The organism is Nocardioides sp. WS12 (assembly GCF_014108865.1).
Taxonomy (GTDB): Bacteria; Actinomycetota; Actinomycetes; order Propionibacteriales; family Nocardioidaceae; genus Nocardioides.
In genome coordinates this window covers 915,336-971,238 of record NZ_CP053928.1, presented here as the reverse complement: position 1 = coordinate 971,238, position 55,903 = coordinate 915,336, and the positions used below count along the sequence as shown (strand labels likewise).

Here is a 55,903-nt window from a genome sequence, read left to right as displayed (position 1 = left end):
ACGGGGACGCGCACGCAGATGCCCGAGACCCGCAGGTCCGGGAGGCCGAGGATCTTGCGGGACTCGTTGCGGAGCTTCTGCTCCTCGTCGGTCTCGTTCAGGCCGTCGTCGACGAGGGCACCTGCCAGCGGGACCACGTTGTAGGCGATCGTGCGCTGGTAGACGCCCGGCTCGGGGAACGCGACGGCCTCGCCGTCGTAGGCCAGCTCACGGGCCTTGTCGCCCGCCGCCTCGACCCGGGTGGCAAGTTCCTCGACGCCTGCGATGCCGGAGCCGGAGACGGCCTGGTACGTCGACGCGATGAGGCGGACCAGTCCGGCCTCGTCGTGCAGCGGCTTGAGGACGGGCATCGCGGCCATCGTGGTGCAGTTCGGGTTCGCGATGATGCCGCGGCCGGCGGCGATCACCTCGGCGGCAGCCTCAGGGTTCACCTCCGAGACCACGAGCGGGATCGACGGGTCCTTGCGGAAGGCCGAGGAGTTGTCGACGACGATCACGCCGGCGTCGACGAAGCGCGGCACCAGCGCGCGGGAAGCGGTGGCACCGGCGGAGAACAGCGCGATGTCGAGCCCGGTCGGGTCGGCCGTCTCGGCGTCCTCGACCACGATCTCGCGGTCACCGTAGGCCAGCACCTTGCCCGCGGAGCGAGCCGAGGAGAAGAACCGGATCGTGTCGGCGGGGAAGTTCCGCTCGAGCAGGATCTGGCGCATGGCGACACCGACCTGGCCGGTGGCTCCGACAATTCCAATGCTGAGACCCATGAGTCAGCGTCCTGTTCCGCCGTACACGACGGCCTCGATCTCGTCCGAGCCCAGCTCGAAGGTGGCGTGTGCGGCGTTGACGGCGTCCTCGACCTGCGTCTCGGCGACGACGACGGAGACGCGGATCTCGGAGGTGGAGATCATCTCGATGTTCACGCCGGCCTCGGAGAGCGCCTCGAAGAAGCGGGCGGAGATGCCCGGCGAGGAGCTCATGCCGGCACCGACGATGGAGACCTTGCCGACGCTGTCGTCGTACTGCAGGCTCTCGAAGCCGACGGCCTCCTGGATGCGGGACAGCGCGGTCATCGCGGTCTGGCCCTCACCGCTGGGCAGCGTGAACGAGATGTCCGTGCGGCCCGTTGCGGCGGCCGAGACGTTCTGGACGATCATGTCGATGTTGATCTGCGCGTCGGCGACGGCGCGGAACAGGGCCGCGGCCTCGCCCGGCTTGTCGGGGACGCCGACCACGGTGATCTTGGCCTGGCTGCGGTCGTGGGCGACACCGGTGATGATGGCGGCTTCCATGGAATCCTCCTGAGCAACATCCTCGGCCTTGACGACCCAGGTGCCCTCCTTCTCGGAGAAGGACGAGCGGACGTGAATGGGCATGTCGTAGCGGCGCGCGTACTCGACGCACCGCAGGTGCAGGATCTTGGCGCCCTGCGCGGCCATCTCGAGGGTCTCCTCGTAGGAGATGCGCGGCACCTTGCGGGCGCGCGGCTCGATCCGCGGGTCGGCGGTGAAGATGCCGTCGACATCGGAGTAGATCTCGCACACGTCGGCCTTGAGCGCCACCGCGAGGGCCACCGCCGTCGTGTCCGAGCCACCACGGCCCAGCGTGGTGATGTCCTTGGTGGTCTGCGAGACGCCCTGGAAGCCGGCGACGATGGCGATCGCGCCTTCGTCGATGGCGGCCTGGATCCGGCCCGGGGTCACGTCGATGATCTTCGCCCGGCCGTGCTCGGCGTCGGTGATGACGCCCGCCTGCGAGCCGGTGAAGGACCGCGCCTCGTGGCCGACGCTCTGGATCGCCATGGCCAGCACGGCCATCGAGATCCGCTCACCGGCGGTGAGCAGCATGTCGAGCTCACGGGCCGGCGGCAGCGGGGAGACCTCGTTGGCGAGCTCGATCAGGTCGTCCGTCGTGTCCCCCATCGCCGAGACCACGACGACGACCTGGTGGCCGGCCTTCTTGGTGCTGACGATGCGCTGCGCGACGCGCTTGATGCCGGCGGCATCGGCGACCGACGAGCCGCCGTACTTCTGCACGACAATGCCCACGGGGGCTCACTCCTGGCTGTACGGGGAAGGGGACCTGGCCCCGGCCGCGAGACGGCACGCGGGGCCGAGCCCGATTCTACCGACGTACGCGAGGGGATTTCCCCCGTGTCCAGCCCGGTCGTCGTACGGCGGTGCTGCGGCGAGGGTCAGTCGCCCAGCACTGCGGCGGCGACCTGGACCAGTTCGAGCTCCTGGGTGCGGTCGAGGTCGACGTCGAGCCGGTCGTGGGCGACCACGGACAGCAGCGCCTTCATGGACGCGCCAGCGAGGGCTCCCCACGCCGAGACGTACGAGAACTGCCACCACCAGAGGGCCTCCTCGACGTCGCCGACGTCGTAGTGGCGCACGCCCACCTCGAGGTCCGCCGCGATGCTCGTCAGGTCGTCGGAGAGCAGGCCCTCGACCATCTCGGGCTGGTAGGGGTCGAACACGTAGCTGTAGGTGTCGAGGTCGCCGAGCAGGCCCGCCAACTGGAGCCGGAGCTCGTCGAGATCGGGGTCGGGGCCGTCATCGGGCTGGAACTCGTCGCGCGGGGCGAAGTCCCGGTGCACCCCCAGTCGGGCGCCGGTGAGGGCAATCTGGCTGATCTGGAGCAGCAGCAGGGACACCGCCTGTCCCCCCGTGGCCTCGGCTGCGACCACCCGCAGCCCGTCGAGGAACGACCGGACCGAGGCCGCGATGTCGTCGGCCAGCCGCACGGTCTCCGTCTCGACGGCAATCAGCGCCTCGAGCGCAGCCAGTCCGGGGAGCTTCTCGCTCGCCGCCCCAGTGGCGTTGGTGTTGTTACTCATGTTGCTGTCTGCCTTCCCACGAATGCCCGACCCAGGGTGACCTCATCGGCGTACTCCAAGTCTCCTCCCACCGGAAGTCCACTCGCCAAACGTGTCACGCGCAACCCCAACGGCCCGAGCATTCTGGTGAGGTAGGTCGCAGTCGCCTCACCCTCGAGGTTCGGATCAGTTGCGAGGATCACCTCGGTGACCGTCTGGTCCGCGAGGCGCGTGAGCAGTTCGCGGATGTGCAACTGCTCCGGACCGATGCCGTCGATCGGCGAGATCGCGCCTCCCAGGACGTGATAGCGGCCCCGGAACTCCCGGGTCCGCTCGATCGCCACGACGTCCTTGTACTCCTCGACCACGCACAGGATCGAGGGATCGCGACGAGCGTCCCGACAGATCCGGCACTGGTCGTCCTCGGCGACGTTGAAGCAGACGCTGCAGAATTTGACCTTCGCCTTGACCTCGATGAGCACGTCCGCGAGGCGGCGTACGTCGGCGGGATCGGCCTGCAACAGGTGGAACGCGATCCGCTGGGCGCTCTTCGGACCGACCCCGGGCAACCGCCCGAGCTCGTCGATGAGGTCCTGAACAACGCCTTCGTACAAGGTCCGGGTCCGCTCAGAATCCGAGCTGGCCCGGCGTGCCGGGCTCGCCCGCGCCGGGGAGTCCGCCGGCCAGCGGGCCGAGGGTGTCGCTGGCCAGCTCGTCGACCTTGGTCCGGGCATCGCGGAACGCGGCGACGATCAGGTCGCCGAGATCGGCCAGGGCCGCGGCGTCGGTGCCGTCGAGCGCTTCGGGGGTGATGTTCACGGCGGTCAGCTCACCGACGCCGGACACGGTGACCGTGACGACGCCGCCGGCGACCGAACCCTCAACGCTCGTGTCGGCCAGACGCTCCTGCGCGGACTGGAGGTCTTCCTGCATCTGCTGGGCCTGCTGGAGCAGGGCGCCGAGGTCCAGGCCGCCCAGGGCACCGGCGAGGTCGCCGCCACCGGTGAGTGCGTCGAACGGGTTCTGGCTCATGGTCATCTCATCTCTGACGGGACCGGAGGGTCCAGGGGTGGGCGGTGTCGCGCCGATCAGGCGCGCGGGATCTCTTCGATGACACGGGCGCCGAGCTCGCGGGCCAGCAGTTCGGCACTGGACTCCTCGTCGACCTCGGCGTCGTCGAACGCGACCGCGGCGTCGGGATCCTGCTTCGGCGCTTCGACCTCGGCCTGGATGTCGGCCATCCGGGGACGCCGGGAGACCGGCTCCTCGGCGGGCGCCGCATCGCCCTCGACAGCCCAGGGCGGAGCGTCGTCGGCAGGCTGGTTCTGCGCGGGCGGGGCGGCCTGGGGGGCGGCGGGCGCCGCCGGGGCGGCCGCAGGGGCCGGGGCGGGTGCCGCCGGCGCCGACGGCGCGGCCGGGGTGTTCGCGCTCGGGTCGGCCGCCGGGTCGATGATCGCTTCGATCCGCACGTTCGCGCCGATCTCGTCGATCACCGCCTGCTGCACGATCTCGGCGTGGCCGCCGGACTCGAAGGACTTGCGCGGGCCGTCGGACTGGAAGCCGAGGCTGAGCACGGCGTTGTTGAAGCCGACGACCTGCGAGTTCTGCGTCAGGTGGATCCAGGTGACCCGCTTGACGCTCTTGACCCGGTCGATCACCGAGGGCCAGAGCCGGCGGATGTCGACGAGGGTGAGGATGGCGCCCTCGGCGGCCGGGGCGGCGGGCGTCGCCGGAGCCGGCGGCTCCGGGACGTACGCGACGGGCTCGGGGGCGACGGGCTCGCGCACCGGCTCGGGCTCGGGTACGACGACCGCGACCGGCGTGGGCTCGGGGGTCTCGACAGGCTCGACCACCGGCGCTGGGGCCGGCTCGGCGGGTGCAGGGGCAGCCATCGCCGGGCGCTGGGGCGCGGCCGGCTCCTCCGAACGCTCCGGAGCAGCCCGCTCGGCGCGCGACGGCGCGGGGCGGTCCTGCGCCGGCGCGGCCGCAGGGGCTGCGGCCGGAGCAGACTCGGCGGACGTCGTACCGCTGATGGAGGCGCGGCGCTCGAGGCGGTCCAGGCGGGCCAGGACGCCCTCGGTGCTGTGGTCGGCCGCGGGCAGCAGGATCCGGGCACAGATCAGCTCGAGCAGCAGCCGGGGCGCGGTGGCGCCGCGCATGTCGGTGAGGCCGGTCGCGACCAGGTCAGCAGCCCGGGTCAGCTCGCCCCGCCCGAACGAGGTGGCCTGGGCCACCAGGCGGTCACCCTGGTCGCCGGAGACGTCGATCAGACCGGAGGCCGCCGCGTCGGGCACCGCCGAGATGATCACGAGGTCGCGCAGGCGGCGCAGCAGGTCCTCGGTGAAGCGACGCGGGTCCTGGCCCGTCTCGATGACCTTGTCGACCACGCCGAAGACGGCGGCGCCGTCGCCGGCCGCGAACGACGACACGACGTCATCGAGCAACGTGTCGGGCGTGTAGCCGAGCAGCCCACTGGCGAGCTCGTAGGTGACGCCGGCGTCGCCCGCGCCACCCAGCAACTGGTCGAGCACCGAGAGGGTGTCGCGCGCCGACCCGGCACCGGCGCGGACCACCAGCGGCAGGGCCGCCGGCTGGATCGTCACGCCCTCGGCCTCGCACAACTCGGTGAGGTACGACGACAGCAATCGCGGCGGGATCAGCCGGAACGGGTAGTGGTGGGTCCGCGAGCGGATGGTCGGGATGACCTTCTCCGGCTCGGTCGTGGCGAAGATGAAGCGCAGGTGGGGCGGGGGCTCCTCGACCAGCTTGAGCAGGGCGTTGAAGCCCTGCGTGGTCACCATGTGGGCCTCGTCGATGATGTAGACCTTGTAGCGGCTGCGCACGGGCGCGAAGAACGCCTTCTCGCGCAGGTCCCGGGCGTCGTCGACACCACCGTGGGACGCCGCGTCGATCTCGATCACGTCGATCGACCCGGGGCCGCCCCGGGCCAGGTCACGACAGCTGTCGCACTCGCCGCACGGATCGGCGATCGGCGCCAGCTCGCAGTTCAGCGCCCGCGCCAGGATCCGGGCGCTCGTGGTCTTGCCACAACCCCGCGGACCGGAGAACAGATAGGCGTGGTTGACCCGGTTGGCCGCAAGGGCCGCGCGCAACGGCTCGGTCACGTGTTCCTGCCCGATCACCTCGGCGAAGGTCTCGGGCCGGTAGCGGCGGTAGAGCGCGAGCGGGGAGTCCACGAGTGAACACTAACCAGCCACACCGACAGCACCAGAGGGCAGCACCAGAGGGCCGGGCCCGAGGGACCAGGGAGTGGTCACTCGATCCGGTGCTCGTGGACCGTCGACTGCAGCGTCGTCTGGTTCAGATCGAGGTACAGCTCGCTCTCCGTGAGGGACAGCGTGACCACGTTGCGGCGTTCGATCGCAGCGACCGCTGCGTCGATGAAGCCCGGGTCGAAGCTGCGTACGACGACGTCCTGGGCGCGATGGATGCGCTTCCCGGACCACGTGGTCATCAGCCTGGCCGGGTCTCGGTGCGTGTAGACCGCGACCCGATCCGCCAGCTTGCTGCCGTGGTGCAGGCGCTCGGCATCCGGCGCGCCGACCTCGATCCACGCGGTGATCTGGCCGGTGAGATCGCGGACGAAGACGGGCGGCTCCTGGGTCGAGGAGATGCCCTCGCTGAACGCGATGCCTTCCTCGTACTCCATGCAGTAGGCCAGCAGCCGCGTGAGCATGTACGCGTCGGTCTCGGACGGGTGCCGCGCCACGCGCAGGGTGAAGTCCTCGTAGACGCCGCGATCCATGTCGGCCCATTGCACGGTGAAGGTGTGGATCATCGAGCCGGTAGCCATATCGCCCCTATCAAACGTAAGGCCCCCCGTGCACCTGACAGAGCTCACTTACCCTTGCTGCCTTCCGGCCCTGGGGGAGTTGGGTGAGATGCCACCGCACGGGGGGTTGGCAGCACTTTAGTCGACCGTCGCGCGACTGCCGAACTCAGGTGGCGATCCGCCAGCGCACTCCGGGACCGAGGCTGCACACCTGCATCGTCAGTCCGGTGCCGACCTCACGTCTGGCAACGCCGAGGCACAGTCCCCCGCGGACCAGGCGCAGCGAGACCCCGCCTGCGGGGTTCGCCAGCACCCGCCACTGCTGGTTGTCCTGCACCCCGCACCCCCAGGTGCCGACCTGGCCGCCCACGCCCGTGCCGTAGGCGTCGAAGCAGCGATCGGTGAGGAGATTGCGCAGCTGATAGGTCCCGTTGGGGTTGCGGGCCAGCCGCACGCGGGTGGCAGCCCCGCCGGGCTCACGCACCAGCAGGCCCGAACTTCCGACCGTGCCGTCCGGGACACCCGCCGGCCGTCCCGACACCAACTGGATCAGGCTGCGTTGGCCCACGCTCGGGGCAAGCGTCGACCAGGAGGACACCGAAGGAGGCCGGAACGACCAGCTCATCGCGAGCGTCTGCCCGCACTGGCGATGGGTCAACACGGCGCCGGAGAGGATGCTCCCGCTCGTCGGCAGCACGCAGGTGCCGTAACGCTTGCTGACGATCGCCGAGCCGGTGACCGGGTGCTCGACGATCCGGAATCGCTGGGCCGACACTGCCCGACACGTCTCGAAGACGACCCGCCCCTGGGAACGAGCCGCCAGACAGCCACCGCCCGATCGCTGGATCGCGTAGGTCGAGGACTTCTTCACCGTGAACGCGGTGAGAGAGCCGTACGCACCGCGCTGCACCACCCGGTTCCGGGCATCCTTGCCGATGACCAGTCGGGACTGCGTGTTGAGGATCGTGTAGCGCGAGGCCGGGGCGACCGCGACATTGCGCCAACCACTCACCGGTCCGGGCGCGGGCGCGGGATCGACGCGGAACAGCACCACACCCGTCGCCGTACGGCCGGTGGAGTCCCGCACGATGTACCGGACGAAATCCGTCGTGCGACTCGACACCCGCGGCGGAAGGTAGGTCACGACATTGCCCAGTCTGGACAGTCGCCCACCCAGGTGGCTGCGGGCGGCGACACCGGACAGGGCGAGGGCGTTCCCGTTCGCGTCGTGGTCGTTGTCGGTGGGGCGGAACCGGTACGCCGTCCCGCTGGTCTGGTGGATCACCAGATCCAGGGCGGCGTACGGCGGCAGCGGCACCGTCTGGGCCGGCACGGCCTCGAACGGCGACACGGCGCGGGCCAGCCGGTCGTTGCGAAGTCGCAGGATCGCACTGAGCTCGGTCCCGTCGAAGCGGTGGAACTGGTTGCCGGAGTTGATCGTGGCGCCTTCGGGGCCGTTGGTGTGGTTGTCACTGGCTCCCCAGACGTGGCCGAGCTCGTGGCGGGTCACGACCCACGGGGTACCGGTGCCCCCGTTCGAGCTCACGCCGTAGTCACCGGCGATCGTGCTGAGGTAGGCGACGCCCCCGCCCGCGCCGGCGCCGTGCCAGAGAGCAACGGCATCGACGCCGGAGTCGGCCTGCGCCGTACGCCACTCCTCACGGACGTCGCCGAGCGGCGATGCGTAGCCGGCGTAGGGCTCGGCCGTGGCCGAGGCGCGGATGATCACGCGCCCCGTTGCCGGCCGGAGCCGCGCGTCGGTCTCGTAGGCGGCCTGCAGGATCACGGTGTTGAGCTCGACGGCGTCGAGGGCGCGGTCCACCGACCCGTTGATCGTGGCCGCGTCGCTGAACCAGCGGTTCGCCAGGTCGTACCCGACGCCCCAGCGGTAGGTCTTCGCCCCGACCTGCCCCGGCACGACCGTGACATTGCGGGACGTGTCGGTGGCCGAGGGCCAGGCGTACGTCGTGGGCTGGGACAGCCCGCGGGTGCCCACGACCGTGGAGTCCACGAACTGCCACGTGCCACCGCGGTCGAAGACGATCAAGCCCTCGACCTTGCCGTCAGAGCGGAGTACCGCCGCGGCGCTCGCGCCGGGGACGCCGTCCACGGTGCCGAGGTAGGAGCGTTCCGCGGGCGCGGCCTGCGCGACCAGCGCACCGCTCGCCTGCTGGACCAGGACCTCGAACCCGGGGGCGCGGGTGCTCACCCGACTCAACCGGACCTTCAGGCTGCGCCCGTCGCGGGTGACCGTTCGCTCCAGTGTCGACGGTGGTGCGGACCCCGCCACCACCGAGCGGGCGGCAGCCTGCTCGCCTGCCGATGCACCGACGGGCAGGGCAAGCAGCCCTGCCAGAACGACCACGAACACTGCCAGCGCATGGCGCTGCTGATTCCCCATGTCAGACCCTCCCCAGGATGACGCTCCGCGGATCAGTGTCGTGCACCGGCGCCACGCTGTCGAGACTCCGGCACGTGGACGATTTCATGCCGCCGCCGGGCGACGGGTAGCCTCCTCCGCGGAGGTATCGCCTAGTGGCCTATGGCGCTCGCTTGGAAAGCGAGTTGGGTTAACGCCCTCCGGGGTTCGAATCCCCGTACCTCCGCCACCGGACGGCGCCGACGCTCATGTCGGCGCCGTCCGTCATTGGACTCGCGCGCGATCCGGGACGCGACGCCCTGACGTTGGTGAGTGAACATGCTGCGACCCGTTCGGATCCTGGCCTGGTGTGCCGTCGTACTGATCACAGGACACCTCGCCGGGCTCGTTGCCCGTGAGGCGTTCGACGTGTACCCCACCAAGTACGGGATGGTGCGCCAGTTCGACCTGAACGCCGAGGGCAACCTCGCGGCGTGGTTCTCGTCGTTCCTGCTGATCTGCTCCGCTGGACTGTGCCTCCTGGTCGCCCAGGTCCGCCGTCTCCGTCACGAAGCCATCGCGGGCCGCTGGGCGGCACTGTCGGCGTTCCTGCTCGTCATGGCGATCGACGAGACCGCCCAGCTCCACGACATGGCCAGCCGCCCGCTCCGCAACGGCCTCGGCCTGGACTTCGGCGTCCTGTACTTCACCTGGCTGATCCCCGCGCTGCTCATCGTGGCTGCTGCGGCGTTCTACTTCGCGCCCGTGGTCAGGAACCTGTCCGCCACCATCCGGCCGCAACTGCTGCTCGCCGTGATCATCTATCTCTCGGGTGCGGTCGGCTTCGAGATGGTCGGCGGCAGCGTCGTCGACGGAGGCCGCCAGTCGCTGACCTATCTCGCGGTGATGACGCTCGAGGAGAGCCTCGAGATCCTCGGCGGATTCCTGCTCCTCACGACCTTGCTGAACCAGGTGCGCGAACTGCGACCGGCCCTCGTCCTGCGCTGGACCGGAGCCCTGCCGGAACTCGCCCTCGCCGAGGACCGCGCGGCGTCACCGACGGAGTTCTGAGCCGCCCGTCGTACGACGGCGCGACAACACCGGGCGCAGCACCACCAGGATCACCAGCGCCCCACCGCCGCCGAGACCCCACCAGACGGCGTTGTCGCGCGCTTCGGCGAGCAGGTCGGCGCGCTCACGCGGCTCCCTGGCCCGCTGTACGACGTCCGCCTCATGCCCTTCGGCACCCATCCCGTTGACGTCGCGGAGGATCGCCTCCACGGGTTGCACGACGCCGTACCCGGTCAGCGGGCTGGCGCCCTCGCCGTTGCCGCTCGCCGTGCCCTCGAGGCGCTCCTCGAGCTGCTTCGCGGTGTCGCCGCGGTGGACCGACCACACGACGGCCGCGACGCCGGCGACCTGGGCGGCCGCCCAGTGCGAGGAGATCGTCGTGACCACGCACCACGCGCCGTTGAGCGCCTTGGAGACGGACCCGGTGCCGGGCGCGGCCAGGTCGATGCCCGAGTTGCGGAGCACACCGTCGGTCGGCGTCGAGACGCCCACGGAGACGACGCCGTCGCCGCCCGCCGGCCAGACGTCCGCGACCGCGTCCTCGCCCGGTGACGCCTTGTCGTTGGCGTACGACGTCAGGAACGAGTCGTCCGCGGGCCGGTCGCCGGCGGCAGCGATCACCAGCACGCCGGACGCGACGAGCGCCGCCACGGCCTTCTCCAGGGAGTCGGTGTGCAACACCTCCATCGGAATCAGCACGATGGTGGGGCCCTTGAGCGCCCCGCTGCGCCGGCGGGCGGTGACGCCCCTCAGGTGCTGTTCGAGGGCATCGGACATCGGGAGCAGGAGTCCGTCCTGCTCCTCGCCGCGCGGCACGTTGTAGAACGGTTCGTCGACGAGGTCGGCGCCGGGGGCGATGCCCACGGGGACCGCCGGCTTCGGCTGGTTCGGTCCGGCGATGATGCCGCCCACGATCAGGCCGTGGGCACTCTTCACCGGCGCCGGGCCGCGGTCACGCAGACCGGAGATACCGCTGTCCACGACGACCACGGTCACGCCGGCCCCCGGGCGCTTGCCCGTCTTGTCTGCCTGCGCCCAGGCCTGCGGGACCTGGAGTGCCTCCATCGCCGTGTTCTCGCCGGTGACCGGACGCTCCACGTCGTCGTCCGGCGACACGGCCGAGCACTCCGGACCTTCGGCGGCCACGGCGGCCTGGTGCGCGACCGATGCCCCGGGGATCAGCAGGACCGGCACGCACGAGATCGCCGCCAGGGAAGCGATCAGCGGTCGTCGTACCTTCACGAACACGTGTTCTTGTCCTCGTCGGCCTTCGTCGGCGCGTTCGTCGTCGGCGGGCAGAGGGCCGCGAGGACCGAGAGGTCCGCGCCGGGTTGGAACAGCTTGTTCCAGGAGTCGGGGATGACGACGGCGGGGACTTTCTGGTAGCCGAGCCGCTCCACTTCGAGCGCGCCAGCCACCGAGTTGGTCCGGCCGCGATCGTCGATGAGGAAGGTGGTCCCGCCGCGCGAGGTCGTCCATTCGGCCGAGCGGATCAGGGCCCCTCGACCGGACATCACGTTGACCTCCCGCTCGCCCTCGGCAACACCTTCGAGCATGGCTGAGCCGGACGGCACGGTGGCGAGCAAGGCCCTCGGCAGCTCGTCCTCCTCGGTCACGAGCTGGGCGCAGATCTGGTCGTTGGCACCAGCCGAGCCCCGCAGCATGTCGTCCGGCCAGGCCGCGTCGCCGTACGGATCGGCGCTCTCGTCGATGTTGAAGCCAGCCCCTTCCGAACGCTTGAGCTCAACCGGTTTGCGGCCGGCGCCCGGCAGGGTCGTGTTGCGCAGCACCGCTGCCGCGAAGTCGGACAGGAGGACGAAGCCGTTCCTGGTCGCCGCGAGGGTCCGGCCGGAGTCGAAGTAGTAGTCGCCGACGCGCGCGCCCGCGGTGTAGCCCGGGAGGTCCACGGAGTTCCCCAGACCGGCGATGCCGAGGCCCGCCCCGTTCAGGGGACCGCCGACCGGGAACAGCGAGAGCCACTCGTCGGGGACGGTGATCACGTCGGTGGGCGAGACGCCGACCGCGATGTAGAGGCCGTCGTTGTTCGCGGGCAACTCGTAGCTGTAGGCACGCCGCAGTGGACCCACGCCGGCCTCGGCGATGAGGTACGGCTTGCCGCTGTCGGCACCCCGCACCACGAAGCCGTCGCCGGGCGTCAACGTGACGCCGGGACGGTCCGTCACCTCGGTCTTGATGCCGCTGCCGGAAGCCGTGCAGGACGTCCAGCCGCTGTTGATCAGCTGGCCGGCCGCCGGCACGGTGGCGGGCGCGTCGAGGATGCCGATCGGCGCACCCTTGTCCTGGACATTGAGTTCGTCCTCCGGGACGCTCTTGGTCTTCACGGCGGCACCCAGGATGAGCTGGGCCGAGGTCACGTTGATGATCTGGCGCAGTCGCGGCTGGCCGGGGACGGCGTCCTCTTCGAGGATGACGTAGAGCGCACCGTGGTCGTCGGTCACCAGGCCCGGGGTGTCCCAGTCGGCCGGCGGACGATCGGTGAGGGCGCCGGCGACCGCCGCTCCCGCGATGAGCAGTACGGCGAGCGCGACGCCACCGACGATCATCCGGCCCGGACGGGCCGGCTCGACCTCACGCCCACCGGGGGCCCCGGACACGAACGCGGTGACCAGCCGCCGCCGGCTGAAGGAGTACGCCTCGACAAGGTCCTTCTTGGTGGCCATCAGATCGCCTGGCGAACCTGGGTGAAGAGGCCGACCGCGATGACCAGCAAGGGCAGCAGGGTGAGCAGGGCGACCGACTCAAGGACGTCGCCCAGCCGGCCACGGCGGACCGAGGGAACCGACGGCGACAACGTCGCCGTCAGCAGGACCGCACCCATCACCGCGAGCAGCACCGACAGCGTGGGGCGCCAGTCGTCGTGCATCGAGAGCACCGCGAGGGCGGTCACGGCGAGCCCGGCGATGCCGGTCCCGAGCCCGAGGAGCACCTCGCTGCCGGTGCGGTACTGCCGCGTCCGCAACATCACGATGAGGCAGGCGTCCACCGCGAGCAGCGTGCCGCTCACGCCGAGGCTGACCGCCAGCGGCGCGACGAGGACCAGCAGCAGGCCGACGGTGCCGGAGATGGCGAGCAGGATCTCGTGCGCGATCCGGGCATCAGCGGCGACCCGGGAATGCTCGATGTCCTCGGGATCGGCCGTGATGTCGGACGGAGCGAAGAGCTGGTCCACCCGGGTGGAGGTGGCGCCGAGCGCGAGCCACGGGAAGACGCTGCCGGCCAGCACCACGAGCGCGAGGACCGTGGTGAGCAGCGGTGCGGGTTCGAAGCCCTCACCGTCGGCAGAACGGAGATAGAGGCCGATGACGAGCGCGAGCACACCGATGACGACGGGCGGGAAGACCAGCGTCCGACCGGCACCGAGGCCGATCACGCAGATCAGACCGGCCATCAGCGCACCGGCGCCGGCGAAAGCCAGTGGTTCGGCGAACAGGTCGGCGTCGAGCGGCGCGAACATCACGCCGGCGGCGGCCGCGTAGGCGGCACCGAGCCAGGAGACCCCGACGGCAGCTTCCGGTTCGTGCTGGGCGCGGGACAGGACGATGCCGCCCGCGCACAGGGCGAGAGCGACCAGGGCGGTCGCTGCACCCGCGAGGTCCGAGCCGCGCTGGATGAGCAGCGCCACCAGTCCGAGGGCGAGGAACAGACCGGCCGCCGTCAGCGCCGTGTGACGACCGGAGGCGGGCAGCCACGGCCGGAGATCGTGCTCGACGACATCGGTCATGGCCTCGACCACGTCGTCGTAGACCCGCGGAGCCGGGTCGTCGACGCCGGCGGACACCGTGAGCAGGCCGCCGTCCTCGACGCCCTGCAGGATCAGTCCGGTGTCGGGCGCCAGTCGGCGGCCGTCCGCCGTACCGACGCGATAACCACCGTGGACCGTCGCCGGATCCAGCAACCCGACGCTGCGGGCCAGTTCGGGGAGCAACTCCGCGACCGGAATCGCTCCGGGGAGCACGAGGTCCACACGCCGTGTGCCCGAAGTTATCGTCACCCGGACCAGCCCGGAGGCCACTGCCCCCGAAACCCGACCTGCCTGTGTCATCTGCTCAACCCTTCCCGAGACCGTGGCCTCATCCTGACATCAGCGAAAGGGACCGACGCGTGTGCGTCGGCCCCTCGCTGTGGTGTGACTGATCAGAATTCGAATCGGCCCGCGCCGCGCTTGTCGGCGGCCATGTACTCGGCGTTCGACGAGTAGACGGTCTTGTGGCTCTCGTCGAGCAGGTCCTTCATCTCCTGCATCGCCCAGTCCCAGGAAGCCTTGGAGACGCGGTAGGCCTCCTGCTGCTGGCCGGACCAGGTGGCGACATCGTTGGCGATGTCCTTCTCGAGGTTGTTGAGCGACTCGTCCAGCTTCTGGACGGTGGCGTACATGTTCTGGGCAGCGGCTTCGAGCTCGCCGTGGTTGACGCGGAGGCCGTCGAGGCTCATGTCATATCTCCTTGGTTTCTCGTCCGGCTCAGAGGTTGCCGAGTTTGTTGATGAGGTTGTTCATGCTGCCGCCGGCCTGCTGGTCGACTGCAACGTTGTCCTTCTCGGTCTCGGTCAGCGAGGCGTGGAACTTGTCCAGTGCCGTCGTGACGACCTTGTGCTTCTCGGTCCATGCCTGGTGAAGGACCATGAACGCGCGACCGCCGTCGCCCTCCCACTTGCCCTTCAACGCGCTGATCTGGCCGTCGAGGGTGCTGGAGTGCTTGCCGAACTCATCCTTGGCCTGGATGACTCGATCGGCGATCCGCTTGAGTGCGCCTTCTGCCTGTCCGAACTCGACAGTCATGTCTGTTCTCCCTTGGTCTCTGGTTGCGGCCGGCTCATCTGACTGGCCACTGGTTGCGGTTTACCTCTTTGAACTGGCTCCCGAGTGCTTTCAAAGAGCCGACGCGATGGGTGGTACCCCGGCCACCGACCGGGCTAAACATCAACCCGTCACTTCCCACAGATGACGGAAGAATCCAACGGCCACCACAACGGCCCCGAAAGCGAACGAACCGCACACCGCTTCGGCGACCTCTGCACGTCGCGACCACCAGGCCGAACGCCAGCCTCGACCGACCAGAACCCCCACCAGGACAAGGATTGCGGCCAACGCGATCGCGGCCATCGCCAGGAATCCGGGCAGGCTGGAACCGTCCGACGGCTCCCCCGGACCCATCACTCCGAGCAGGACCAGGGCGACGAGACCGACCGAGATGACCCCGGAAAGTCGCAACAATCTCCGGGCCAGGACGTGGCGGTAACTCCGGGCAGCGAGCAGCAGGGTGCCGCCACCGAAGCCGACCAGGCAGCGTGCGCCGATCCGGTCCAGCGGCAGGTCGGCAGTCCAGAGCACCATCGGAGCGGACACGAGGACCACGACGAGGATCGCCACCGCGGCGGCACTGATCGCGCGCGCTCCGCGGGCAGCGACCACACTCACGGCCTGCTCGGGGACCACGATCCGGCCACGGCGTCCGGTCGGCCGTTCGCGAGCCGACCAGGCCGTCACGGCGAGACGTTCGAGGTCGAGGAGGTACTGGTCCGGTACGTCGATGGCCACCTCGGGCACGAAACGCGCACCCAGCACCGCCAGCAGGAAGAGCACGGCCCACACCACCTGGGGGGCCACATTGGTCAGCGCGCCGACGCCGGCCAGCGCGAACCAGGCGGAGCCCACCAGCATCTGGATCCGGAGGCCGACCTCGGCACTGCTGTCGGGATCCGCCAGCGCCCGGCCGACCGCAGCCGTCACCGCGGCGGCCAACGCCGCGGCACCGAAGACGGTCGGCAGACGCTCGTCGAGGGGATCCCACGCTGCTGCGAAGACGGCAGCAGCGGCAAAGGCCGGGGCCGCCAGCACGCGCTGCGTGGCCAGGGCACCGAACGGCAGGCAGCCGACCAGCGCGGTCAGGAGCAGTACGACGATCGCCGGCAACCGGTCGTCGGGTGCGAGGCGGGTCGTGGACCACGCGGCCGCAACCGCCAGGGCGACAGCGACCGTCAGCCAGGTGCTCGACGCCGTGCCGGGGACCGCTCCGTTCGATCGGGACTCACCCGATCGGACACGTCGAGGCGCTGCCGGGCGGTACGCCGGGTCGACCGCGACCAGCACGGAACCGGCGACCAGTCCCGCAGCACCGACCTCCGTCGCCATCGGGAGCGGCTCACCCGTGCGGCTGACGAACGGCAACGGCACCGCCAGCCCGGTCTCCGCGGCGTAGGCCACGGCCACGTCGGCAAGCGTCGCGTCCGTGGGCACCGTGAGATCGAGGACACCGAGGGGTCCGTGGACCGTCACTGCGGTCACTGTTCCGGCCGCAGGCGGCCGGGACGGCGTACCCGACATCGCGCCTCCCGAGAAATCCATAGTCGTCACCGCGGTTCACGGCCCCGTCCGCAGGGTAGTCGTACGTTTCGTGCTTCCACAGACCTCTCTCTACCCACTGACGCCGCCGCCTATCATCGGGGCCGTCGCATGATCGGGCGTCGACGACAGGGGAGCACCGAATGACCGTGACACCGGATACGGCCCAGGGCCGGAGGGTGCGCACGGCTGCGCCTGGAAGCCTGACCCAGCGCGCGGGGCGCAGCGAGCGACCCGAACTGCCGAGCGGACAGCTGCAGATCCAGCCGCCGCCGCAGATCCAGCCGAGCGAAGGCGCCGCCGGGGTCGCGATGAACGCGATCCCGATGCTGGGCAGCCTCGGGTCGATCGTCCTGGTCGCCGGCCTCAGCACGGGCAGTGGGCAGAATCCTGCGCTGCGCTACATCGCCGGCGGCATGTTCCTGTTCGCGACGCTCGGCTTCATCATCGTGCAGATCGACCGGCAGCGTAAGCAACGCCAGCAGCAGGTCACGGGCTCGCGCACCGAGTACCTCCGCTACCTCGCGACCGTCCGCGGCGTCGCCCGCGACGCGGCCGACCAGCAGCGCCGGGCGCTGACCTGGATCCACCCCGACCCGTCAGCGCTGCCCGCCCTCGCCGAGGACCGCTCGCGAGTGTGGGAGCGGTCCTCAGCCGATCCCGCCTTCCTGCAGGTGCGGTACGGCGTCTGCGCGCAACCCCTCGCCCTCGAACTCGTGCCCCCGGAGGGCGCACCGATCGACGACGTCGACCCGGCGTCGGCCTCCGCGTTGCACCGGCTCCTCGTGGTCCACCGGCTGCAGCCCGACCTGCCCGCGTCGATCGATCTGCGGGCGTTCGACCGGATCGAGATCTGCGGCGCCGAGGAGGAAGCGCGCTCGCTCGCACGCACCCTGCTCTGCTCGGCCACCACCTTCCAGTCACCGGAGAACCTGCAGGTCGCCGTACTCGCGACCGAGGCGACGCTGGCCAATTGGGACTGGGTGAAGTGGCTCCCCCATGCCCACAGCCAGCACCAGACCGACGCAGTCGGCCCGGCCCGGATGGTCACCACGTCGCTGACCGACCTGGTGGCGATGCTCCCGCCGGACCTCACCGAACGCCCGCGCTTCGGTGCGGACGAGCGGCCCGCGAGCCCGCACATCCTGCTGATCACCGATGGTGCCGAACTGCCGCCCGGCAACCACGTCATTCCGCCCGACGGCCTGCACGGCGTCACCGTGCTGGACCTGCCCGCCCGGTGGGGCGAGCTCGACAGCGCGACCGCGCTGCGGCTCGAGATCGAAGAAGCGCCGATCCGGCCGCGTGGAATGGGCGGCAGGTCCGCGCACGATGACGGGACGAACACGGTGCCCCTGGTCGCCGTACGACTCCGGACGGAGCCGGTGCGCGCCAAGGGCGACCAGTGCAGCCTGGCGACCGCCGAGGCCCTGGCCCGTCGCCTGACGCCGCTGTTCACCCCGAGCGCGGGCTCCTCGGTCGGCGACGACGCCGTCGACATCACGGCACCGACCGACTTCATGGACCTGCTCGGCCTCGGCGACGTCCGGACCTTCGACCCGGATGCCGCCTGGCGGTCCCGCCCTGCGCGCGACCGACTGCGGGTGCCGATCGGTGTCGGCGACGGCGCCGCGCCCGTGCACCTCGACATCAAGGAATCCGCCCAGCAGGGCATGGGTCCGCACGGTCTGGTGATCGGTGCGACCGGTTCCGGCAAGTCGGAGTTCCTGCGGACGCTGGTGCTCGGCCTGGCGATGACCCACTCCCCCGAACAGCTCAACATGGTGCTGGTCGACTTCAAGGGTGGCGCGACCTTCGCGGGCATGTCCGAGATGCCGCACGTCTCGGCCGTCATCACGAACCTCTCGCAGGAACTCACCCTCGTCGACCGTATGCAGGACGCCCTGTCCGGCGAGATGGTCCGCCGCCAGGAACTGCTGCGTGAGGCCGGCAACTTCGCCTCGATCCGCGACTACGAGAAGGCCCGTCTGTCGGGCGATCCGGCCGGTGCCGCGCTGCCGCCGCTGCCCTCGCTCTTCGTCGTCGTCGACGAGTTCTCCGAAATGCTGTCCGCCAAGCCGGAGTTCATCGACCTCTTCGTCGCCATCGGTCGACTCGGCCGATCGCTGGGCCTGCACCTGCTGCTCGCCTCGCAGCGCCTCGAGGAGGGCCGGCTGCGCGGACTGGAGTCGCACCTGTCGTACCGGATCGGCCTGCGGACGTTCAGCGCCCAGGAGTCGCGCGCCGTGCTCGGCGTGCCCGACGCCTACGAACTGCCGGCCGTCCCCGGCCTCGGTTACCTGAAGCCCGACCCGACCTCGCTGACGCGCTTCAAGTCGGCGTACGTCTCGGGTCCGCCAGAGGCCGGGCGACGCCGCGTCACGCGCGACAGCGGTGGCAAGGTGCGCGGCATCCTGCCGTTCACGATCTCCGAGGTGCAGGCCTTCGACCTGCCCGAGACCGACTCCGAGCCGGACGTCGCACCCGCCGCTGCGGCAGAGGACAGCAGCATCACGTTGCTCGACGTCGCCGTACAGAAGATGGAAGGGCGTGGCCTCGCGGCCCACCAGGTCTGGCTGCCGCCGCTCGACGAACCCGACACGCTCGACCATTTGATGGCCGACCTCGCACCCCACCCCGACCTCGGCCTGGTGTCGATGCGCTGGCGCAACGTCGGCAACCTGACCATCCCGCTCGGCACCGTCGACCGACCGCGCGAACAACGCCGCGACACCCTGACCGTCAGCCTCAGCGGCGCCGCCGGACACGTGGCCGTCGTCGGCGGACCGCGCAGCGGCAAGAGCACTTTGCTGCGCACCATCGTGACCAGCCTCGCGATGACCACGACGCCGCTCGAGACGCAGTTCTACGTCCTGGACTTCGGTGGCGGCACCTTCTCGCCGCTCGCCGCGCTGCCGCACGTCGCTGGCGTCGGCAGCCGCTCGGAGCCCGAGGTCGTGCGCCGGATCCTCGCCGAGGTCAAGGGCATCGTCGACCGTCGCGAGAAGTACTTCCGCAGCCAGGGCATCGACTCCATCGAGACCTATCGCAGCCGCCGGGGCCAGGGTCGTGCCGACGACGGGTACGGCGACGTCTTCCTCGTCATCGACGGCTGGGGCACGCTGCGCTCGGAGTTCGACGACCTCGAACTGGAGATCCAGCAACTCGCCGGACGCGGCCTCACCTTCGGCCTGCACGTCGTGACCTCCTCGACCCGCTGGCCGGACTTCCGCGCAGCAATGCGCGACGTCCTCGGCACCCGTCTCGAACTGCGTCTCGGTGACCCGATCGACTCGGAGATCGACCGCAAGGTCGCAGCGCTGGTCCCGATGAACCGGCCCGGTCGCGGCCTGGTGCCGGGCAAGCTGCACTTCCTGTCCGCACTGCCGCGGATCGACAGCGACCCGTCCGCCGGGACGCTGGGCGACGGCGTCGACGCGCTCATCTCCGCTGTGGCCAAGAACTGGCGTGGCCCGACCGGCCCCAAGCTCCGGCTGCTGCCCGACCGGATCAGCCTCGACGAGGTCCGGGCACTCACCGCGACGCCGCCCGCACGGCAGTTGCTGCTCGCGATCAACGAGAAGGAACTGGCCCCGGTCGGACTCGACGTCGACGCCGAGCCGCACCTGCTGCTCTTCGGCGACGGCAAGTCGGGCAAGTCCAACCTGCTCCGCACGTACTGCCAGGAAATCATGCGCACGCGCACGCCTGCCGAGGCGCAGATCGTCGTCGTGGACTACCGGCGCTCACTGCTCGGAGAAGTCCCCGAGGAGTACCTGCTGAACTACCTCACCTCGGCCACACAGGCACAGCCCGCGTTGAACGACCTGGCGACGTACCTCCAGAACCGGATCCCCGGACCGGACGTCACGCCCGAGCAGCTGCGCAACCGCTCGTGGTGGTCCGGCGCCGAGGTGTTCGTGGTGGTCGACGACTACGACCTGGTTGCGACCCAGCAGAGCTCACCGGTCGCCCTGCTCCAGCCGCTGCTGGCCCAGGCCCGCGACGTCGGCCTGCACGTGGCCATCGCCCGCCGCTCCGGTGGAGCGTCGCGTGCGCTGTACGAACCGGTGATCCAGTCGCTGCGTGACCTCGCCATGCCCGGCATCCTGCTCGCGGGCAACCGCGACGAGGGCGTCCTGCTCGGCAACGTGCGCCCCGGACCCGCTCAACCCGGCCGTGGTCGCCTGATCACCCGCGACCGTGGCACCGAAACCGTTCAACTCGCCTGGACGGACCCCAGCGTCTGACGAAGTGCGTGGGTTTCTGCCACGAAGTGCGTGGGTTTCTTGGTCGAGGTGCGGAAGTTTCTGCCAGCACGGTGAGAAACCGACGCACCTCGACGCAGAAACCAACGCACCTCGACCAAGAAACCCACGCACCTCGTGCATCAATCAGGGCGGGCGGGTGAGGCGACGAGAGTCGCCAGGCCGGTCGTGATGGGTACGGCGAGCACGAGGCCGACCGAGGTGACCAGGGTCCGGATGACCTCTTCGGCGAGCTGTTCGGTCGAGAGCAGGTCGATCAGGGGCCGGTCGTAGACCCGCAGCAGCATCAGCAGGATGAGCGCCGTGCCGACGTAGGCGAACACGATCGTGTAGATCGTCGACGCGATGTGGTCGCGGCCGATGCGCATGGCGCTGGCGAAGACCTCCCCGCGAGACGCGTGGGGGGAGACGGAACGCAGTTCCCAGACGGCCGAGGCCTGGGTGATCGTGACGTCGTTGAGGACACCGAGGCCGGCGATCACGAGGGCACAACCCAGCAGGGCCTGGAAGTCGAGGGCGCCGAAGGTCGAGAGGATGGCGCCGCTCTCGTCGCTGATGCCGGTCAGGTGCGCGTCGCCGATCGCGATCACGCCGATCCCGGCGGTGAGCACGATCCCGACCAGGGTCCCGGCGAGCGCCGTACTCGTGCGCAGCGAGAACCCGTGGGTCGTGTAGAGGACGACGAACATGATCGCCGCAGCGCTGGTGAGCGCAACGCCGACGCCCGGTGAGCCGTCGAGCAGCGCCGGCAGCATCCACCACCACACCACCAGACCGCCGAATGCGAGGCCGAAGATCGCGAAGACCCCGCGCCAGCGCGCGATCGAGACGACCACGACGACGAAGAACAGGGTGAGCCAGATCAGGGTCCCGTTGCGTTCCGTCGCGAAGTAGGAGTACGACGCCTCCTCGCCGTTCTCGGCCTCGGGGGTCGGCGTGCGCAGCAGTTCGACGTGGTCGCCCTTGCCGATGCCGGAGTCGAGCACCTCCGGTGGCACCTGTACGGCGACCGGTTTGTCCTCGCCCTCGACCTGGACCTGGAGTTCGCTGCACCCCGACCCGTCCGGCAGGCCCAGGCCCGGGCAGGGCTCGCTGACCGACACGATCTCGCCGCTGGGGAAGGTCACGCCCGGAGCAGCGAACTGGCCGGCGGCTCCCCCGGACTCGGCCGCGCGTTCGGCGACGTCACTCGGCGGCCACCACACGACCAGGGCGATGAGCGTGGCGAACAGGGAGATCCCGAGTCCGGCGAGCAACACGGTCCGGGCCGTCGTACCGACGCTGACGGGGTCGGCGTCGCTGTCACTGGTGGCGCGATGGCTGTGTCCGGCACCCACGGGCGCTCCTTCTGCTCGGGACGTCGGGCGAACTGGTCGCCGGAGCGACCAGTTCGCCCGACGTTAGCCGGAACAGTTCACCAACTCGACTTCGTGATCCCGGGCAGCTCGCCGCGGTGGGCCATTTCACGAAACCGGATCCGGGAGAGCCCGGCCTTGCGCAGGTGGCCCCGCGGACGACCGTCGACCTGGTCGCGGTTGCGCAGGCGCACCGGCGAGGCGTCGCGGGGCAGCCGGGCCAGGGCCCGCACAGCCTCCTCCAGTTCGCGCGACCCGGGCGCCGCCCGCCGTACCTGCTCCTTCAGCTCGGCCCGGCGGGCGGCGTACTTCTCGACGACGGACCGACGTCGTCGGTCGGCGACGATCTTGCTCTGCTTGGCCATCAGCGCTCCTCACGGAAGTCGACGTGGCGCCGTACGACCGGGTCGTACTTGCGGATCGTCATCCGGTCGGGGTCGTTGCGACGGTTCTTGCGGGTCACGTACGTGTAGCCCGTGCCCGCGGTGGAGCGCAGCTTCACGATCGGTCGCACGTCGGATCCCTTGTTCGCCATCTCAGATCTCCCCTCGTGCGCGCAGGTCAGTAACGACCGCTTCGATTCCGCGCTGGTCGATGGTCTTGATGCCGCGAGCACTGACCCGCAGCGTGAGATGCCGTCCGAGCGAGGGCACCCAGTAGCGCTTGCGCTGGATGTTGGGGTCGAAGCGCCGTCGGGTACGGCGGTGCGAGTGGGACACGTTGTTGCCGAACGCCGGTCGGGCGCCGGTCACCTGGCACACCTGGGACATCGCTGTTCCTCCTTCGTGAGGTGTGGCATGATTGAGAACGATTCTCATTCTAACCACGGAGGAAAGACATGAAGCAGGGCATCCACCCGGACCACGGACGGACCAGCACCGGAGCGCAGCAGTCATGAGGGTGCCCGTCGTCCTGATCTCCGGGGTCAACCCCGACGCCATGGCGTCGACCATGGTGGGACTCCAGTTCGACCTGCCCGGCGCGGTCGCCGTACGCCACGCCATCGACGTCGAGCGCGGCCTGTTGACCCGGACCGTCAGCGACCTGACCGGGGTCGTGGAGACCCACGAGACCCTGCTCGAGCACGCCTGCGTCAGCTGCGCCATCCGCGAGGACATCGTGCCGACACTGGAGCGACTGGCTCGCGACGGTCGCTGGCAGAGCATCGTGGCCCATCTCCCCGTCGGCGCCGAAGCCGCACACCTGTGCTCGGTGCTGACCTGGGACACCCGACTGGCCCGCTTCCTGCGGATCTCCGCGGTCGTCACGGCCGTGGGCTCGATCGACCCGGTGCACGACCTGCTCGGCGACGACCTGCTCGCCGATCGCGGGCACCACTGCTCGCACGACGATCGTCGAGGCGTGGGCGAAGTGCTCGCCGCGATGGTGGAGTACGCCGACGTGGTGACCTTCAACGATGCCCGGGACCAGGTGGACCCGGTGGCGCGTGGCCTCGTCACTGCCCTCGCGCGACCGGATGTGGCCATCACCGAAGGGGGCCACGGACTCGAGGGCGCCACCCTGACCGGGCGCCTGCACCAGCACACGCGCACCGATGCGTGGACCTCACCCACCCGTGTCGACGCCCTGCCCGACCTCCGGACCGAGGGCATCTGGCGGCTCGACCTCCAGTCGCTGCACGCCTTCCACCCCGAGCGCCTCCTGGAGTCGCTGGAGTTGCTCGGCGCGGGCGCGCATCGCTCCCGCGGCTGCTTCTGGCTGCCCACCCGACCCGGACGGGCACTGACGTGGGACGGCGCCGGGGGCCAGGTCAGCATCGGCGACCACGCAGGCTGGGCACTCCGGAGCCCGTTCACCCGGCTCGTCATCACGGGCGTGGGCGCCGCCCCCGCCTCGTTGCGCACGTCGTTCGACGACCTGCTGGTGCGACCGGGCGAGAGCGGCACGTGGTCGGTGAGCGAGGACGGGTTCGAGCCGTGGCTCGGCCCGATCAGGGAGGTGGCGTGATGGCAGTCCCGAAGCGTCGTACGTCCCGAAGCAACAGCCGGCACCGCCGTTCGCAATGGAAGGCGACTGCCCCCGACCTCGTGCCCGTCACGATCGAAGGCGTCCTGCACCGTGTCCCCCGCCGACTGGTGGGCGCCGTGATGGACGGCCTCGTCGACCCACGCACCGGCCGCCCGACCCGAAGGGGGACCCGATGAAGGTCCGCAACTCGCTCCGCTCACTCAAGGCCAAGCCCGGCGCCCAGGTGGTGCGCCGACGCGGCCGGACCTACGTGATCAACAAGCAGAACCCTCGCTTCAAGGGCCGCCAGGGCTGAGGTTTGCTACTGACCGGATGGAACCCACCCGGTCACAACTAGAACACGTTATCGTTTCGCCATGGACCTGCAGCAGGAGTACGACGTCGTGGTGGTCGGTTCGGGCGGAGGCGCCCTGACCGGTGCCGCCCTCGCAGCCAAGGCCGGACTGAGCACCCTGGTGCTGGAGCGGACACCGCTCATCGGCGGCACGTCGGCGTACTCGGGCGGCGCCTGCTGGCTGCCCGGCACCGAGGTCCAGCAGCGTGCCGGGCTGCCCGACTCGACCGAGGGTGCGCGCACCTACCTCGCCGCCGTCCTCAAGGAGGCGGACCAGGAGCGGGTCGAGGCACTCCTCACGCAGGCGCCGAAGCTGGTCGCGGCGCTCGAGGCCGACGACCTGATGGACTTCGAGTGGATCCCGTTCTCGGAGTACTACGACGCCCCGGGCCGGGTCCCGATGGGTCGCTCCATCCAGCCCGCCACCATCAAGCGGGCCGACCTCGACCCCGCCGTCGGCGAACTCCTGCGCCCGCCGGTCGAGCGCGACCGCGTGGGCGGCCCGGGACGGTCCACGCTCTCCGGCGGCCAGGCGCTGATCGGCCGGCTCGCGGCCATCGTGCTGCGCGACGGCGGCACCATCGCGACCGAACACCACGTCATCGGCTTGCGCCGCAACGAGGAAGGCCGCGCGACGACGGTCATCGCGGACGGCCCCGACGGCCCCGTGGAGATCACCGCACGACGTGGCGTCCTGATCGCCGCGGGCGGCTTCGAGGGCAGCGCCGAACGGCGGGCAGAGCACGGCACTCCTGGTCGCGCCGAGTGGACGATGGCGCCGCAGGGCACCAACACCGGCGAGATCATCGACGCTGCAGCGGCCATCGGTGGCGCCACCGACTGGTCCGGCGAGGGCTGGTTCTGCCCGGGCCTGTTGCAGCCCGACGGCAGCGGCGCCTTCACGCTCGGCTTCCGCGGCGGCCTGATGGTCGACCAGACCGCCCGGCGCTACGGCAACGAGTGCCTTCCCTACGACCAGTTCGGACGGGTCATGGCCGGCTCCGAGGACCGCACCCCGTCGTGGTTCGTCTTCGACTCCCGTGAGGGTGGCGCGCTGCCCGCGATCGCGATCCCCGAGGGTGACCGCGCCGAGCACCTCGCCACCGGCACCTGGGTGCAGGCGGACTCCCTCGAGGAGCTCGCCGCTGCCGCCGGCCTCGACCCCGCCGTCCTCACCCAGACCGTCGAGCGCTTCAACGGCTTCACGACGACGGGCATCGACGAGGACTTCGGTCGCGGCCAGGACGAGTACGACACGTTCTTCTCGAGCGCCGGCAAGCCCAACAAGGCGCTCGTCCCGATCGACCAGACGCCGTACTTCGCCGCGAAGTTCGTGCTTTCCGACCTCGGCACCAAGGGCGGGCTCGTCACCGACGCGTCGGCCCGCGTCCTCGACGAAGCCGGCGCACCGATCCCCGGCCTGTACGCCGCCAGCAACTCGACCGCCTCGGTGTTCGGCTCCGCCTACCCCGGGCCCGGCGCACCGCTCGGCGCTGCGATGGCGTTCGCCTCGCTCGCCGTGGAAGACATGCTGCGCTGATCCCCGCTGGGGTAGCTAGTCAGTGGTGAGGCGGGCCAGCACCGTCGTGGCGTACGTCGTCAGTGCGGCCACCTGCTCGCGGTCCATGCCGTCGAAGAACAGTTCGCGCACCAGTTCCACGTGACCGGGGGCGGCTGCGGCGATCGCGGCCATGCCCTGCTCGGTCAGGTCCACGAAGGCTCCCCGACGGTCGTCGGCGCAGTGTCGTCGTACGACGAGGCCGCGCGCCTCCATCCGGGTGATCTGCTTGGAGACACGGCTCTTCTCCCACTGGAGGCGTTCGCCGAGTTCGAACATCCGCAGCGAGCAGTCGTCGACGCCCTCGTCAGTCAGCTGGTCGGTCAGCGCCACGAGGATCTCGTAGTCGGCGATGGAGAGGCCGTTGGCGGCCTGGAGTTCACGGTTGAGTCGCGCGCTGAGTTGCGAGTTCAGGTCGACCCAGGCCCGCCAGGCCTGCTGCTCCTCGGCGTCGAGCCATCGCGTCGTCGTACTCATCCTTCGATGGTAACCAAAGATGTTGACACATCCACGACTTCCGCCGTGCTCGTCAGCGGGTGGGATTGGTCACCTTCCCCGTCCCAGCGAACGGCTCGATTACCCCCGGCCCCCGCTTCCCGGCCTACGATCGAGCGATTTTGTTGATGGACCGAAGGGGAAGCCGTGAGCGTCACCGAGGACAAGTTCGACCGCTGGAAGCACCACGAGGAGCTCGCCGAGGCGGCGATCCCGATCATCGGCAAGCTGCAGCGCGAGAAGGACGTCACGATCCTTCTGCACAGCCGCTCGCTGGTGAACAAGTCGGCGGTCAGCATTCTCAAGACCCACCGCTTCGCCCGGATGATCGAGGGCGAGGAGCTGTCGATCTCCGAGACGTTCCCGTTCCTCGAGGCGATCGCGGCGCTCGACCTCGGCGCCGCGAAGATCGACCTCGCGCTCCTGCTCGGCAGCTACAAGGCGTCCAACACCAACCTGAGCCCGGCGGAGTTCACCGCCCTGGCCCTGTCCGACGCGACCGGCGACAACAAGACGAGTGCCGCCGGCCCGCAGGACATCGTCCTCTACGGCTTCGGCCGGATCGGCCGTCTGGTCGCCCGCCTCCTCGTCGAGAAGTCCGGCTCCGGCAACGGCCTGCGCCTGCGCGCCATCGTCGTCCGCAAGGGCGGCGAGGGTGACCTCGCCAAGCGCGCGTCGCTGCTGCGTCGCGACTCGGTGCACGGCCAGTTCAACGGCACGATCACCGTCGATGAGGAGAACAACCTCATCATCGCCAACGGCAACGTCATCAAGGTCATCTACAGCAACGACCCCACGACGATCGACTACACCGACTACGGCATCAGCGACGCCATCCTGATCGACAACACCGGCAAGTGGCGCGACCGCGAGGGCCTCTCCAACCACCTGCGCCCCGGCATCGCGAAGGTCCTGCTGACCGCGCCCGGCAAGGGTGACGTGCCCAACATCGTGCACGGCGTGAACCACCTCGAGACCGACCTGGACGAGAAGATCCTGTCCTGCGCGTCGTGTACGACGAACGCGATCGTCCCGCCGCTCAAGGCGATGGAGGACGAGTTCGGCATCAGCCGCGGTCACGTGGAGACGGTGCACTCGTTCACCAACGACCAGAACCTGCTGGACAACTACCACCCGGCCGACCGCCGCGGTCGCTCCGCGCCGCTCAACCTGGTCATCACCGAGACCGGCGCCGCCTCGGCCGTCGCGAAGGTGCTCCCGGACCTGAACGCCAAGATCACCGGCAACTCGATCCGGGTCCCCACCCCCGACGTGTCGATCGCGATCCTCTCGCTGCAGCTCAAGCGCGAGACCACCCGCGAAGAGGTGCTCGAGCACCTGCGCAAGACGTCCCTCACCGGGCCGCTGAGCCGCCAGCTCGACTACACGACCGCCAGCGACGCGGTGTCCACCGACTTCATCGGCTCGCGCGCGTCCTCGGTGATCGACGGCAACGCCGCGATCGTCGACGGCGACTCCGCGATCCTCTACGTCTGGTACGACAACGAGTTCGGCTACTCCTGCCAGGTGCTGCGCACCGTCCAGTACGTCTCGGGCGTCGAGTACCCGACGCTTCCGCGCGTCTGATCTCGACAGGCTCGATCAACGGGAGACATCTCCCACGCTGAGCGCCCGTGTGCGCCGGTTCCGAGCAGCCCTTGCGGCGTGCGTGGGACCGGCGCACACTGCAATTGAGGGGGCCATCGGGGGTCCCTCAAAGGGGCTGAAATCATGACCGAGAACAGCGTCGACATCCTGGCCGACAGCATCACCCAGACCCACGACGTGCTCGCCGAGCGACTGGCCCGGGCCATCGCCTGCCGACCGACGCGCGAGCGGCCCCGGGACCGGCTGGCCGCCACCGATCCCTTCCTCGCGAGTTGCAGTCGCCACGTCTCGGCTGCCAATGCCGTGCTGGCGCCGACCGCGCGCCGCCACCTCGCCCACGGGAGCCGCCGGGCACAGGAGTTCGCCCACGAGAGCCGACGCCTGGAGGTCGCCCTGGCCCAGGTCAAGGGCAAGCTCTACGGCTCCACCTTCGTCGTACGACGTCCGTGGTCGTCGATCTGGGAGGAAGTCGAGGACGCGCTCGGCCAGTTCCGGGCGCTCGAGGAGCAACTGGCTGACGACCTGGTCGCGACCGAGGCGGGGCCGGACACCGACGCGCTCGCCGAACGCCTCTACCGGGCCGAGCAGCGGGTGCCGACCCGACCGCACCCCTACCTGCCGCACCTGGGCCTGCGCGGCCGGATGGCGCGGCGGATCGCGGTCCGGGTGGACCGGTTCTGGGACACGGCCGAGGGCCGGATGGTCCCGGAACCGGTGCGACCGCACCGTTCCAGGGACGGCCGGATGACGCAGTTCCTGCTGGCCGATCCGCACGCGACGGCGAGCCCTGCTAGCACTGGCAAGCAGACCACTACCGACTGAACACAGCGCAAACGAGCGCCGGGTTACGCTCAATTCCGGGTGACAGGCGCCACGTAGCAATCGTGACCGGCGCCACTGCGCTAACTATTGCAAGCATGCGAAATTTGGAGTGTCAGACCTTCCCGACCTGGGGAGGCCGCCCACGCCGCGCTGAGGCCCGCGACGACGTGGAGCGACATCGCACAACGATGAAGTAGTCGCGGGCACGGGAGAACCAATCAGCACCGCCGGACCGCCCACGAGGGCGAACCGGCTCGGGGCGAAGGAACGAGAGTTCCTGGACATCAGCAGTCCAAGCCCGACAGGTCACCTTTCGAAAGCGTCGCTGTTGGAGACACTCCGATGTCCACCACCCTTTCGCGCGTCAGCGCACGCCTACTCGTCGTACCGCTTGCCGCTTCGCTGCTCGTCTTCGCACCGAGCGACACCGCGCACGCCGACGAGTCCCTCGCTCCGGCTCCCGTGGTCAGCACGTCCACCGCGGCCGAGCCGGTCGCGGCACCCGCCCCGGTCGTCAAGAAGAAGATCAAGAAGAAGAAGCTCGCCGTCGGCCGGCGCGCCCTGAAGGTCGCCAAGACCCGCGCCGGCAGGCCTTACGTGTACGGCGCCAACGGTCCGAACGCGTTCGACTGCTCCGGCCTGGTGCAGTGGTCCTTCCGCAAGGTCGGCAAGAAGCTCCCCCGTACGTCGGGCGCCCAGGCCGGCGCGACGCGTCGCGTCAAGAACCCCCGTCGCGGTGACCTCGTGTTCTTCTCCAACGGTGGCCGCGTCTACCACGTCGGCATCTACGCCGGGAACCACACGATCTGGCACGCCTCGCGTCCCGGCGCTCCGGTCAAGAAGGAACGGATCTGGACGAACTCGGTCTTCTACGGCCGCGTGCGCTGATCCAGCAGTCACCACAGAACCGTCGGTGCCCCGTATGGGGAGGCACCGGCGGTTCTTCGGGTTTTCAGGTCGCATACGGTCCTCCCATGGGGCAGCACGACCGGCGGCGACGACTCGCCGGCACCGTTCTGGTGGCGCTGCTCGCCTCGGGCTGCGGCGCTTCGCCGCCCGGTGGCAACGAGCAAGAGCAAGGTGGCGGACCCCAGACGTCGGCGCCCGCGGTGCCGATCGTCACGCCGACGCCCACCGATCCGCCGACGACGGAACCGACGACGGGGCCGACCGCACCCGTCGATGACCCGCGTACCCAGAAGGCATCGAACCGCAAGCGCTACCACCGCCTGAGCGGACAGAGCTACCGCTTCGAGAACTCCTATCGCGGCCTGGACTACGCGGCGGCCCACGGCTACCTGTGGATCGACATCGACACCAACTACTGCTTCGACGACACCAGGACGAGGGCGATCCCGATCGCGACGCACTGGCGCAACGTCGACACCGAAGGCTTCGACCCGGGAGGCCGCTACCCACCGGGGACCCGGTGGTCGGACCTCACGATCAGCCAGGTGCGCGAGCTCCGGACCGCGGACAAGCGACCGTACGAGCTGGTGAAGATGGTGGACATGGTCCGATACGCCGCGCGCGTCGGCATGGAGGGCATCGAGTGGGAGGTCAAGGCAGGCGCCGCCTTCGAGAAGGTGGAGACCTACCGCGCCGTGCTGCAGGTGGCCCGCAAGCTGGGGATCACCATCGAGGTCAAGACCCTCTACGCACTCGGGGGCGCCAAGGCGTCACTGCGGCGGTTGCGCGCGGCCAAGCTGGCGGGTGCCACCACGATGCTGATCGTCACGCGCAAGCAGCCACGGATCCTGCTCAGCCCCGACCACGAGACCTTCATCGACTACGTCCGCGGCAAGTGGGGACGGGCCTGAGGTTCAGTTGATCGGTACGCCGCGGAAGTCGCCCCGGCCGAGCACCTCGAGGAACGTGTAGCGACCAAGGCAGGCGCCCACGTGAGGCTCCGAGTTGCCCATCCGAGATCCGTCCTGTGCTGGTTCCGCATGTCGTTGCCGACGTCACCGATGGTGCGTCACTGCGGCATGCTGTGCAAATGGCGGATTACCCCTTCGGTCCCCCTGCTCGCCGCAATTCGGTACTGGTGCCCCTGCTGATCGGCCTCGTCGCCATGGCCCTGGTCGCGGCCGCAGCCGTGGTCGTCGTACTGCTGGCCTGGCCGGAGGACAGCAAGGACGACGAGGGGCGTGCGTCAGACGGCACCTCGTCCGGCACCTCGTCCGCAGTGAGCAGCCGAGATCGCAACGAAGTCCGTGAGGCCGCACGCGAGGCGGCGGTCACGCTGATCGACTACGACCCCCGCACCCTGGACGGCAAGGCGGCCGCCGTCGCGGAGGTGTCGACCCCGGAGTTCGCCTCGGAAACCCTGCAGACCCTCGACCAGATCGCTCCCAGCGTCACCGAGAGCGAGGCGACCGGACGTGTCACCATCAGCGCCGACGGCATCGTGGGCATCGACGGGGACAGCGCCATCGTGCTGATGTACCTCAACCAGTTGACCACCAGGCCCGGCAGCGATCCGGTCACGACCTCGTCCGCGGCGACGATGCTGATGGCAAAGGTCGACGGTGAGTGGCTCGCCGACGGCCTCGAGGTCGACGCGGAGCTGGACGGGCCCGACGAGCGCGACGACACCCGCAACGAGGTGCTGCGAGCGGCGACCACCTTCGGGGAGGCCTTCACCGCCTTCGACCACCGCACGTTCGAGGACGACACCACCCGCGTCCTCTCGCTGTCGACCGGGGTGTTCGCACAGCAATACCGCGAAGGCCTCGCGGACCTGGAGCGCTTGTCGACCGCGTCGCAGACCGTGTCGGAGGGCGAGGCCTGGTCGTCGGGAGTTGCGGACCTGGGCGGCGATCACGCGACGGTCCTGGTCGCCACGAAGGGCACCGTCACCGACAACCGCGGCGAGTCCCAGGCCCGGAATTACCGGCTGCGGTTGATCCTGGACCTGGTCGGTGGCAAGTGGCTCGTGTCCGACGCGGAGTTCGTCTCGTGATCTACATCGACGACATGCAGCTCCCCGCACAGGTCGGCCCGGTGTACGGCGTCTGGTCCCACCTGCTGTCGGACCTGCCCGGCGAGGCCGGCACCGCCGAGCTGCTCGCCTTCGCCGAACGCCTCGGGATCGATGCCCGCTGGATCCAGAAGGCGGGTACGACGACCGAGCACTTCGACGTCCGGGAACCGACCCGGCAGCGGGCACTCGAACTCGGCGCCACCCCGATCCGGTACGGCCGGGCCGTCGCTGCGATCACCCGGGCCAAGCGCGACGTCAGCGGCCGGTGAACTCCGGAGGCCGGCGCTCCGCGAAGGAGGTCAGCGCCTCCTTCAGGTCGTCGCTGACGAGGAACGCGGCGTTCCAGGTGGCGGTGTAGCGCAGCCCTGCCTCGACCCTCGGGCCGCGCTCGGAGTCGAGGACGTCCTTGATCCCCCGGGAGACCAGCGGCGAGTTGGCGGCGATCCGGCCCGCCAGCTCGACAGCGGCGGTGCGGGCGGCGGTCGCGTCGTCGTACACGCTGTTGACCAGGCCGATCGACAGCGCCCGGGCCGCGTCGATGTCGTCGCCGGTGAGGGCCAGCTCGCGCAGGTGGCCGTCGCCGATCACGCCGACCAGGCGCTGGAGGCTGCCGAGGTCGGCGACGATCGCCATCTTGGCCTCGCGGACGCTGAACACCGCGTCGGCCGAGGCCACCCGGACGTCGCACGCCGCCGCGAGGTCGACACCGCCACCGATGCACCAGCCCGTGATGGCCGCGACGGTCGGGGTGCGGCTGTTGGCGACGGCGTCGATGCAGCCCTGCCAGCGCCGGATCATGTCCAGCAGCTCGGTCCGTCCGCCGGCATGGGTCTGCTCGAAGAGGGGTGCGAAGGTCGCGAACGCCTGGCCGAGGTCGAGGCCGAACGAGAAGTGCTTGCCGCTGCCGGTGAACACGATCGCGCGGACGTCGGGGTTCGCGTCGAGCGTCGCGACGGTGTCGGCCAGCTCAATGAAGAACTCGTCGTCCATCACGGCCTTGCCGCCGGGGCCGGCCAGGGTCACGGTGGCGACCGGGCCGTCGTACGCGAGGGTGAAGCGCGGCTCGCTCATCAGGCGCCTTCCTTCGCGTTCGTCTCGGCGACGAGTTCGGACAGGCGGCTCAACTGGCTGACTCGCTCCTCCGACGTCCCGGCGAGCGAGTTGAGCAGCAGCGTGCGGATGCCCGCGGCGTCGAACTCGGCCAGCTGGCGACGGATCGCGTCCTCGTCGCCCAGCAGCGTGACCGCTTCGATCAGGTCGTCCGGTACGACGGCCGCGGCCTCGGCCTTCTTGCCCGACAGGTAGAGGTCCTGGATGTCCTTGGCCTCGGCTTCGTAGCCGTAGCGGCAGGCGAGCTGGTTGTAGAAGTTCTTGTCCCGGGCGCCCATCCCACCGATGTAGAGCGCCAGCTGGTTGCGGACCGTCTGGATGGCCTCGGGCGAGGGCTCGCCGATGAAGTAGTGCACCTGCAACTGGATGTCGAGCTCACCGAGCGCGGGGTCGCGCTTGCTGAAACCCTCCTCGAGCGACTCGCCCCAGGCCTGCTGCGCCTTCGAGGGGTGGAAGAACAGCGGCTGCCAGCCGTTGGCCAGCTCGGCGACGAGCGCGACGTTCTTCGGGCCGAGGGCGGCGACGGAGATCGGGATGTTCGAGCGCACGGGGTGGTTGATGAGCTTGAGCGGCTTCCCGAGGCCCGAGCCGCCGTGCTCCTTGGTCAGCGGCACTGTGTAGTGCTTGCCCTCGAACTGCACGGGCTGGCGCTGCCACACCTGGCGGCAGATCTCGATCACCTCGCGCGTGCGACCCAGCGGGGCGTCGTACTTCACGCCGTGGAAGCCCTCGATGACCTGCGGTCCGCTCGCGCCCAGGCCGAGCGTGAACCGGCCGTTGGACACGAAGTCCAGGCCAGCGGCGGTCATCGCGGTCAGCGACGGGGTGCGCGTGTAGATCTGGAAGATGCCCGACATCAGCTCGAGGCGCTCGGTCTTGGCCGCGATGTAGCCGAGCTGGCTGACCGAGTCGAAGGAGTACGCCTCCGCGACGGCGACCAGGTCGAGGCCGTTGCGCTCGTACTCCTGGAGCAGTTCCACGGTCTCGGCGAAGCCGCCCGAGTAGTCGATGATCATGCCGAGGCGCATGGGGTTTCCTCCGTGGATGGGTTGCTGGCGGGCCGATTCGGAGCGTAGCGGTCAGGCGGCGGGACCCGACCCGATAGATTCAGGTCGTGTCCGGAGTCGCCCAGCAGATCATCCAGCACGGGGTCTCCGACGTCACCGACGATGCGGCGGTCCTCGCCGCCTACTCCTCCGATGCGTCGCTCTACCGTGTGCTGCCCGCCGCCGTCGTGTTCCCGCACTCCGCCGAGGACGTGCGCGCCGCGCTGGCCGCTGGGCGCGCCCTGGGCTTGCCGGTCACCTGCCGAGGTGCCGGTACGTCGGTCGCAGGCAACGCGATCGGGCGCGGCCTCGTCATCGACTTCAGCCGCCACATGAACCAGGTCATCTCGATCGACCCCGTCGCGGAGACCGCCGTCGTGCAGCCGGGCGTGATCCAGGCCGCCCTGCAGAAGGCGGCCGCCCCGCACGGGTTGCGGTTCGGGCCGGACCCGTCGACCAGTTCGCGCTGCACCATCGGCGGAATGATCGGGAACGACGCGTGTGGCGCGCGGTCCCTGGCCTACGGCCGGACCTCGCACAACGTCGTGGGGCTGCGCGCACTGCTGGCGGACGGCTCGGACCTGGTCACGGGCTATGCGGAATCAGGGACGCCGGAGTCCACGGGGTCGGTGCTGGAGGACCTGCGGGCCGTCATCGCCGGCGACCTCGCGACCGCCCGCACCGAGTTCGGCACCTTCGGCCGCCACGTGTCCGGCATCGCCGTGGACCGCCTGGTGCCCGAGAACGGCTTCGACGTGACCCGCGCCCTGGTCGGCTCCGAGGGCACCCTGGCCGTGATCACCGAGGCGACCGTGCGTCTCGTGCGCACCCCCGCCGCTCGATCGCTGGTCGTGCTCGGCTTCGCCGACTTCCCGACCGCCGGCTTCGCGACTCCGGCCGTGCTGGACTTCAAGCCCTCGGCCTGCGAAGGACTCGACCGGCGGATCGTCGACGTCATCATCGAGCGCCGCGGTCCCGACGCCGTGCCGGCGCTGCCCGCCGGCGACGCGTGGATGTTCATCGAGATCTCCGGCGACTCCCCCGACGACGTACGACGACAGGCCGGCCGGCTCGCTGAGGCGGGACTCGGGCTCTCCGCACTCGTCGTGGAGGACGGCGCGGAGATCGAGCGCCTGTGGCAGATCCGTGCCGACGGCGCCGGCCTGGCCGGGCGCGCACCCTCCGGGCTACCGGCCTGGGCCGGGTGGGAGGACACCGCCGTACCGCCGGAACACCTCGGTACGTACCTCACCGGGTTCGAGGCGCTGCTCGAGCGCCATCACCTGACCGCGATGCCGTTCGGCCACTTCGGCGAGGGCTGCATCCACGTCCGGATGGACTTCCCGTTCGGCGATCCTGACGGCCCCGAGCGCTACCGCGCGTTCATCGAGGAAGCGGCCGACCTGGTCGCGTCCCTCGGTGGATCGCTGTCCGGTGAACACGGCGACGGCCGGGCCCGGAGCGAGTGGCTGCCGAAGATGTACTCCCCCGCGGCGATCGCGTTGATGGGCGCGGTGAAGCACGCCTTCGACCCGACGACCCTGCTCAACCCCGGCATCCTCGTCGACCCGGTCTCCAGCACCGCGGACCTCCGCTACTCGTCCTCGGCGCGACTGACGAAGGGCCTCGCCCTGGCCTACGCCAGCGACGGCGGCGACTTCGGCCAGGCCGTGCACCGGTGCACGGGCGTCGGCAAGTGCCGCGCCGACAACTCCGGTTCGGGCGGCGTGATGTGCCCGTCGTACCAGGCGACGAAGGAGGAGATCCACTCCACCCGCGGCCGCGCTCGTCTGCTGCAGGAGATCGTCAACGGCGAGAGCGACATCTCCTGGTCCTCGCCTGCCGTACACGAGGCACTCGACCTCTGCCTGTCCTGCAAGGGCTGCGCGTCGGACTGTCCGACCGGCACCGACATGGCCAGCTACAAGGCCGAAGTTCTGCACCAGACCTACAAGCGCAAACTGCGCCCGCGCACGCACTACTCCGTCGGCTGGCTGCCGCGGTGGGCGAAGGCCGGCTCGGCGACGCCCGGCCTGGCCAACAAGATGATGAGCTGGTCGGCGGTACGCATCCCTGCGTTGAAGGCCGCGGGCGTGGACACGCGTCGGCAGATGCCGGCGTTCGCCCAGCACACATTCAGGAAGACTTTCCGCCGTAGTTTCGGGGCTTCCGGGACTTCTGCGGCAACGTCCGGCGGGAACCCGGTCGTCGTGTTCGTGGACTCGTTCACCAACCACTTCGCCCCGCAGGTTGCCGATGCGACCGTGGCGGTGCTGCGCTCTGCTGGATTCGAGCCGCGGATCACCCGCCACCAGGAGTGCTGTGGCCTGCCGTGGATCAGCACCGGCCAGCTCGACGGTGCCGCCAAGCGACTGCGGTCGATGGTCGACGCACTGGCTGCTGATGCACTGGCCGGCGTCCCGATCGTCGGCATCGAGCCGTCGTGCACCGCCGTCCTGCGCCACGAGCTCACCGAGCTGGTGCCGGGAGCGGAAGCCGCGGCCGTGTCGAAGGCGACGGTGACGCTGGCGGAGTTCCTCGCGAAGGAGCCGGACTGGACGCCGCCCGACCTGAGCGGGGTGTCCGTGGTCGCGCAGCCGCACTGCCACCACCACGCGATCATGGGTTGGTCGACCGATCGCGCGCTCCTCGAGAAGGCCGGCGCCACCGTCGAAGCCGTGGCCGGCTGCTGCGGCATGGCCGGCAACTTCGGGGTCGAGAAGGGCCACTACGAGGTGTCCGTCGCCATCGCGGAGGCCAACCTGCTGCCCGCCGTACGACGGCCCGCGGATGCCGCCCGCGAGCGCGTCGTCCTCGCCGACGGGTTCTCCTGCCGCACCCAGCTCGACGAGCTCGCCCCCGAGGCAGCACCGCTGCACCTGGCCGAACTACTGGCCAGCCGGATGCAGCGGTGACCTCCGTCAGGGAGTGGTGTTCGGCAGGACGGTGATCGACCCGGGGCTGACGACAGCGATGTCGGTGTCGCCGTCCTCGTCGTAGTCGGCCAGGACCGGGTTCTGCGGGAACGCAGCGGTGCTGAAGGTGCCGACCTTCCTCATGCCGGGCGTGCCGTTCCCGGCGAGCACCGTGAGGGTGCCGGCGGCGGGGTTGGCCAGCGAAGAGACCACCAGGTCCTGGCGACCGTCGCTGTCGAAGTCCGCGACGGCGGCGCTGGTCGGTCCGGGACCACCGAACTGGAAGGAGCTCGGGACGTAGGACCGGAACTTCCCCGTGCCATCGGTGAGACCGGTGGCGAGGGAGAAGCTGAAGGAGCCGACGACGGCACCGTCGTCGTACCCGTCGCCGTCGAGGTCGATGGCCGCGACGTCCTCGGGGATGAAGGACGTGCCATACAGGGCGCCGGTCTTCGTGAAGCTGCCGTTGCCGTTGCCGGTGAGCGCGAACAGGGTGCTCGAGCCTCCGTCGATCGCGAACAGGTCCGGCGTGACGCCCGGGTCGAGGTGCGCGACAGCGATCGCCGAGAGCACGAACGCGCCCGAGACCTGCGTCGTGGGCCCGACCGTGAAGGTGCCCGACCCGTTGTTGAGCAGCGTCTGGATCGCCGTGAACGTAGGGGCCACGACGTCGAGGTCCCCGTCGCTGTCGAGATCGACCAGGAGGGGCTGGACCTGGCCGCCCAGCGTGAGCGGGTAGCTGCCGATCTGGCTGAATCCTCCCGCTCCGTTGCCCTGAAGGATGCGCGCCTCGGAGACGGTCATGGCGACGAGGTCCGCGTCGCCGTCGCCGGTGACGTCACCAAGGTCGAGGCCCTGCGTCTGGGTCGTGCCCGCCACCTTCGTGGCCGCGTCGAACGTGCCGTTGCCGTTGCCGAGGGAGACCCGGATGTCGCCGAAGGTGAAGTCGCCGATGCTCACCAGGTCGACATGGCCGTCGCCGTCGACGTCGGCCGTTGCAGCCGGGCGTGGCGCCGGGCCCGGACCGAGCGAGTTGTCGAGTTGGCTGGTGAGCGGAGCGCCGAACCAGGCGGCAGCCATGGCGGGACTGGTGGCCGCGACCAGGAGACCAGCGGTGACGGATGCGCCAAGTGAAAGGGTAACGTTTCTCATGATGGTGACGCTAGGTCCGCTCATCCATGACCGACAAGGTGCCTTTTCGGATCGTTCGACGAAGAATTTCCTCGAAACGGAATATTTGAAGTCTCAAGTGTCTTGGTTCGATCATGGCCGCCGAACTCCTGCACGTCAGCTCCGCCCCGACCCTGCCTGCCGCCACGGTCCGGACCCAGGTCACCGTGCCCCTGCGCTTCGCCGACGGATACGCGACGTCGGCCGCGGTCAGCACCTTCACCGGCCTCGCTGACGAGAAGGAGCACCTGCTGCTCGGCCTCGGCGACTGGCAGGGGGCACTGCGCCGCTCCGCACTGGGCGGCCCGGCTCCGCTGGTCCGTCCGCACAGCGAGTGCCTGACCGGCGACGTGTTCGGGTCCGAGCGGTGCGACTGCGGCCCGCAACTGCGGGAATCGGTCGAGCGGATCAGCGAGGTCGGCGGATTCCTGCTGTACCTGCGCCAGGAAGGGCGTGGCATCGGGCTCTACGAGAAGCTGGACGCCTACGCACTTCAGGACGCCGGCCTCGACACCTACGAGGCGAACACGGCGCTGGGTCGGGACGAGGACGAGCGCGACTACACCGCCGCCGCCCAGATGCTGATCGCGGTCGGCGCCGACCGGATCCGGCTGCTGAGCAACAACCCCGACAAGGCTGCGCAGCTCGAGGACCTCGGGATCTCCGTCGCCGAACGGGTCGCCACCGGCGTACACCTGACGGACGCCAACGCGCGCTACCTCACGGCCAAGCGGGACCACACCGCGCACACCCTGGTGCTCCCCGACCTTCTAGTCTGAGCGCGTGCCCGCCGACGACGTACCCGAGCAGCCGTGGCTGACGGACGCGCAAATGGCGGCGTGGCTCCCGTTCCTCCGCACGCTTCTCCAGTTGCCCCACGAGCTGGACAAGCAGCTGCGCGAGACGGCGGGGATCAACCACGCCCACTACGGCATCCTCGCGATGCTGTCGGCGCAGGACGACGGCATGCTGTCGATGACAGCACTGGCCCAGCAGTCGGCCACGTCGCCGTCGCGGCTCTCCCATGCCGTGTCCAGCCTCGAGCAGCGCGGCTGGGTGGTCCGCAGCCAATGCACCGGGGACAAGCGGATGCAGTACGCCGCGCTGACCCCCGCTGGCCGGATCCTGCTCGATCAGGTCGCCCCCGACCATGTCGCCACCGTGCGCCGCCTGGTCTTCGATCAGCTCAGCGATGCCGACGTGGAGTCGTTGCGCAGGATCACCTCGAAGATCGTCGCCGCGATCAACGACTGATCAACGATCTGGGTTCAGGTAGCCGGAATCAGGTAGCCCGAGACGTAGACATATCCGCCCCCGTCGCCTGTCACGGCACCACCGGCCGGCAGTTGGCGCTCCAGGCTGATGACGTAGTACGAACCGGGATCGGCAAAGTCCAGCACGGGTGTCGCACCGTTGTAGAACGCGTTCCCGTTCCCGACGCCCTGGAGCGCAACCGGAATCGGGAATCCGAGTCCCCCCGTGCTGGCATTCGCGCTCAACAGCGGAGTCTGACCTGAGGGCACGTTGACGCTCGCGGAGATGAACTCGACGACGAGCCGCTTTCCAGCGGGCACCTGGAAGTTTCCAGTGTCAAGAGTGGTGCCAGCATCGGTGAGGTTGACCCTCGTTTCGAACGGCTCACGATCGTCAGCGACGGAAACGCTCCCGCTCACGCCGACATCGCCGGTCACGGGCACCGCGTTCGCGCCGGTGTTGTTGACAGCGACCGACCCGCTGACAGGGACCGGATGCGCCGCGTCGTTGGTGATGAACACGTTGAGGATGGCGCCCGCGGCATGAGCGCCGGGGCCGCCGAACAGCACACCGCCCAGGATGACGGCGAGTGTCAGCGCCAGGATCGCCCGGCCCCGACGGCGCACCAGCGCGACAGTCGATCCGATTCTCTGATTCTCGGTGAACGGTTTCATGAGGTTCTCCAGGTGGGCTGTGACGACCTGAAAGGCCGTTCCCTCCCGCACCCATCACGCTAACTCCGGTTCGGCGAACAGGGCATAGCCCGTTCGGGCCAGGTGATCAGGTCACACGCTGACGACCGGCTCCGTCTTCTCGCGCACCTCGTCCTCGGTGACACCCGGCGCGAGCTCGACCAGCTTCAGTCCATCAGCAGTCACATCGAGGACGCAGAGGTCCGTGATGATCCGCTCGACGACGCCGCGGCCGGTGTACGGCAGCGAGCACTCGTTGACGATCTTGTAGGAGCCGTCGCGGGCGACGTGCTCCATCAGCACGATCACGCGCTTGGCGCCGTGGACCAGGTCCATCGCGCCGCCCATGCCCTTGACCATCTTGCCGGGGATCATCCAGTTGGCGATGTCGCCAGCGGCCGAGACCTGCATGGCGCCGAGGATGGCGGCGTCGATCTTGCCGCCACGGATCATCCCGAAGCTGCCGGCGGAGTCGAAGAACGACGCACCGCGACGGAGGGTCACCGTCTCCTTGCCTGCGTTGATCAGGTCCGCGTCCTCTTCGCCCGCGATCGGATAGGCCCCGACGCCGAGGATGCCGTTCTCGCTCTGCAGCACCAGTTCGACGTCGTCAGCGACGTAGTTGGGGACCAGCGTCGGCAGGCCGATACCGAGGTTCACGTAGGACCCGTCGGTCAGTTCGGAGGCCGCCCGTGCGGCCATCTCCTCGCGCGTCCAGCTCATCGAACGGTCCTCTTCTCGATCCGCTTGTCGGCTGCCTCGTCGGCAGTCAGCTCGACCACCCGGTGCACGAAGACGCCCGGTGTGTGGACGTGGTTGGGCTCGAGCTCGCCGGGTTCGACGAGCTCCTCGACCTCGGCGATCGTGACCCGACCACACATCGCCGCGAGCGGGTTGAAGTTGCGTGCCGAGTCGCGGAAGACGAGGTTGCCGTGGCGGTCGCCCTTCCACGCGCGGACCAGGCCGAAGTCGGCGATGATCGCGTGCTCCAGGAGGTACTCGCGCGGACCGTCAGCGGTCTCGAAGACCTGCGTCTGCTTGGCCGGCGAGGAGACGACGACATTGCCCGCGTCGTCGTACCGCCACGGGAGGCCGCCGTCGGCGACCTGGGTGCCGACACCGGTCGGCGTGAAGAACGCCGGGATGCCGGAACCGCCTGCGCGCATCCGCTCGGCCAGCGTGCCCTGGGGAGTCAGTTCGACCTCGAGCTCACCCGAGAGGTACTGCCGCGCGAACTCCTTGTTCTCGCCGACGTACGACGACACCATCCGCCGGATCCGCCGCTTCTCGAGCAGCAGGCCCAGGCCCCAGTCGTCGACGCCGCAGTTGTTCGAGACCACTTCGAGGTCGGTCGTACCGGCCTCGAGCAGGGCGCGAATCAGCACCGAAGGGATACCGCAGAGTCCGAATCCACCGACCGCCAGCGTGGCGCCGTCGGGGATGTCCGCGAGCGCCTCGGCTGCGGATGCCACCACCTTGTCCATGATCCGATCAAAGAGGGGCACAGGCCAGTCGTCAACGGTTGACCGGTGAACCGACGGGAATCACCCGCTCAGTGAGATCCACGATCCGGTAGCGTTCACTGAGTGGACACCCCGTCGGACGTGATCGGACGCACCGGAGCCGTGCTCCGCGCGGTGTCGACCTGCGAACCCACCGGCGCCACCACCTCCGAGGTCGCCCGCCGCACCGGACTGGCCAGGCCCACCGTGCACCGGCTGCTCGCCTCCCTGCTCGGCGAGGGCCTCGTCGACCGCGACACTGCGGGCCGCTGGCTGCTCGGCCCCGAGCTGTACCTGCTCGGCACCACCGCCGCACCGCGGTACGACGTCACCGCCCTCGCCCAGCCCGTCGTACGACGACTGGCACAGGCGACCGGCGAGAGCGCCTTCTTCTCCGCCCGCCGCGGCAACGAGACGGTGTGCCTGCTGCGCGAGGACGGCAGCTTCCCGATCCGCTCGCACGTCCTCTACGAAGGCATCCGGTTCCCGCTCGGCGTGGGCACCGCCGGCCTCGCGATCCTGGCGTACCTCGGCGACAGCGAGGTCGAGGAGTACCTCGCGCGCGCCGACCTCACGACGACGTACGGCGAACAACACGGCCGCGACGCGGTGCGGGAACGCGTCGCCACCACCCGCACGCAGGGCTACGCGATCAACCCCGGCCTGATCGTCGAAGGCAGTTGGGGCATGGGCGCCGCGGTGTTCGACGCCGAGGAGAAGCCCCGCTGGGCGCTGAGCCTGACCGGGATCGAGCAGCGGTTCGGCGAGGACCGGCGCGGGGAACTCGGGGAGCTGCTGTTGCGTGCAGCCCACCAGCTCACCCGGACCCTGCGGCCTCGTACGTAGGGAGCCGAAATGGGTGTCCAACTCAGTAGGACTACGGGTGTCCCGCGGCGGGAGGAAGCGCACCATCGAAGAGTGCTCATCACGGAGCACCCCTCCGCAGGAAGGAGGCCTGTCATGACCTGGCACACCTCAACCACCACGAAGTCCGAACTGAACCAACTGCTCGCCCAGATCCGGCACCAGGGCGGGACGGTGGCGAGTTGCCACCAGTGCACGGCCGGCCTCGAGATCACCTGGTTCACCCTCTGACCGGGCATCCTTGCGGCGCGTTCTACTGACCGGAACGACGCAGCCGCCATGCAACGTCGGGAGGCGCACCATCGGAAATGTGCTCATCACGGAGCACCCCTCCGCAGGAAGGAGGCCTGTCATGACCTGGCACACCTCAACCACGACGAAGTCCGAGCTGCACGACCTGCTCGCCCAGATCCGGCACCAGGGCGGAACCGTGGCGAGCTGCCACCGGTGCACGGCCGGCCTCGAGATCACCTGGTTCACGCTCTGACCTCTACGCTCCGGGGGTGACTTCACCCCGACCCGCTGCCGTTGTCACGGGCGCCGGCCCCGGATCGATCGGAGCGGCCGTCGCCGACAAGCTCGCCGCGGCCGGGTACGACGTCACGGTGACGACCCGCACGCAGCCGGTGGCCGACCACCGCTGGCACGCGCTCGACCTCGCCGATCGCACCTCCGTCGCCGCCTTCGCCCACTGGTACGACGACCAGGGCGCCGAGCTCGACCTGCTGGTCAACTGCGCGGGCATCCACCTCGACCTCGGGTCGCGCTGGAAGGAGCCGCAACTGCTGGACGGGCACGAGATCCACTGGCGGACGAACTATCTCGGCACCGTCGACCTCACCCGTGCCCTGCTCCCGCGGCTCCTGGCTGCGACCGATGCGCGCGGCACGGCCGGCGTACTCCATGTCGTGTCGAAGCTGCACGAACGCGGAGTCGCCGCGGCTCTCGTCGACGAGGAGTGGGACTACGACTCGTGGGTGGCCTACGGGAGTTCGAAGCTGGCGCTCGTGCATGACGCAGCCGGGTTGGCGGACGAGTACGGCACGCGCGGCCTGCGCGCGATCGCGATGCACCCGGGCGCGGTGTCCACCAACATCGCGGACCGCGGCCTCGAGACGCGGCCCGTGCTGCGGCGGTTGCGCAACCTCGCTCGTCCCCTCGAACGCCGCACCCTGATGCGACCCACCGAGTCCGCCGAGCTCCTCGTCCGGCTGGCCACCGACCCGGCCATCACCTCCGGGTACTTCCACAAGTCCCGCCCCGCCGACCCGGCACCGCTGGCCACCGACCTCGCCCTGCGCGCCCGCCTGCTGGCCACGACCGACGAATGGCTGGCGGCCGCCCGATAGCGTGCGACCCGTGTTCGCATACGAGTTCGAGGGCAAGGCCCCCACGGTCCACCCGGAGGCGTTCGTCGCCCCGACCGCCACCCTGATCGGCGACGTGACGATCGAGAAGGGTGCGAGCGTCTGGTACGGCGCCGTGCTGCGCGCCGACATCTGCACGATCATCGTCCGCGAGGGCGCGAACATCCAGGACAACTCCGTCGTCCACGGTGCCCCGGGCGTCGTGGTCGAGATCGCCGCCAACGCCACCGTCGCGCACGCGTGCGTGTTCCACGGTGACCGGCTCGGCACCCAGGCCCTGCTCGGCAACACGAGCACCGTCCTGGACGGCGCGAGCATCGGGGACGGCACCCTCGTCGCCGCCGGCTCCCTCGTCACACCGGGCACCCAGATCCCCGCGGGCGTCCTCGCCGCCGGCGCACCGGCGCAGGTGAAGAAGCCGATCGAGGGCACCGGAGCCGCGTTCTGGATCGAGACCAATGCGCCGTACTACCGCGAACTGGCGGACCGCCACGTCGCCGGCATCCGTGAGGTCGACGACCACCAGGACTGACCTAGTCTCGGCTCATGAGTCCGGACTGGCAGCCTGACCAACTCGACCTCGCGGGCTACCTCGCCCGCCTCGGCCTGACCCGGCGCGAGCCGGGCCGCGAGGCACTCGACGAACTGCACGGCGCGCACGTGCGGACCTTCAGCTTCGACAACATCGACATCCTGCTCGACCAGCACCCCGGCGTCGCGCTGGAGGCGCTGAACGAGAAGTTCGTCGGCCGCGGCCGCGGCGGCTACTGCTTCGAGCACGCGACGGTGTTCGCCGCCGCCCTCGAACAACTCGGGTACGACGTCCGCCGGCACCTCGGTCGCGTCGGCGACCCGGCGAGCGGCAGCGTGCAGGGCCGCACCCACATGACCGTCGAGGTCGGGCTGGACGGCGAGCGGCTGCTCTGCGACCCGGGCTTCGGGATGAGCCTGGTCCGACCGGTGACACTCGCCGACGGAGCCGAGAGTGACCAGCACGGCTGGCCGTACCGCGTGACGCGCAACGAGGACGGCACCTGGGGTTTGCACCGGCGCCGTGAGTCCGGCTGGGAGCTGACCCACACGGTCGACGAGTTGCCCGTGCTGCCGGTCGACGTCGTGATCGGGCACCACTACACGAGCACGTTCCCGACCTCGCACTTCCGCTCCGGGCTGATGGTCACCCTGCACCAGACGGGTCGCCACATCGCGCTGACCGATTCGGCCGTGACGATACGCCGACCCGGCGACCCGACCGAGCACCACGACCTCGCCGAGGGCGAGCTCACAGCGTGGCTGCGGGAGCTCGCCGTACCGCTGAACGAGGCGGAGCAGCAGCGACTGCTCGCTCGCCTCGCGACCGTCCGGCACTAGTCAGCCGTGACCCGGACGAGGGGCCGACACCCCCCGAACGGACTAGTGAAGTCCCGCCCAACGGGGTTCGTGCTGCCTGCTGCGATGAGCGCACGATGAAGGAGTGCTCAACGTCGAGCACCCACACCCGAGAGGAGGAGCGTCATGACCTGGCACACCTCGACAACGACCAAGGCAGACCTGCAGCACCTGTTGGCCCACATCCGGCACCAGGGCGGCACCGTGGCCAGCTGCCATCAGTGCAGCGCCGGCCTGGAAGTCACCTGGTTCACGCTCTGAAGTACCGCCGGGGCCGGACGCGATCCGTCCCGAAGCTCCCGGCACAATGACGCGCATGGCGAACCCTGGCGGATCCGAACACGAGTCCCCGGTTCTTCTGCACCGTGACGGCCACGCAGCCCACGTCGTGCTCAACCGCCCTCGCGCGATCAACGCCCTCACCCACGAGATGGTCGGCATCATCACCGCCGCGCTCGAGGAGTGGGCCATCGATGACACGGTCCGGACCGTCGTACTGACGGGGGCTGGGGAACGCGGCCTCTGCGCCGGCGGCGACATCGTCGCCCTCTGGCAGGACGCCAAGGTCGGCGGGACCGACGCTGCGGCCTTCTGGGCCGACGAGTACCGCCTCAACGCGATGATCGCGGCCTATCCGAAGCCGTACGTCGCGATCATGGACGGCATCGTCCTCGGCGGCGGGATCGGCCTCTCCGCCCACGCCGGCGACCGCGTCGTCACCGAGCGCTCCGCGATCGGCATGCCCGAGACCGGCATCGGCTTCCTGCCCGACGTCGGCGGCACCTTCCTGCTCTCCCGCGCACCCGGCGAGACCGGCACCCACCTCGGCCTGACCGCAGGCTCCGTCGGCGCCGGTGACGCGATCGCGATCGGCTTCGCCGACCACTACGTCCCGACCGAACGCATCCCTGCCCTGCTGGCGGATCTGGCCGTCCGCGAGGCTGCGGTCGCCCTGGCCGCTGCGGAAGAGCCTGCGCCGGAGTCCCCTCTCGCTGCGGCCCGGCCCTGGCTGGACGCGGCGTACGCCGGCGACGACGTACTCGTCATCCTCGAACGACTGCGTGCCCTCGGCACCGACGAGGCTCTGAAGACGGCTGCCACGATCGAGGCCAAGTCACCGACCTCGGTGAAGCTCACCCTGCGCGCGCTGCGGGAAGCCGCGCAGATGGCGACGCTGCCGCCAGCACTCGACATGGAGTACCGGCTCGCCCTGGGCCTGCACGGCCACCACGACTTCGTGGAGGGCGTGCGCGCGCAGGTCGTCGACAAGGACCGGAACCCGCAGTGGGAGCCGGCAAGTCTTGACCAGGTCAGCGATGCCGACATCGCGGCCCTCTTCGAGCCGTTGGGTGAGCGCGAACTCGGCCTCGCTCCGTAGGGCAGGTGCGAGACTCGCACCGTGGATCGCCGGACGTTGCTTCGCCTCGCCGCGATGGGTAGCGCCGCTGCCGTCCTGTCCACGACCGGATGCAGCGAGGAGAACGTGCCCGTGAGTACCCCTGAGCCCGCCGACGTGGACCGCACGATCCACACGTACGGCGAGGACCCCAGCCAGTACGGCGAGTTGTACCTGCCGGCCGCGACGGCACGCGGGATCGTGGTCGTCATTCACGGTGGTTTCTGGCGGCCCGAGTACTCCGCCGAGGCGCTCGGTGCACCGCTGGCCGCCGCTCTCGCCGAACAGGGCTGGGCGGCGTGGAACCTCGAGTACCGCCGCGTCGGGAACAGGTCGGGCGGAGGCGGCGGCACGCCCGCCACCTTCGACGACGTGGCCGCGGGCATCGATCTGCTGGCCGACCTGGACGTCGACACGACGACGGTCGTCGCCCTGGGCCACAGCGCCGGCGGCCACCTCGGGGCGTGGGCGGCGGCCCGCGGCAAGCACGGTTGGGCCAACCGGGTGCCGGTGACGCACGTGATCAGCCAGGCCGGCGTACTCGACCTCCGCTCGGCCGATGCCGCAGGACTGGGCAACGGAGCGGTCCGAGGACTTCTCGGCCACCCGCCGACGACGGCCGACGCGCGCTTCGACCCTGCCCAGCAACTCCCCCTCGACGTCCCCGTCTGGTGTGTCCACGGGGACACGGATGCGAACGTGCCGCTGAGCCAGTCGGCCGAGTACGTCGACAAGGCCCGGGCTGCGGGCGCAACCGCCGAATTGGTGGAGGTGTCCGGGGACCACTTCGTGGTCATCGACCCCGGCTCAGCCGCGTGGGCGCGCCAACTGGAGATCCTCGACACGATCGCCTGAGCGCCCCTTCCGGCCTCCCGCGTAGTCTCCGGTGGTGTCATCGACCCCTCGCCGCGGCCATCTGCCCGCGGTCGTGACGCTCCTCTTCGTCGCCGGCTGGGCGACCAACCACTTCGCCGCGATGATCCCGGTGCTCCGCGATCGGGAAGGCCTGTCGGCCACCGTGCTGGCCGGCGCGTTCGGTGTCTACGCGCTCGGCCTCCTCCCCGGGCTGCTGGGCGGTGGCGGGCTCTCGGACCGCGTCGGACGCCGACCGGTCGTCCTGACCGGGAGCGCGATCGCTGCCGCTGGAAATCTCCTGATGCTCTGCTGGCACACCGGCCCGGGTGTCTACTGCGGACGCCTGGTCGTGGGGGTCGGCGTCGGGCTCGCGATGAGTGCGGGCACGGCGTGGGCCGCGGACCTCGGGGGCCGCAGGGGTACGACGATCGCCGGAACCGCCCTGACGGCCGGGTTCGCCGGCGGGCCACTCGTGTCCGGCGTGGTCGCGCAGTTCACCCCGGGGTCCGCAGCACTCATCGTGCCGTTCGTCCTGACCATCACGCTGTCACTCGCCGCGGTCACGCTGGGATCCCGGGCGACCGCCGCGACGCCGCACTCCGCCCAGCCACAGCCACCCCGGCCACTGCCGCCACCGTCAGCGGATCACGGCGTGGGCCGTGCCCTGGTGCGCGCCGTACCGATGGCGCTGTGGGTGTTCTCCGCGGTCACCGTGCCAGTGGTCGTTCTCGCCGGCCGGGTCGGCGGCGACCACAGCGGGCCGTGGGTACCCGGGGTCGCGTCGGCACTCGCCCTGGGCGCAGGCGTGGTGGTGCAACTGACGGCCCGCCGCGCCGAATGGGGACCGCGGGCCGGCATCGTCGGCGCCGTCCTCGCTGCCAGTGGCTTCGCGCTGGCGGTGGTCGTCGACGAGCAGCGGGGCGTTGCGTTGTTCGTCGTCACAGCGGTGGTGCTCGGCTCGGCGTACGGCCTGTGCCTGCGGGCGGGCCTCGTGGATGTCGAGACCCTGACTCCGCCGGAGCATCGCGGCCTCACGATCGGCGTCTTCTACGTCTGCACCTACCTGGGCTTCGGGTTGCCCGTGCTGCTGGAGTCCCTGCGCGGTCCGGTCGGTACCGCCACTCCACTGCTCGTCCTCACCGGACTCGCGCTGTCGGCGGCGGTCCTGCGGTGGACGCAGATGCGCGCTGACAGTCGTCGCTGATCCACGCGGATTCAGTCGGTGGCCGCAGGCCACCAGAAGCGATCACCCAGCACCAGGGCGAGTGCGGGCACGAGGACGGTCCGCACGACCAGGGTGTCGAGCAGGACACCGATGCACACGATCAGGCCGAGCTGGGCGAGCACGACCAGCGGCAGAACACCGAGTACGGCGAACACCGCTCCGAGCAGGATGCCGGCGCTGGTGATGACGCCGCCCGTCGCAGCGAGGGCACGGAGCATGCCCGCCCGCGTGCCGTGGGTACGTGCCTCCTGACGCGCGCGGGTGACGAGGAAGATGTTGTAGTCCACCCCGAGCGCGACCAGGAACAGGAACGCGAACAGCGGGACGTCCGCATCGAGGGCCTCGAAGCCCAGCGGCCCGCTGAAGAGCCACCACGAGACACCCATGCTGGCGCAGTACGTCGCCAGCACCGTGGCCACCAGCAGGACCGGAGCCACCGCCGACCGGAGCAGTGTCACCAGCGCGAGCAGCACGACGAGCAGGATCAGGGGCAGGATGACGAGGCGGTCCCGCGCGGCGGCGGCGCGCTCGTCGAGGGCGGCCGCCTCGGCTCCACCGACGTGCGTGTCCGGCAGGTCCTGGACGGCGTCGCGGAGCTGCTCGACCGCTGTTCGGGCGGCGTCGGTGCCCGGGGCCGACTCCAGCACCACCTGGACCCGGGCGATGCCGTCGACCTCGTCGGTCACCCGTGCCGACGCGACCCCCGCGACACCCTCCGCAGCGGCCACGACGCGCTCGACGTCAGCTCGGGTGAGGATCTCGGTGGGGCTGGAGGACCCCGCCGGGAAGGACTCGGCCAGGCGTTCGCCGGCAGCGATGGCCTCCGGCTTGTCGAGGAACTGGTCCGCCTGGTCGAGACCGGTGTCGACCCGGAACAGCCCCACGGACAGCAGGGCCAGTGCCACCACGGCCCCGGCCGCGAGGGTGACCGGCCGCCGTTCGACGGCGTTGCCGACCTGGCGCCACAGCGAGGGTCTTTCCGTCAGGGCAGCATCGCCGAGCTTCGGCGCGCGAGGCCAGAAGATCCACCGGCCGAAGAGGACGAGCACCGCAGGCAGGACGACGAGCACGAAGAAGGCGGCCACGAGGATGCCGATCGCGCAGGCGAGTCCGAGGCCTCGCGTCGTGGGCGTCAGCGACAAGAACAGCGTCAACAGGCCGACGACCACGGTGGTGGCGCTCGCCAGGATCGGCTCGACACTGCCCCGCAGAGCCACCCCCATCGCCTCGTGGCGCGACTCCGTGCGACCGAGCTCGTCGCGGTAACGGGAGATCAGCAACAGTGCGTAGTTGGTGCCGGCCCCGAACACGAGCACCGAGAGGATGCCGATCGTCGACTCGTTCCACGCCACGTCGACGGCAGCCATCACGTGCGTGGCCAGCACGCCGGCGAGGCGATCCGCGATGCCCACCACGAGCAGCGGGATCACCCAGAGGACCGGGCTGCGGTAGGTGATGATCAGCAGGATCGCGACCACGGCCGCCGTCACGGCGAGGAGCCGGAAGTTGGCCCCTGCGAAGACCTCGGCGAGGTCGGCCTGGATCCCTGCCGGCCCGGTCACGGCGGCCGTCGTACCGTCCGGAGCCTCGTCGGCGAGCGTGTCTCGGAGCTCCTTGACCTCGTCGATGGTGGCGGTCGCGGACCCTGCGTCGATGGGGACGACGACGAAGGCGGCGGTCCCGTCCTCTGCGACGCTCAGGCTCTCCGGCGCTGCTCCGATGGACCTGGCCAGATCGGCGATGCCCGCCTGACGCGCTTCGTCGAGTCGTCCGCTGTCGGCGGTGAAGAGCACGATGGCGACGTCGCCGTCCTCCGAGCCGATCTGCTCGGCCAGCTCCGTTGCCAAGGTGCTGTCGAGACCCGCGGGCAATGAGTCGGTCGGTTGCTGGGCGCGGTCGCCCTCACTCAGCAGGCCGAGTCCGAGGACCGCGAACAACAGCGGCACGAGCGCCACCAACCACGCGGTCCGGGCGCCGGTGATGAACGACGACGGCGAACGTCGGGAGACATCGGTCATGGGAAACTCCGGGTACGACGGACGGGAGTTCGCTAATGTACTTGATAGTTAAGTAGGTGAGAGAATTGACCCAGCCGACCGCCGGACGGGCGTGGCACGAGTCGCCCACCCTCCAGGTGCTCCGCGACGTGATGCGCGCGGCCGTCGACGTGCGGCACCGGGTCGGTCGCAGCACCCGCTTGAGCGAGGTCGAACTGGCGACGCTCGAGGAGCTGAGCAGGCACGCCATCGGACCTGCTGCACTCGCCCGACACCTGTCGGTCTCCACCGCCGCGGCCACCGGCATCGTCGACCGACTCAGCAGCCGCGGCCATGTCGAACGCGAACCCGACCCGGACGACCGGCGCCGTACCCGCCTGCGGCTGACCAGCTCCGGCAGCACCGAGGTGCGCGGTCACCTGCAGCCCATGTTCGGTCGGCTCGCCGAACTGGACGCGAGCTTCGCACCCGAGGAGCTGGTGGTCGTCGAGCGCTATCTTCGCGGCGCGCTCGCGGCGATCGAGAGCGTTGCGCCGGCTGCGTCAGAGCCGGGCCAGGGCAGCGCGTAAAGGCCGTCGCCGCACCTCGGGCCACAGCACCACGAGGCCGACCACCGGCAGAGCAGCCAGCACGGCCAAGCTGTTGGCCGTGCCCACCAGCGCACCGAGGCCGGCGACCGCGGCCGAGCCCACGCTGCCGCCCACGAGGAACAGCAGCGTGGCCACGCCGAGCGCGACCCCCCGCACGTCACCGTCGACGGCGTCGCCGACCGACGCACTGAGCGCAGGCTGTCCCACGCCGAAAGCAACGGTGACGAGGATGACCGACACCGCCAGGACCGGCGAGGAGACGAGTGCCACGCCAAGCGCCGCGAGCAGCAGAGCCGCCGAGGCCACCATGCCGGCGAACGCCAGCGAAGTGGCGCCGCCGACCCTGGCAAGAAGCGGGCCGGCGTACCTCGGCACGAAGAGTGCCACGACAGCGCTGGGCACGAGGAGGAGTCCCACCTGCCAGGTCTCCCACCCCTCGTCGACCAGCACGACAGGGACGGCGACCAGCAGTGCGAACCAGGCAGCCGGAACGGCGGCGGCCGCAGCGGCGCTGCGCACCACAGTGGGGTTACGGACCACGGCGAGCGGCAGGAAGCCGTGCGGACGGCGGCGCACGCGCAGCACGACGGCGGGGGTGCCGAGCACCAGCAGCAGCCCACCCACGCCCGCCACGAGGACACCGGTCGAGGGCGACTGGATCAGGAGGACGAGACCTCCAGCCGTGGCCGCGACGAGCAACGCGCCGAGGATGTCGAGCCGGGCGCCGCTGCCTTCTCCGACAAGGGCCTTCCACAGCAGGGGAATCACCAAGGCACCGAGGATGGGCAGGGCCATCACGGCGCGCCAGCCGAAGGCGTGCTCCACGACGCCACCGAGAAGTGGCCCGAGGCAGCTGACCGAGGCGGCGACGGCTGCCAGACGGCCGAGGGCGAGCCCGCGCAACTCGCCGTCGTAGCGCCGACTGAGGGCGGTGATGCCCAGCGTGGGGACGGCCGCCGCCCCTGCCCCCTGGAACACCCGGGCCACCAGGAGCGCCTCGAAGGAGGGAGCGAACGCAGCAGCCAGCGCACCCGCGGCCATCAGGGCAATGCCGATGGTGAGCGGCGTCCGGACGCCCCAGAGGTCCGAGACCCGGCCGTAGACGGCGGTCGTCACTGCCAGGAACAGGACGTAGAGACTGATCGCCCACGTCGCGTTGCCGTGATCGACGCCGAGGTCCTGGCCCATGAGCGGCAGCGCGACGGCCGCCGAGGACGAACCCAGTCCGGCCAGCCCGAAGAGCAACCCGAGCAGCAGCGAGACACGTCGGGAGTCATCGAGGGGCACCTGACCTCAACCTCGCCGGCGGGTGGCGTATTCCGCGAGGGCCGCCGGCCCGTGGGAAGGACAGAGGCCCTGACCAGTACGTCCACTGGCCAGGGCCTCTTCGTCAGAGCCGCCTGTCAGAATCGAACTGACGACCTAGTCACCGCTGGAGGTGCAGGTCATGAAGAGTCCTCGAGGCCCGGAAGGGCGCATTCAGGCCGTAGAACGGGCGCATCCGGATGCCCGCCGGTCTGGTCCGGATCGGAGAAGCGCGGCGAAACGTGTCGCAAACGTGTCACTTCGCCGTGGCTCTTGCACTTTCGAGTGGCCACCGCTCGACCGCTGCTGCGCCTCTGCGTGCTGCGTCCGGGACCTGTTGGGCCCCGCTCGCACCCCACTGCTCCCCCACGATATCCCGATTGCTGATCGCTCCCGACCCTCCACCGCACTTAGGAGAACAGCATGCGGCAGGGCGCCGCGCGCGTACGGAAGGGATCACTTCGATGAATGAGAGCAAGACACCCGCCACCACCGGTAGCCCGACCACCGCCACCGACCCGCTCCTCACCCCGGAGGACGTCTCCCAGATGCTGGGTGGCGTCCCCGCAGCGACCTTGAAGCGGTGGCGGACGCAGCGCACGGGACCCGTCGCCCTCCACATCGGCCGGCATGTCCGCTACCGCCGCTCCGCGGTCGAAGCCTGGCTCGACGGCAAGGACCGCGAGGCCGCCGCATGGATGGCGTCCTGAGCCATGCCGCAGATCCGAATTCCCCGTGGCGGCCACGGTGACATCGTCGCCAAGCAACTGGCGGACGGCCGATGGTCCGCCCGCGTCCAGGTCCGCGACATCGACGGCCGCGTTCGCTCAGTTCGCGCAACCGAGAAGACCAAGAGCTCCGCCACCCGCCTCGTTGAACGCCGCCTGAGGGAGCGCGTCGATCCGTCGATCGCCGGCATCACCGGAGACACCACCTTCGAAGACCTCTCCGCGCTGTGGCTGCAACACCGCAAGGACCACGGCAAGGTCAAGACCAAGGGACTGCTCGCACCCCAGACCTTGGCGACCTACCAGTACGACATCACCCAGGTGATCATCCCCGCCATCGGCCAAGTCAGGGTTCGCGAGGCAACCATCCCCCTTCTCGATCGTCTCTTCGCCGATGTCGAGCACGGGCGCAAGCACGGCAATTACCCGGCCAGGCCTGGAGGCCGCTCCACACGCCAGCTCCGAGTGGTCCTCGGCGGAATGCTCGCCCTTGCCGTCGCCCATGGAGCACTGACTGCTAACCCGATCCGGGACGTCTCCCAGTCATCGCGGCAACCCAACCCGGAGGTCAAGTTCCTCACCATCGACCAAGCACGACACCTGCGCACACGCGTCAGGCGCACAGCCATCCGTGTCCCCGACCAACGTATGCCGAACCACGACCTCGAGGAGTTCATCGACCTTCTTCTCGGCACCGGCTGTCGGGAGGGCGAAGGCCTCGCCATCCGACCCATCGACCTCCACGACCTCGACGGGCCCGTGCCCACGGTGCACATCTGCGGCACGGTCATCGAACCGCGCAAGGGATACGTCGACCACCTCCACCGCCAGAACCGGACGAAAACCGGCGATGACCGGCGCCTGGTCCTGCCCGACGCTGTCGCGGCGATGTTGCGAGAGCGGATGCGAAGAGACCCGCCGAGCACGCCCGAGTCACCGATATTCGCCACCGGCACCGGCAACTGGATCTCCCCCGCCAACCTGCGCACCCGTCTGCGATCAGCCCTCAGCCGGAGCTCCGGACCGCCCGATCCGTTCGATGAGGCGCTGGCGGGAACGACCCTGCACACTCTGCGCCGGACTGTCGGCACCCTCATTGCGCACGAGGTGTCGCTCGACGCCGCCCGCGATCAACTCGGCCACCGCGACCCGTCGGTCACCTTCCGCCACTACGTCGGCAAGCGACTTGTCGCGCCCGACCTTCGGTCAACACTCGACCAGTTCTTTGTTTGACGCGAACGAACGACAGCGATCGCGAGTTGAGCCGATCCTTGGACACCCATGCGTGCGGCGACTGGGGAGGCACGGCCCCCTCGCGCGAGTCCCCGCAGGTGAAGCGGGAAACACAGAAGGGGATGGAAGCCGACACACGATCTGATCTTCTGATCCGCAGTGCGAATCAGAAGGTTTTGGAGGTGCCTGGCGCCGACTCGGCGCACCTTTTGCCGTCGCCTTCTTCATCGAAAGTGGCGCAACGGGGAACTTGCATGCAGCGGGCTTTATTTACGTCGTGATGTTATTGACTCCTAAAGTATTTAGGCGCACCCTGAAAGTGGGTGTCGGTCCCGGCGCCTGAGCCTGATACCCGGAGGCATCACCATGTACGACCTGCCCAACCCCAAGCACACAGACCGACTGACCACACACCTGCGTGATCAGCTCCTTGCCCTCGCCCAACACGAGGAGAACCTGGCCACGGAGGTCGCAACGAGCCTTCAATATTGGCAGCCTCGGCCACCGGGCACTGTCGGACACCTGGAAGCTGCGCGTGCACTTCGCGCGCATGCGCAGAGGTTCGAAGGACCTTACCCGTGCAACTGTCAGGCTTGTGGACACCCCGTCGACGTGGCGGATCAGGTCAGGTGGGCGTCATGATCTGGCACACCGCGACCGTGGCTCTCGAAAGGTTCGCTTCGCTGCTCGCCGAGATACGGCGCGGAGGCGGCACCGTCGCGAGGTCGATTCCTGCTGCCGGAGCGGTCCAGGTGACATGGACGACTGTGGCCGACTAACCGCGACGAACGAACCCAATTCCAGCCAACCACCACCAAGCACCCGGAACCGCGGACGCGTCCCTGTCGATGCCGCCGTTGCAATGAGCGGACCCTTCCGGCCTAGCGATTAGACGTTTGCGCGGTGAGGCACTCGAAGGATCAAGGCGTCACCTTGCCCACCGCCACCACAGAGAGCTGCCGCACCTAGTCCGCCGCCGCGCCGTGCAAGTTCGAGTGCGAGGTGAAGCGTGATGCGCGCTCCCGAGGCACCCAGCGGGTGTCCGATGGCGATCGCTCCGCCGTTGACGTTGGTCTTCGCCTCAGGGACGCCCAGCGCTCTCGATGACTCGATTCCGATGAGGGCGAATGCTTCGTTCAACTCGATCAGGTCAAGGTCAGCTGCAGTCAATGAGGCCTTCTCAAGTGCCTTCTTGATGGCGTTGGCTGGCTGGAGTTGGAGACTGGAATCCGGTCCAGCGACCTGACCAAGGCTGAGAATCTCAGCGAGGACGGGCAGTCCGTGTTTCGAGGCTGCTTCGGCACTGGCGACCACGACGACAGCCGCGCCGTCCGAGATTTGAGAGGACGAGCCTGCGGTGATGGTGCCGTTGGGCCAGAACGCAGGACGCAATGCGGACAGTTCCTCGACGGTCGTGTCGGCCCGCACGCCTTGGTCCATAGTGACGAGAACGG

Annotated in this window: 56 protein-coding genes, 1 tRNA gene and 1 other RNA gene (2 of these 58 only partly in view); 29 read left to right on the top strand and 29 right to left on the bottom strand. The window is 69.8% G+C overall.

Annotated elements, in window-relative coordinates:
- From HRC28_RS04440 to HRC28_RS04400, 9 genes are all read right to left on the bottom strand, one after another.
- Positions 1-761, bottom strand: partial view of an aspartate-semialdehyde dehydrogenase gene (locus HRC28_RS04440; protein ID WP_182378972.1) — the 5' portion only. 283 nt of this gene lie to the left of the window's left edge; 761 of the gene's 1,044 nt are visible here — the first part of the coding sequence; it begins with the start codon at positions 759-761; its stop codon lies beyond the left edge, outside the window.
- A gap of 3 nt (positions 762-764) precedes the next feature.
- On the bottom strand, positions 765-2,042 hold the full coding sequence (locus tag HRC28_RS04435; RefSeq protein ID WP_182378971.1) for an aspartate kinase: 1,278 nt from the start codon (positions 2,040-2,042) through the stop codon (positions 765-767).
- A gap of 146 nt (positions 2,043-2,188) precedes the next feature.
- A complete protein-coding gene (locus HRC28_RS04430) occupies positions 2,189-2,833 on the bottom strand; it encodes a DUF5063 domain-containing protein (protein WP_182378970.1) in 645 nt (214 codons plus the stop codon).
- Positions 2,830-3,426, bottom strand: a complete 597-nt coding sequence (gene recR / locus HRC28_RS04425; protein ID WP_182378969.1) for a recombination mediator RecR — start codon at positions 3,424-3,426, stop codon at positions 2,830-2,832. The genes HRC28_RS04430 and recR overlap by 4 nt, the downstream gene beginning before the upstream one ends.
- A 13-nt stretch (positions 3,427-3,439) precedes the next feature.
- A complete protein-coding gene (locus HRC28_RS04420) occupies positions 3,440-3,844 on the bottom strand; it encodes a YbaB/EbfC family nucleoid-associated protein (RefSeq protein WP_182378968.1) in 405 nt (134 codons plus the stop codon).
- 56 nt (positions 3,845-3,900) lie between these two features.
- Positions 3,901-6,009, bottom strand: a complete 2,109-nt coding sequence (locus tag HRC28_RS04415) for a DNA polymerase III subunit gamma and tau (protein ID WP_182378967.1) — start codon at positions 6,007-6,009, stop codon at positions 3,901-3,903.
- 77 nt (positions 6,010-6,086) lie between these two features.
- Positions 6,087-6,626, bottom strand: coding sequence for a YaeQ family protein (locus HRC28_RS04410; RefSeq protein ID WP_182378966.1), 540 nt, complete (start codon positions 6,624-6,626; stop codon positions 6,087-6,089).
- Positions 6,627-6,643: 17 nt separating this feature from the next.
- Positions 6,644-6,734, bottom strand: an RNA gene (gene ffs / locus HRC28_RS04405) — signal recognition particle sRNA small type.
- 37 nt (positions 6,735-6,771) lie between these two features.
- Positions 6,772-9,006, bottom strand: coding sequence for a ricin-type beta-trefoil lectin domain protein (locus HRC28_RS04400; RefSeq protein WP_182378965.1), 2,235 nt, complete (start codon positions 9,004-9,006; stop codon positions 6,772-6,774).
- A 120-nt stretch (positions 9,007-9,126) separates the two neighbouring features.
- Between HRC28_RS04400 and HRC28_RS04395 the strand changes: the two genes are divergently transcribed.
- Positions 9,127-9,214: transfer RNA gene (locus HRC28_RS04395), tRNA-Ser, on the top strand.
- An 89-nt stretch (positions 9,215-9,303) separates the two neighbouring features.
- Positions 9,304-10,035 (top strand): hypothetical protein, encoded by a 732-nt coding sequence (locus HRC28_RS04390; RefSeq protein WP_182378964.1) that lies wholly within the window; start codon positions 9,304-9,306, stop codon positions 10,033-10,035.
- Here HRC28_RS04390 and HRC28_RS04385 read toward each other — a convergent pair.
- The 6 genes from HRC28_RS04385 to HRC28_RS04360 form a co-directional block, all read right to left on the bottom strand.
- Positions 10,018-11,277, bottom strand: coding sequence for a S8 family serine peptidase (locus tag HRC28_RS04385; RefSeq protein ID WP_182378963.1), 1,260 nt, complete (start codon positions 11,275-11,277; stop codon positions 10,018-10,020). The two genes, HRC28_RS04390 and HRC28_RS04385, sit on opposite strands and share 18 nt — an antisense overlap.
- A complete protein-coding gene (locus HRC28_RS04380; RefSeq protein WP_182378962.1) occupies positions 11,274-12,716 on the bottom strand; it encodes a type VII secretion protein EccB in 1,443 nt (480 codons plus the stop codon). Before HRC28_RS04380 ends, HRC28_RS04385 begins: the two co-directional genes overlap by 4 nt.
- Positions 12,716-14,098 carry a type VII secretion integral membrane protein EccD gene (gene eccD / locus HRC28_RS04375; RefSeq protein WP_182378961.1) on the bottom strand — a complete coding sequence of 461 codons (1,383 nt, stop codon included), beginning with the start codon at positions 14,096-14,098 and terminating at the stop codon, positions 12,716-12,718. Before eccD ends, HRC28_RS04380 begins: the two co-directional genes overlap by 1 nt.
- 92 nt (positions 14,099-14,190) lie before the next feature.
- Entirely contained in the window at positions 14,191-14,487 is a 297-nt protein-coding gene (locus tag HRC28_RS04370) for a WXG100 family type VII secretion target (protein ID WP_182378960.1), read from the bottom strand.
- A 28-nt stretch (positions 14,488-14,515) separates the two neighbouring features.
- Entirely contained in the window at positions 14,516-14,833 is a 318-nt protein-coding gene (locus HRC28_RS04365; RefSeq protein WP_182378959.1) for a WXG100 family type VII secretion target, read from the bottom strand.
- 141 nt (positions 14,834-14,974) lie between these two features.
- Positions 14,975-16,399, bottom strand: coding sequence for a hypothetical protein (locus HRC28_RS04360; RefSeq protein WP_182378958.1), 1,425 nt, complete (start codon positions 16,397-16,399; stop codon positions 14,975-14,977).
- Between the two features lie 140 nt (positions 16,400-16,539).
- Between HRC28_RS04360 and eccCa the strand changes: the two genes are divergently transcribed.
- On the top strand, positions 16,540-20,646 hold the full coding sequence (gene eccCa, locus HRC28_RS04355) for a type VII secretion protein EccCa (protein WP_182378957.1): 4,107 nt from the start codon (positions 16,540-16,542) through the stop codon (positions 20,644-20,646).
- Between the two features lie 140 nt (positions 20,647-20,786).
- Here the strand turns inward: eccCa and HRC28_RS04350 are convergent, their stop codons facing one another.
- From HRC28_RS04350 to rpmB, 4 genes are all read right to left on the bottom strand, one after another.
- Complete coding sequence (locus tag HRC28_RS04350; protein ID WP_182378956.1) at positions 20,787-22,001, bottom strand: YibE/F family protein; 1,215 nt, start codon at positions 21,999-22,001, stop codon at positions 20,787-20,789.
- A gap of 77 nt (positions 22,002-22,078) precedes the next feature.
- Positions 22,079-22,384 carry a 30S ribosomal protein S14 gene (gene rpsN / locus HRC28_RS04345; protein WP_182378955.1) on the bottom strand — a complete coding sequence of 102 codons (306 nt, stop codon included), beginning with the start codon at positions 22,382-22,384 and terminating at the stop codon, positions 22,079-22,081.
- Complete coding sequence (rpmG, locus tag HRC28_RS04340; RefSeq protein ID WP_182378954.1) at positions 22,384-22,554, bottom strand: 50S ribosomal protein L33; 171 nt, start codon at positions 22,552-22,554, stop codon at positions 22,384-22,386. Before rpmG ends, rpsN begins: the two co-directional genes overlap by 1 nt.
- Before the next feature lies 1 nt (position 22,555).
- Entirely contained in the window at positions 22,556-22,789 is a 234-nt protein-coding gene (rpmB, locus tag HRC28_RS04335) for a 50S ribosomal protein L28 (protein WP_182378953.1), read from the bottom strand.
- Positions 22,790-22,913: 124 nt separating this feature from the next.
- On the opposite strand from rpmB, the gene HRC28_RS04330 reads away from it, so the two are divergent.
- The 4 genes from HRC28_RS04330 (at position 22,914) to HRC28_RS04315 (ending at position 25,882) form a co-directional block, all read left to right on the top strand.
- Positions 22,914-23,987: a GTP-binding protein gene (locus HRC28_RS04330; RefSeq protein ID WP_182378952.1), complete on the top strand. Its 1,074-nt coding sequence runs from the start codon at positions 22,914-22,916 to the stop codon at positions 23,985-23,987.
- Positions 23,987-24,184, top strand: a complete 198-nt coding sequence (gene rpmF / locus HRC28_RS04325; RefSeq protein ID WP_182378951.1) for a 50S ribosomal protein L32 — start codon at positions 23,987-23,989, stop codon at positions 24,182-24,184. Before HRC28_RS04330 ends, rpmF begins: the two co-directional genes overlap by 1 nt.
- Positions 24,181-24,303, top strand: coding sequence for a type B 50S ribosomal protein L36 (ykgO, locus tag HRC28_RS04320; protein WP_182378950.1), 123 nt, complete (start codon positions 24,181-24,183; stop codon positions 24,301-24,303). Before rpmF ends, ykgO begins: the two co-directional genes overlap by 4 nt.
- A gap of 61 nt (positions 24,304-24,364) precedes the next feature.
- Entirely contained in the window at positions 24,365-25,882 is a 1,518-nt protein-coding gene (locus HRC28_RS04315) for an FAD-dependent oxidoreductase (protein ID WP_182378949.1), read from the top strand.
- A 15-nt stretch (positions 25,883-25,897) separates the two neighbouring features.
- Here the strand turns inward: HRC28_RS04315 and HRC28_RS04310 are convergent, their stop codons facing one another.
- On the bottom strand, positions 25,898-26,377 hold the full coding sequence (locus HRC28_RS04310; protein WP_182378948.1) for a MarR family transcriptional regulator: 480 nt from the start codon (positions 26,375-26,377) through the stop codon (positions 25,898-25,900).
- Positions 26,378-26,542: 165 nt separating this feature from the next.
- On the opposite strand from HRC28_RS04310, the gene HRC28_RS04305 reads away from it, so the two are divergent.
- The 6 genes from HRC28_RS04305 (at position 26,543) to HRC28_RS04280 (ending at position 32,080) form a co-directional block, all read left to right on the top strand.
- On the top strand, positions 26,543-27,982 hold the full coding sequence (locus HRC28_RS04305; protein ID WP_182378947.1) for a glyceraldehyde-3-phosphate dehydrogenase: 1,440 nt from the start codon (positions 26,543-26,545) through the stop codon (positions 27,980-27,982).
- A 144-nt stretch (positions 27,983-28,126) separates the two neighbouring features.
- Positions 28,127-28,825, top strand: coding sequence for a hypothetical protein (locus tag HRC28_RS04300; protein WP_182378946.1), 699 nt, complete (start codon positions 28,127-28,129; stop codon positions 28,823-28,825).
- A gap of 342 nt (positions 28,826-29,167) precedes the next feature.
- The gene (locus HRC28_RS04295) at positions 29,168-29,713 is read left to right on the top strand and encodes a C40 family peptidase (RefSeq protein WP_182378945.1); all 546 of its coding nucleotides are present in this window, start codon (positions 29,168-29,170) and stop codon (positions 29,711-29,713) included.
- A gap of 86 nt (positions 29,714-29,799) precedes the next feature.
- Positions 29,800-30,645, top strand: a complete 846-nt coding sequence (locus tag HRC28_RS04290) for a hypothetical protein (protein ID WP_182378944.1) — start codon at positions 29,800-29,802, stop codon at positions 30,643-30,645.
- Between the two features lie 179 nt (positions 30,646-30,824).
- Positions 30,825-31,790 carry a nuclear transport factor 2 family protein gene (locus HRC28_RS04285; protein WP_182378943.1) on the top strand — a complete coding sequence of 322 codons (966 nt, stop codon included), beginning with the start codon at positions 30,825-30,827 and terminating at the stop codon, positions 31,788-31,790.
- Positions 31,787-32,080 carry a DUF4031 domain-containing protein gene (locus HRC28_RS04280; RefSeq protein ID WP_182378942.1) on the top strand — a complete coding sequence of 98 codons (294 nt, stop codon included), beginning with the start codon at positions 31,787-31,789 and terminating at the stop codon, positions 32,078-32,080. The genes HRC28_RS04285 and HRC28_RS04280 overlap by 4 nt, the downstream gene beginning before the upstream one ends.
- On the opposite strand, the gene HRC28_RS04275 is transcribed toward HRC28_RS04280, so the two are convergent.
- Both HRC28_RS04275 and HRC28_RS04270 read right to left on the bottom strand, forming a co-directional pair.
- Entirely contained in the window at positions 32,067-32,882 is an 816-nt protein-coding gene (locus HRC28_RS04275) for a crotonase/enoyl-CoA hydratase family protein (RefSeq protein ID WP_182378941.1), read from the bottom strand. The genes HRC28_RS04280 and HRC28_RS04275 overlap by 14 nt on opposite strands.
- The gene (locus HRC28_RS04270; RefSeq protein ID WP_182378940.1) at positions 32,882-33,949 is read right to left on the bottom strand and encodes an LLM class F420-dependent oxidoreductase; all 1,068 of its coding nucleotides are present in this window, start codon (positions 33,947-33,949) and stop codon (positions 32,882-32,884) included. The genes HRC28_RS04275 and HRC28_RS04270 overlap by 1 nt, the downstream gene beginning before the upstream one ends.
- A gap of 86 nt (positions 33,950-34,035) precedes the next feature.
- On the opposite strand from HRC28_RS04270, the gene HRC28_RS04265 reads away from it, so the two are divergent.
- A complete protein-coding gene (locus HRC28_RS04265; protein WP_237111692.1) occupies positions 34,036-36,882 on the top strand; it encodes an FAD-binding and (Fe-S)-binding domain-containing protein in 2,847 nt (948 codons plus the stop codon).
- Between the two features lie 6 nt (positions 36,883-36,888).
- Here the strand turns inward: HRC28_RS04265 and HRC28_RS04260 are convergent, their stop codons facing one another.
- Positions 36,889-38,034, bottom strand: coding sequence for a VCBS repeat-containing protein (locus tag HRC28_RS04260; protein ID WP_182378939.1), 1,146 nt, complete (start codon positions 38,032-38,034; stop codon positions 36,889-36,891).
- A 113-nt stretch (positions 38,035-38,147) separates the two neighbouring features.
- On the opposite strand from HRC28_RS04260, the gene ribA reads away from it, so the two are divergent.
- Together ribA and HRC28_RS04250 are read left to right on the top strand one after the other, a co-directional pair.
- A complete protein-coding gene (gene ribA / locus HRC28_RS04255) occupies positions 38,148-38,831 on the top strand; it encodes a GTP cyclohydrolase II (RefSeq protein ID WP_182378938.1) in 684 nt (227 codons plus the stop codon).
- Positions 38,832-38,835: 4 nt separating this feature from the next.
- Positions 38,836-39,306 (top strand): MarR family transcriptional regulator, encoded by a 471-nt coding sequence (locus tag HRC28_RS04250; protein WP_202033224.1) that lies wholly within the window; start codon positions 38,836-38,838, stop codon positions 39,304-39,306.
- A 14-nt stretch (positions 39,307-39,320) separates the two neighbouring features.
- Here the strand turns inward: HRC28_RS04250 and HRC28_RS04245 are convergent, their stop codons facing one another.
- The 3 genes from HRC28_RS04245 to HRC28_RS04235 form a co-directional block, all read right to left on the bottom strand.
- Positions 39,321-39,932 (bottom strand): hypothetical protein, encoded by a 612-nt coding sequence (locus HRC28_RS04245; RefSeq protein ID WP_182378937.1) that lies wholly within the window; start codon positions 39,930-39,932, stop codon positions 39,321-39,323.
- Positions 39,933-40,091: 159 nt separating this feature from the next.
- The gene (locus tag HRC28_RS04240; protein WP_182378936.1) at positions 40,092-40,721 is read right to left on the bottom strand and encodes a 3-oxoacid CoA-transferase subunit B; all 630 of its coding nucleotides are present in this window, start codon (positions 40,719-40,721) and stop codon (positions 40,092-40,094) included.
- Positions 40,718-41,482, bottom strand: coding sequence for a CoA transferase subunit A (locus tag HRC28_RS04235; protein WP_182378935.1), 765 nt, complete (start codon positions 41,480-41,482; stop codon positions 40,718-40,720). Before HRC28_RS04235 ends, HRC28_RS04240 begins: the two co-directional genes overlap by 4 nt.
- 102 nt (positions 41,483-41,584) lie before the next feature.
- Between HRC28_RS04235 and HRC28_RS04230 the strand changes: the two genes are divergently transcribed.
- From HRC28_RS04230 to HRC28_RS04200, 10 genes are all read left to right on the top strand, one after another.
- On the top strand, positions 41,585-42,346 hold the full coding sequence (locus HRC28_RS04230) for an IclR family transcriptional regulator (protein ID WP_202033223.1): 762 nt from the start codon (positions 41,585-41,587) through the stop codon (positions 42,344-42,346).
- 114 nt (positions 42,347-42,460) lie between these two features.
- Positions 42,461-42,595, top strand: coding sequence for a hypothetical protein (locus tag HRC28_RS25580; RefSeq protein WP_272902667.1), 135 nt, complete (start codon positions 42,461-42,463; stop codon positions 42,593-42,595).
- A 121-nt stretch (positions 42,596-42,716) separates the two neighbouring features.
- Positions 42,717-42,851, top strand: a complete 135-nt coding sequence (locus HRC28_RS25575) for a hypothetical protein (RefSeq protein WP_272902666.1) — start codon at positions 42,717-42,719, stop codon at positions 42,849-42,851.
- A gap of 16 nt (positions 42,852-42,867) precedes the next feature.
- Entirely contained in the window at positions 42,868-43,713 is an 846-nt protein-coding gene (locus HRC28_RS04225; protein ID WP_182378934.1) for an SDR family NAD(P)-dependent oxidoreductase, read from the top strand.
- 10 nt (positions 43,714-43,723) lie between these two features.
- Positions 43,724-44,263 carry a gamma carbonic anhydrase family protein gene (locus tag HRC28_RS04220; protein WP_182378933.1) on the top strand — a complete coding sequence of 180 codons (540 nt, stop codon included), beginning with the start codon at positions 43,724-43,726 and terminating at the stop codon, positions 44,261-44,263.
- A gap of 14 nt (positions 44,264-44,277) precedes the next feature.
- Positions 44,278-45,102, top strand: coding sequence for an arylamine N-acetyltransferase (locus HRC28_RS04215; protein WP_182378932.1), 825 nt, complete (start codon positions 44,278-44,280; stop codon positions 45,100-45,102).
- Between the two features lie 144 nt (positions 45,103-45,246).
- On the top strand, positions 45,247-45,381 hold the full coding sequence (locus tag HRC28_RS25570; protein WP_272902665.1) for a hypothetical protein: 135 nt from the start codon (positions 45,247-45,249) through the stop codon (positions 45,379-45,381).
- Between the two features lie 55 nt (positions 45,382-45,436).
- Positions 45,437-46,498, top strand: a complete 1,062-nt coding sequence (locus HRC28_RS04210) for an enoyl-CoA hydratase/isomerase family protein (RefSeq protein WP_182378931.1) — start codon at positions 45,437-45,439, stop codon at positions 46,496-46,498.
- A 21-nt stretch (positions 46,499-46,519) separates the two neighbouring features.
- Positions 46,520-47,371, top strand: a complete 852-nt coding sequence (locus HRC28_RS04205) for a prolyl oligopeptidase family serine peptidase (protein ID WP_202033222.1) — start codon at positions 46,520-46,522, stop codon at positions 47,369-47,371.
- A gap of 34 nt (positions 47,372-47,405) precedes the next feature.
- Positions 47,406-48,575, top strand: a complete 1,170-nt coding sequence (locus HRC28_RS04200) for an MFS transporter (protein ID WP_182378930.1) — start codon at positions 47,406-47,408, stop codon at positions 48,573-48,575.
- A gap of 11 nt (positions 48,576-48,586) precedes the next feature.
- On the opposite strand, the gene HRC28_RS04195 is transcribed toward HRC28_RS04200, so the two are convergent.
- On the bottom strand, positions 48,587-50,614 hold the full coding sequence (locus HRC28_RS04195) for an MMPL family transporter (RefSeq protein WP_182378929.1): 2,028 nt from the start codon (positions 50,612-50,614) through the stop codon (positions 48,587-48,589).
- 65 nt (positions 50,615-50,679) lie between these two features.
- Between HRC28_RS04195 and HRC28_RS04190 the strand changes: the two genes are divergently transcribed.
- The gene (locus HRC28_RS04190) at positions 50,680-51,162 is read left to right on the top strand and encodes a MarR family transcriptional regulator (RefSeq protein WP_237111691.1); all 483 of its coding nucleotides are present in this window, start codon (positions 50,680-50,682) and stop codon (positions 51,160-51,162) included.
- On the opposite strand, the gene HRC28_RS04185 is transcribed toward HRC28_RS04190, so the two are convergent.
- Complete coding sequence (locus HRC28_RS04185; RefSeq protein ID WP_182378928.1) at positions 51,136-52,470, bottom strand: MFS transporter; 1,335 nt, start codon at positions 52,468-52,470, stop codon at positions 51,136-51,138. The genes HRC28_RS04190 and HRC28_RS04185 overlap by 27 nt on opposite strands.
- A gap of 482 nt (positions 52,471-52,952) precedes the next feature.
- On the opposite strand from HRC28_RS04185, the gene HRC28_RS04180 reads away from it, so the two are divergent.
- Positions 52,953-53,198, top strand: a complete 246-nt coding sequence (locus tag HRC28_RS04180; RefSeq protein WP_182378927.1) for a helix-turn-helix domain-containing protein — start codon at positions 52,953-52,955, stop codon at positions 53,196-53,198.
- Between the two features lie 3 nt (positions 53,199-53,201).
- Positions 53,202-54,449, top strand: a complete 1,248-nt coding sequence (locus HRC28_RS04175; RefSeq protein ID WP_182378926.1) for a tyrosine-type recombinase/integrase — start codon at positions 53,202-53,204, stop codon at positions 54,447-54,449.
- Positions 54,450-55,337: 888 nt separating this feature from the next.
- On the opposite strand, the gene HRC28_RS04170 is transcribed toward HRC28_RS04175, so the two are convergent.
- Positions 55,338-55,903 carry the 3' portion of an acetyl-CoA C-acetyltransferase gene (locus tag HRC28_RS04170; protein WP_182378925.1) on the bottom strand. Its footprint extends 655 nt past the window's final position, so only the last 566 of its 1,221 coding nucleotides appear in the window; its start codon lies beyond the right edge, outside the window — the gene reads right to left on this strand; the stop codon is at positions 55,338-55,340.

Excerpts from the sequence above, each read along its gene's own strand:
- HRC28_RS04430 (WP_182378970.1), bottom strand. The coding sequence starts at position 2,833 with ATGAGTAACAACACCAACGCCACTGGGGCGGCGAGCGAGAAGCTCCCC.
- HRC28_RS04420 (WP_182378968.1), bottom strand. The coding sequence starts at position 3,844 with ATGAGCCAGAACCCGTTCGACGCACTCACCGGTGGCGGCGACCTCGCC.
- HRC28_RS04410 (WP_182378966.1), bottom strand. The coding sequence starts at position 6,626 with ATGGCTACCGGCTCGATGATCCACACCTTCACCGTGCAATGGGCCGAC.
- HRC28_RS04400 (WP_182378965.1), bottom strand. The coding sequence starts at position 9,006 with ATGGGGAATCAGCAGCGCCATGCGCTGGCAGTGTTCGTGGTCGTTCTG.
- HRC28_RS04390 (WP_182378964.1), top strand. The coding sequence starts at position 9,304 with ATGCTGCGACCCGTTCGGATCCTGGCCTGGTGTGCCGTCGTACTGATC.
- HRC28_RS04380 (WP_182378962.1), bottom strand. The coding sequence starts at position 12,716 with ATGGCCACCAAGAAGGACCTTGTCGAGGCGTACTCCTTCAGCCGGCGG.
- eccD (WP_182378961.1), bottom strand. The coding sequence starts at position 14,098 with ATGACACAGGCAGGTCGGGTTTCGGGGGCAGTGGCCTCCGGGCTGGTC.
- HRC28_RS04370 (WP_182378960.1), bottom strand. The coding sequence starts at position 14,487 with ATGAGCCTCGACGGCCTCCGCGTCAACCACGGCGAGCTCGAAGCCGCT.
- HRC28_RS04365 (WP_182378959.1), bottom strand. The coding sequence starts at position 14,833 with ATGACTGTCGAGTTCGGACAGGCAGAAGGCGCACTCAAGCGGATCGCC.
- HRC28_RS04360 (WP_182378958.1), bottom strand. The coding sequence starts at position 16,399 with ATGGATTTCTCGGGAGGCGCGATGTCGGGTACGCCGTCCCGGCCGCCT.
- eccCa (WP_182378957.1), top strand. The coding sequence starts at position 16,540 with ATGACCGTGACACCGGATACGGCCCAGGGCCGGAGGGTGCGCACGGCT.
- rpsN (WP_182378955.1), bottom strand. The coding sequence starts at position 22,384 with ATGGCCAAGCAGAGCAAGATCGTCGCCGACCGACGACGTCGGTCCGTC.
- rpmG (WP_182378954.1), bottom strand. The coding sequence starts at position 22,554 with ATGGCGAACAAGGGATCCGACGTGCGACCGATCGTGAAGCTGCGCTCC.
- rpmB (WP_182378953.1), bottom strand. The coding sequence starts at position 22,789 with ATGTCCCAGGTGTGCCAGGTGACCGGCGCCCGACCGGCGTTCGGCAAC.
- HRC28_RS04330 (WP_182378952.1), top strand. The coding sequence starts at position 22,914 with ATGAGGGTGCCCGTCGTCCTGATCTCCGGGGTCAACCCCGACGCCATG.
- rpmF (WP_182378951.1), top strand. The coding sequence starts at position 23,987 with ATGGCAGTCCCGAAGCGTCGTACGTCCCGAAGCAACAGCCGGCACCGC.
- ykgO (WP_182378950.1), top strand. The coding sequence starts at position 24,181 with ATGAAGGTCCGCAACTCGCTCCGCTCACTCAAGGCCAAGCCCGGCGCC.
- HRC28_RS04315 (WP_182378949.1), top strand. The coding sequence starts at position 24,365 with ATGGACCTGCAGCAGGAGTACGACGTCGTGGTGGTCGGTTCGGGCGGA.
- HRC28_RS04310 (WP_182378948.1), bottom strand. The coding sequence starts at position 26,377 with ATGAGTACGACGACGCGATGGCTCGACGCCGAGGAGCAGCAGGCCTGG.
- HRC28_RS04300 (WP_182378946.1), top strand. The coding sequence starts at position 28,127 with ATGACCGAGAACAGCGTCGACATCCTGGCCGACAGCATCACCCAGACC.
- HRC28_RS04295 (WP_182378945.1), top strand. The coding sequence starts at position 29,168 with ATGTCCACCACCCTTTCGCGCGTCAGCGCACGCCTACTCGTCGTACCG.
- HRC28_RS04290 (WP_182378944.1), top strand. The coding sequence starts at position 29,800 with ATGGGGCAGCACGACCGGCGGCGACGACTCGCCGGCACCGTTCTGGTG.
- HRC28_RS04285 (WP_182378943.1), top strand. The coding sequence starts at position 30,825 with ATGGCGGATTACCCCTTCGGTCCCCCTGCTCGCCGCAATTCGGTACTG.
- HRC28_RS04275 (WP_182378941.1), bottom strand. The coding sequence starts at position 32,882 with ATGAGCGAGCCGCGCTTCACCCTCGCGTACGACGGCCCGGTCGCCACC.
- HRC28_RS04270 (WP_182378940.1), bottom strand. The coding sequence starts at position 33,949 with ATGCGCCTCGGCATGATCATCGACTACTCGGGCGGCTTCGCCGAGACC.
- HRC28_RS04260 (WP_182378939.1), bottom strand. The coding sequence starts at position 38,034 with ATGAGAAACGTTACCCTTTCACTTGGCGCATCCGTCACCGCTGGTCTC.
- ribA (WP_182378938.1), top strand. The coding sequence starts at position 38,148 with ATGGCCGCCGAACTCCTGCACGTCAGCTCCGCCCCGACCCTGCCTGCC.
- HRC28_RS04240 (WP_182378936.1), bottom strand. The coding sequence starts at position 40,721 with ATGAGCTGGACGCGCGAGGAGATGGCCGCACGGGCGGCCTCCGAACTG.
- HRC28_RS04235 (WP_182378935.1), bottom strand. The coding sequence starts at position 41,482 with ATGGACAAGGTGGTGGCATCCGCAGCCGAGGCGCTCGCGGACATCCCC.
- HRC28_RS25580 (WP_272902667.1), top strand. The coding sequence starts at position 42,461 with ATGACCTGGCACACCTCAACCACCACGAAGTCCGAACTGAACCAACTG.
- HRC28_RS25575 (WP_272902666.1), top strand. The coding sequence starts at position 42,717 with ATGACCTGGCACACCTCAACCACGACGAAGTCCGAGCTGCACGACCTG.
- HRC28_RS04215 (WP_182378932.1), top strand. The coding sequence starts at position 44,278 with ATGAGTCCGGACTGGCAGCCTGACCAACTCGACCTCGCGGGCTACCTC.
- HRC28_RS25570 (WP_272902665.1), top strand. The coding sequence starts at position 45,247 with ATGACCTGGCACACCTCGACAACGACCAAGGCAGACCTGCAGCACCTG.
- HRC28_RS04210 (WP_182378931.1), top strand. The coding sequence starts at position 45,437 with ATGGCGAACCCTGGCGGATCCGAACACGAGTCCCCGGTTCTTCTGCAC.
- HRC28_RS04195 (WP_182378929.1), bottom strand. The coding sequence starts at position 50,614 with ATGACCGATGTCTCCCGACGTTCGCCGTCGTCGTTCATCACCGGCGCC.
- HRC28_RS04180 (WP_182378927.1), top strand. The coding sequence starts at position 52,953 with ATGAATGAGAGCAAGACACCCGCCACCACCGGTAGCCCGACCACCGCC.
- HRC28_RS04175 (WP_182378926.1), top strand. The coding sequence starts at position 53,202 with ATGCCGCAGATCCGAATTCCCCGTGGCGGCCACGGTGACATCGTCGCC.